This is a genomic window from Mycobacterium sp. NPDC050551 (assembly GCF_040674075.1).
Lineage (GTDB): Bacteria > Actinomycetota > Actinomycetes > Mycobacteriales > Mycobacteriaceae > Mycobacterium.
The window spans coordinates 1-57,117 of record NZ_JBFARC010000007.1 but is presented as its reverse complement, the minus strand read 5'-3'; the positions used below and the strand labels follow the sequence as shown (position 1 = coordinate 57,117).

The 57,117-nt window shown below is 68.3% G+C and carries 57 protein-coding genes, 1 tRNA gene and 1 rRNA gene (1 of these 59 only partly in view); 11 read left to right on the top strand and 48 right to left on the bottom strand.

Annotated elements, in window-relative coordinates; translation table 11 throughout:
• Window positions 1-673, bottom strand: the 5' portion of a protein-coding gene (locus AB0K11_RS24660) for a metal-dependent hydrolase (RefSeq protein WP_364983333.1). Its footprint begins 203 nt before the window's first position; only the first 673 of its 876 coding nucleotides appear in the window; the start codon lies at window positions 671-673; its stop codon lies off the left edge, out of view.
• Window positions 674-751: 78 nt separating this feature from the next.
• Here AB0K11_RS24660 and AB0K11_RS24655 point away from each other — a divergent pair, with 78 nt between their 5' ends.
• The gene (locus AB0K11_RS24655; RefSeq protein ID WP_364983331.1) at window positions 752-1,432 is read left to right on the top strand and encodes a TetR/AcrR family transcriptional regulator; all 681 of its coding nucleotides are present in this window, start codon (window positions 752-754) and stop codon (window positions 1,430-1,432) included.
• A 190-nt stretch (window positions 1,433-1,622) separates the two neighbouring features.
• On the opposite strand, the gene AB0K11_RS24650 is transcribed toward AB0K11_RS24655, so the two are convergent.
• The 5 genes from AB0K11_RS24650 to AB0K11_RS24630 all read right to left on the bottom strand — a co-directional run bounded on the left by AB0K11_RS24650 (window position 1,623) and on the right by AB0K11_RS24630 (window position 6,332).
• Complete coding sequence (locus tag AB0K11_RS24650) at window positions 1,623-2,513, bottom strand: alpha/beta hydrolase (RefSeq protein WP_364983328.1); 891 nt, start codon at window positions 2,511-2,513, stop codon at window positions 1,623-1,625.
• Between the two features lie 25 nt (window positions 2,514-2,538).
• Complete coding sequence (locus AB0K11_RS24645) at window positions 2,539-2,979, bottom strand: PaaI family thioesterase (protein WP_364984139.1); 441 nt, start codon at window positions 2,977-2,979, stop codon at window positions 2,539-2,541.
• A 15-nt stretch (window positions 2,980-2,994) separates the two neighbouring features.
• The gene (locus AB0K11_RS24640) at window positions 2,995-3,462 is read right to left on the bottom strand and encodes a PaaI family thioesterase (RefSeq protein WP_364984136.1); all 468 of its coding nucleotides are present in this window, start codon (window positions 3,460-3,462) and stop codon (window positions 2,995-2,997) included.
• A 53-nt stretch (window positions 3,463-3,515) separates the two neighbouring features.
• Window positions 3,516-5,009: an MFS transporter gene (locus AB0K11_RS24635; RefSeq protein WP_364984133.1), complete on the bottom strand. Its 1,494-nt coding sequence runs from the start codon at window positions 5,007-5,009 to the stop codon at window positions 3,516-3,518.
• Between the two features lie 126 nt (window positions 5,010-5,135).
• Window positions 5,136-6,332, bottom strand: a complete 1,197-nt coding sequence (locus tag AB0K11_RS24630; protein ID WP_364984130.1) for a cytochrome P450 — start codon at window positions 6,330-6,332, stop codon at window positions 5,136-5,138.
• A gap of 71 nt (window positions 6,333-6,403) precedes the next feature.
• On the opposite strand from AB0K11_RS24630, the gene AB0K11_RS24625 reads away from it, so the two are divergent.
• Window positions 6,404-7,000 (top strand): TetR/AcrR family transcriptional regulator, encoded by a 597-nt coding sequence (locus AB0K11_RS24625; protein ID WP_364984127.1) that lies wholly within the window; start codon window positions 6,404-6,406, stop codon window positions 6,998-7,000.
• Window positions 7,001-7,352: 352 nt separating this feature from the next.
• Here AB0K11_RS24625 and AB0K11_RS24620 read toward each other — a convergent pair whose 3' ends face one another.
• Window positions 7,353-7,592, bottom strand: coding sequence for a hypothetical protein (locus tag AB0K11_RS24620; RefSeq protein ID WP_364983325.1), 240 nt, complete (start codon window positions 7,590-7,592; stop codon window positions 7,353-7,355).
• A gap of 622 nt (window positions 7,593-8,214) precedes the next feature.
• Here AB0K11_RS24620 and AB0K11_RS24615 point away from each other — a divergent pair.
• The gene (locus AB0K11_RS24615) at window positions 8,215-9,906 is read left to right on the top strand and encodes an exonuclease domain-containing protein (protein ID WP_364983322.1); all 1,692 of its coding nucleotides are present in this window, start codon (window positions 8,215-8,217) and stop codon (window positions 9,904-9,906) included.
• Entirely contained in the window at window positions 9,888-10,448 is a 561-nt protein-coding gene (locus AB0K11_RS24610) for a hypothetical protein (RefSeq protein WP_364983319.1), read from the top strand. Before AB0K11_RS24615 ends, AB0K11_RS24610 begins: the two co-directional genes overlap by 19 nt.
• 153 nt (window positions 10,449-10,601) lie before the next feature.
• Here AB0K11_RS24610 and AB0K11_RS24605 read toward each other — a convergent pair whose 3' ends face one another.
• From AB0K11_RS24605 to AB0K11_RS24590, 4 genes are all read right to left on the bottom strand, one after another.
• The gene (locus tag AB0K11_RS24605; RefSeq protein WP_364983316.1) at window positions 10,602-11,456 is read right to left on the bottom strand and encodes a hypothetical protein; all 855 of its coding nucleotides are present in this window, start codon (window positions 11,454-11,456) and stop codon (window positions 10,602-10,604) included.
• Between the two features lie 334 nt (window positions 11,457-11,790).
• On the bottom strand, window positions 11,791-14,118 hold the full coding sequence (locus AB0K11_RS24600) for a bifunctional DNA primase/polymerase (protein ID WP_364983313.1): 2,328 nt from the start codon (window positions 14,116-14,118) through the stop codon (window positions 11,791-11,793).
• A complete protein-coding gene (locus AB0K11_RS24595) occupies window positions 14,115-14,246 on the bottom strand; it encodes a hypothetical protein (protein ID WP_364983310.1) in 132 nt (43 codons plus the stop codon). The genes AB0K11_RS24600 and AB0K11_RS24595 overlap by 4 nt, the downstream gene beginning before the upstream one ends.
• A complete protein-coding gene (locus tag AB0K11_RS24590; protein ID WP_364983307.1) occupies window positions 14,243-14,452 on the bottom strand; it encodes a helix-turn-helix domain-containing protein in 210 nt (69 codons plus the stop codon). Before AB0K11_RS24590 ends, AB0K11_RS24595 begins: the two co-directional genes overlap by 4 nt.
• Window positions 14,453-14,570: 118 nt before the next feature.
• On the opposite strand from AB0K11_RS24590, the gene AB0K11_RS24585 reads away from it, so the two are divergent.
• Both AB0K11_RS24585 and AB0K11_RS24580 read left to right on the top strand, forming a co-directional pair.
• Complete coding sequence (locus AB0K11_RS24585; RefSeq protein ID WP_364983305.1) at window positions 14,571-15,155, top strand: hypothetical protein; 585 nt, start codon at window positions 14,571-14,573, stop codon at window positions 15,153-15,155.
• Between the two features lie 9 nt (window positions 15,156-15,164).
• On the top strand, window positions 15,165-16,352 hold the full coding sequence (locus AB0K11_RS24580; protein WP_364983302.1) for a tyrosine-type recombinase/integrase: 1,188 nt from the start codon (window positions 15,165-15,167) through the stop codon (window positions 16,350-16,352).
• 98 nt (window positions 16,353-16,450) lie between these two features.
• On the opposite strand, the gene AB0K11_RS24575 is transcribed toward AB0K11_RS24580, so the two are convergent.
• Together AB0K11_RS24575 and AB0K11_RS24570 are read right to left on the bottom strand one after the other, a co-directional pair.
• A tRNA-Pro gene (locus AB0K11_RS24575) sits at window positions 16,451-16,524 on the bottom strand.
• Between the two features lie 66 nt (window positions 16,525-16,590).
• Window positions 16,591-17,589: a hypothetical protein gene (locus AB0K11_RS24570; protein ID WP_364983299.1), complete on the bottom strand. Its 999-nt coding sequence runs from the start codon at window positions 17,587-17,589 to the stop codon at window positions 16,591-16,593.
• Between the two features lie 31 nt (window positions 17,590-17,620).
• Between AB0K11_RS24570 and AB0K11_RS24565 the strand changes: the two genes are divergently transcribed.
• A complete protein-coding gene (locus AB0K11_RS24565) occupies window positions 17,621-19,114 on the top strand; it encodes a cryptochrome/photolyase family protein (RefSeq protein ID WP_364983296.1) in 1,494 nt (497 codons plus the stop codon).
• Window position 19,115: 1 nt separating this feature from the next.
• Here AB0K11_RS24565 and AB0K11_RS24560 read toward each other — a convergent pair whose 3' ends face one another.
• From AB0K11_RS24560 to AB0K11_RS24485, 16 genes are all read right to left on the bottom strand, one after another.
• Complete coding sequence (locus AB0K11_RS24560; RefSeq protein ID WP_364983293.1) at window positions 19,116-19,700, bottom strand: rhodanese-like domain-containing protein; 585 nt, start codon at window positions 19,698-19,700, stop codon at window positions 19,116-19,118.
• Between the two features lie 72 nt (window positions 19,701-19,772).
• On the bottom strand, window positions 19,773-21,137 hold the full coding sequence (locus AB0K11_RS24555; protein WP_364984124.1) for an MBL fold metallo-hydrolase: 1,365 nt from the start codon (window positions 21,135-21,137) through the stop codon (window positions 19,773-19,775).
• 31 nt (window positions 21,138-21,168) lie between these two features.
• Entirely contained in the window at window positions 21,169-21,624 is a 456-nt protein-coding gene (locus tag AB0K11_RS24550; protein WP_364984117.1) for a CAP domain-containing protein, read from the bottom strand.
• 35 nt (window positions 21,625-21,659) lie between these two features.
• Complete coding sequence (locus AB0K11_RS24545; RefSeq protein WP_364983290.1) at window positions 21,660-22,010, bottom strand: DUF732 domain-containing protein; 351 nt, start codon at window positions 22,008-22,010, stop codon at window positions 21,660-21,662.
• A complete protein-coding gene (locus tag AB0K11_RS24540; protein ID WP_364983287.1) occupies window positions 22,010-22,618 on the bottom strand; it encodes a hypothetical protein in 609 nt (202 codons plus the stop codon). The genes AB0K11_RS24545 and AB0K11_RS24540 overlap by 1 nt, the downstream gene beginning before the upstream one ends.
• Before the next feature lie 31 nt (window positions 22,619-22,649).
• Window positions 22,650-23,174 carry a mammalian cell entry protein gene (locus AB0K11_RS24535; protein ID WP_364983284.1) on the bottom strand — a complete coding sequence of 175 codons (525 nt, stop codon included), beginning with the start codon at window positions 23,172-23,174 and terminating at the stop codon, window positions 22,650-22,652.
• Window positions 23,141-24,625 (bottom strand): MlaD family protein, encoded by a 1,485-nt coding sequence (locus AB0K11_RS24530; RefSeq protein ID WP_364983281.1) that lies wholly within the window; start codon window positions 24,623-24,625, stop codon window positions 23,141-23,143. The genes AB0K11_RS24535 and AB0K11_RS24530 overlap by 34 nt, the downstream gene beginning before the upstream one ends.
• A 2-nt stretch (window positions 24,626-24,627) precedes the next feature.
• A complete protein-coding gene (locus tag AB0K11_RS24525; RefSeq protein WP_364983278.1) occupies window positions 24,628-25,749 on the bottom strand; it encodes an MCE family protein in 1,122 nt (373 codons plus the stop codon).
• Entirely contained in the window at window positions 25,746-27,119 is a 1,374-nt protein-coding gene (locus AB0K11_RS24520) for an MCE family protein (RefSeq protein ID WP_364983275.1), read from the bottom strand. The genes AB0K11_RS24525 and AB0K11_RS24520 overlap by 4 nt, the downstream gene beginning before the upstream one ends.
• Before the next feature lie 2 nt (window positions 27,120-27,121).
• Window positions 27,122-28,441: an MCE family protein gene (locus AB0K11_RS24515; protein ID WP_364984114.1), complete on the bottom strand. Its 1,320-nt coding sequence runs from the start codon at window positions 28,439-28,441 to the stop codon at window positions 27,122-27,124.
• A 32-nt stretch (window positions 28,442-28,473) separates the two neighbouring features.
• Complete coding sequence (locus AB0K11_RS24510; protein WP_364983272.1) at window positions 28,474-29,502, bottom strand: MlaD family protein; 1,029 nt, start codon at window positions 29,500-29,502, stop codon at window positions 28,474-28,476.
• On the bottom strand, window positions 29,499-30,932 hold the full coding sequence (locus AB0K11_RS24505) for an MCE family protein (protein WP_364983269.1): 1,434 nt from the start codon (window positions 30,930-30,932) through the stop codon (window positions 29,499-29,501). The genes AB0K11_RS24510 and AB0K11_RS24505 overlap by 4 nt, the downstream gene beginning before the upstream one ends.
• Window positions 30,929-31,765, bottom strand: a complete 837-nt coding sequence (locus tag AB0K11_RS24500) for an ABC transporter permease (RefSeq protein WP_302914422.1) — start codon at window positions 31,763-31,765, stop codon at window positions 30,929-30,931. The genes AB0K11_RS24505 and AB0K11_RS24500 overlap by 4 nt, the downstream gene beginning before the upstream one ends.
• Complete coding sequence (locus AB0K11_RS24495; RefSeq protein WP_364983265.1) at window positions 31,762-32,526, bottom strand: ABC transporter permease; 765 nt, start codon at window positions 32,524-32,526, stop codon at window positions 31,762-31,764. The genes AB0K11_RS24500 and AB0K11_RS24495 overlap by 4 nt, the downstream gene beginning before the upstream one ends.
• Window positions 32,527-32,798: 272 nt before the next feature.
• Complete coding sequence (locus AB0K11_RS24490; RefSeq protein ID WP_364983262.1) at window positions 32,799-33,308, bottom strand: winged helix-turn-helix domain-containing protein; 510 nt, start codon at window positions 33,306-33,308, stop codon at window positions 32,799-32,801.
• A gap of 60 nt (window positions 33,309-33,368) precedes the next feature.
• On the bottom strand, window positions 33,369-34,121 hold the full coding sequence (locus AB0K11_RS24485; protein WP_364983259.1) for a MetQ/NlpA family ABC transporter substrate-binding protein: 753 nt from the start codon (window positions 34,119-34,121) through the stop codon (window positions 33,369-33,371).
• Between the two features lie 169 nt (window positions 34,122-34,290).
• Here AB0K11_RS24485 and AB0K11_RS24480 point away from each other — a divergent pair, with 169 nt between their 5' ends.
• The 4 genes from AB0K11_RS24480 to AB0K11_RS24465 are packed head-to-tail and all read left to right on the top strand — an operon-like array spanning window position 34,291 to window position 39,322.
• Entirely contained in the window at window positions 34,291-35,733 is a 1,443-nt protein-coding gene (locus tag AB0K11_RS24480; protein WP_364983256.1) for an APC family permease, read from the top strand.
• Entirely contained in the window at window positions 35,730-37,076 is a 1,347-nt protein-coding gene (locus AB0K11_RS24475) for a glutamine synthetase family protein (protein WP_364983253.1), read from the top strand. The genes AB0K11_RS24480 and AB0K11_RS24475 overlap by 4 nt, the downstream gene beginning before the upstream one ends.
• Complete coding sequence (locus AB0K11_RS24470) at window positions 37,073-38,089, top strand: LLM class flavin-dependent oxidoreductase (RefSeq protein ID WP_364983250.1); 1,017 nt, start codon at window positions 37,073-37,075, stop codon at window positions 38,087-38,089. The genes AB0K11_RS24475 and AB0K11_RS24470 overlap by 4 nt, the downstream gene beginning before the upstream one ends.
• Before the next feature lie 15 nt (window positions 38,090-38,104).
• The gene (locus AB0K11_RS24465; protein WP_364983247.1) at window positions 38,105-39,322 is read left to right on the top strand and encodes an acyl-CoA dehydrogenase family protein; all 1,218 of its coding nucleotides are present in this window, start codon (window positions 38,105-38,107) and stop codon (window positions 39,320-39,322) included.
• A 1-nt stretch (window position 39,323) separates the two neighbouring features.
• On the opposite strand, the gene AB0K11_RS24460 is transcribed toward AB0K11_RS24465, so the two are convergent.
• The 19 genes from AB0K11_RS24460 to rrf form a co-directional block, all read right to left on the bottom strand.
• Window positions 39,324-40,109, bottom strand: coding sequence for a sulfite exporter TauE/SafE family protein (locus AB0K11_RS24460; RefSeq protein ID WP_364983244.1), 786 nt, complete (start codon window positions 40,107-40,109; stop codon window positions 39,324-39,326).
• A gap of 68 nt (window positions 40,110-40,177) precedes the next feature.
• Window positions 40,178-41,581: a ribosome biogenesis GTPase Der gene (der, locus tag AB0K11_RS24455; protein ID WP_364983241.1), complete on the bottom strand. Its 1,404-nt coding sequence runs from the start codon at window positions 41,579-41,581 to the stop codon at window positions 40,178-40,180.
• A complete protein-coding gene (gene cmk / locus AB0K11_RS24450) occupies window positions 41,578-42,264 on the bottom strand; it encodes a (d)CMP kinase (RefSeq protein WP_364984110.1) in 687 nt (228 codons plus the stop codon). The genes der and cmk overlap by 4 nt, the downstream gene beginning before the upstream one ends.
• A gap of 8 nt (window positions 42,265-42,272) precedes the next feature.
• Window positions 42,273-43,022 (bottom strand): pseudouridine synthase, encoded by a 750-nt coding sequence (locus AB0K11_RS24445; protein ID WP_364983238.1) that lies wholly within the window; start codon window positions 43,020-43,022, stop codon window positions 42,273-42,275.
• Window position 43,023: 1 nt separating this feature from the next.
• Window positions 43,024-43,758 (bottom strand): SMC-Scp complex subunit ScpB, encoded by a 735-nt coding sequence (gene scpB, locus AB0K11_RS24440; protein WP_364983236.1) that lies wholly within the window; start codon window positions 43,756-43,758, stop codon window positions 43,024-43,026.
• Window positions 43,755-44,603, bottom strand: a complete 849-nt coding sequence (locus AB0K11_RS24435) for a segregation/condensation protein A (RefSeq protein ID WP_364983234.1) — start codon at window positions 44,601-44,603, stop codon at window positions 43,755-43,757. Before AB0K11_RS24435 ends, scpB begins: the two co-directional genes overlap by 4 nt.
• Window positions 44,600-45,472, bottom strand: a complete 873-nt coding sequence (locus AB0K11_RS24430) for a ParA family protein (RefSeq protein WP_364983232.1) — start codon at window positions 45,470-45,472, stop codon at window positions 44,600-44,602. Before AB0K11_RS24430 ends, AB0K11_RS24435 begins: the two co-directional genes overlap by 4 nt.
• Window positions 45,473-45,634: 162 nt before the next feature.
• A complete protein-coding gene (gene xerD, locus AB0K11_RS24425; RefSeq protein ID WP_364983229.1) occupies window positions 45,635-46,615 on the bottom strand; it encodes a site-specific tyrosine recombinase XerD in 981 nt (326 codons plus the stop codon).
• Entirely contained in the window at window positions 46,615-47,232 is a 618-nt protein-coding gene (locus AB0K11_RS24420) for an NUDIX hydrolase (protein ID WP_364983226.1), read from the bottom strand. The genes xerD and AB0K11_RS24420 overlap by 1 nt, the downstream gene beginning before the upstream one ends.
• A complete protein-coding gene (locus AB0K11_RS24415) occupies window positions 47,225-48,979 on the bottom strand; it encodes a CTP synthase (RefSeq protein ID WP_364983223.1) in 1,755 nt (584 codons plus the stop codon). The genes AB0K11_RS24420 and AB0K11_RS24415 overlap by 8 nt, the downstream gene beginning before the upstream one ends.
• Before the next feature lie 133 nt (window positions 48,980-49,112).
• Entirely contained in the window at window positions 49,113-50,054 is a 942-nt protein-coding gene (locus AB0K11_RS24410; RefSeq protein ID WP_364983220.1) for a copper transporter, read from the bottom strand.
• Window positions 50,055-50,063: 9 nt separating this feature from the next.
• Window positions 50,064-51,248: a putative cytokinetic ring protein SteA gene (gene steA / locus AB0K11_RS24405; protein WP_364983217.1), complete on the bottom strand. Its 1,185-nt coding sequence runs from the start codon at window positions 51,246-51,248 to the stop codon at window positions 50,064-50,066.
• 89 nt (window positions 51,249-51,337) lie between these two features.
• Window positions 51,338-53,104 carry a DNA repair protein RecN gene (gene recN, locus AB0K11_RS24400; RefSeq protein ID WP_364983214.1) on the bottom strand — a complete coding sequence of 589 codons (1,767 nt, stop codon included), beginning with the start codon at window positions 53,102-53,104 and terminating at the stop codon, window positions 51,338-51,340.
• Window positions 53,105-53,110: 6 nt separating this feature from the next.
• Window positions 53,111-54,034, bottom strand: a complete 924-nt coding sequence (locus tag AB0K11_RS24395; protein ID WP_364983211.1) for an NAD kinase — start codon at window positions 54,032-54,034, stop codon at window positions 53,111-53,113.
• A complete protein-coding gene (locus tag AB0K11_RS24390; protein ID WP_364983208.1) occupies window positions 54,031-54,837 on the bottom strand; it encodes a TlyA family RNA methyltransferase in 807 nt (268 codons plus the stop codon). Before AB0K11_RS24390 ends, AB0K11_RS24395 begins: the two co-directional genes overlap by 4 nt.
• 6 nt (window positions 54,838-54,843) lie before the next feature.
• A complete protein-coding gene (locus tag AB0K11_RS24385; RefSeq protein ID WP_364983205.1) occupies window positions 54,844-55,047 on the bottom strand; it encodes a hypothetical protein in 204 nt (67 codons plus the stop codon).
• 28 nt (window positions 55,048-55,075) lie between these two features.
• Complete coding sequence (locus AB0K11_RS24380) at window positions 55,076-56,077, bottom strand: HAD-IIA family hydrolase (RefSeq protein ID WP_364983202.1); 1,002 nt, start codon at window positions 56,075-56,077, stop codon at window positions 55,076-55,078.
• A gap of 7 nt (window positions 56,078-56,084) precedes the next feature.
• On the bottom strand, window positions 56,085-56,888 hold the full coding sequence (locus AB0K11_RS24375; RefSeq protein ID WP_364983199.1) for a tetratricopeptide repeat protein: 804 nt from the start codon (window positions 56,886-56,888) through the stop codon (window positions 56,085-56,087).
• Window positions 56,889-57,024: 136 nt separating this feature from the next.
• A 5S ribosomal RNA gene (gene rrf / locus AB0K11_RS24370) occupies window positions 57,025-57,117 on the bottom strand; the annotation flags it as partial.

The following is a 57,117-nucleotide window of genomic DNA, read 5'->3' as shown; positions in this document are numbered from 1 at the left end:
TGTACGTGGCCTGGTCGCCCATCAAGGAGCGAGTCGTCTGGGCGACCAGCTCGGCGAACAAGATCACGGTGGCGAGCCGCATGCCCCAGACCCTGGTGCGTTCGCTCCCTCCGATGGCCGCGTAGACATCGAAAGCGACTGCCTTGTGCTCGCATTCTTCGAACGCATGCCAGAGCAGAATCGGCCGAACCTCCGTGTTGCCGATCAACTCCTGCGCCTCGTCGCTGGTGAGAATGATTTCGGCGAAGGTCGCGGTGTAGTGCTCCAGGGCCGCCGTCACGCTTAGGCGCATCTGAGGAGAGAACCGCTTCTCGAGTCGGCGAACCAACTTGCTGGTGTGCCGGTCGATCCCGTCTGTCGGGTAGCCCATCGCTTGGAGTCGATCATTGAGGAGTCGATGCTGATGCCGGTGGGTCGCCTCCTGCGCGATGAATCCCTTCACCGCTTCACGTAGATCGGCGTCGCTTAGTTTGTCGCGGAACTCGCGGACTGACCGGATGAAGAAATCCTCTCCCTCTGGGAATGTCGCCGACAAGGTTGATACGAAATGGCTCATCACCAAGTCGCCGTCGACGAAATGCTGACGTTTGGTCCCTGTGGGCATCGCGAAACGGACGCGGCGAGGCTTCGGTAGCACCCGCGCCGACGGTCGTGCATTCGGCTCACTGCTCATTGGGTAACTCCCGTCGTCGTGAACATCCAGACCATGTGACTTTATGCCTAGTCAGATTGAGATGGCAAGCTTTGACACATGCGTTCAGAGCGGGTGTACAGCGGGATGTCTGCTGACGAGCGTCGACAGGACAGGCGGGGACGTCTCGTCGACGCGGCTGTTGAGTTGGTCGGCACACAAGGTGTCGCAGCCACCACCGTCACTGCCATCTGTGCGAAGTCGGGAGTTACTTCCCGTTACTTCTATCAACACTTCTCCGGCCGGAACGCGGTGTTGCGGGCGGTCTATCAGCAGGTCTACGGCACCTTCTACGACGTCATTGTGCAAGCAATTCCCGACTCCGACGTCGAACCCGCGGTGCTGGCATACGGTCCGATTCGTGCCTTGGTTCGCATGATCGACGATGACCCTCGGCTTGCCCGGATACTGTTCGTTGAATCTGCGACCGAGCCACTGCTCAGGGAGTTGCGAAGTGAGATGTTGGCCGGATTCACCGACCTCGTGTTGCGCGAGGCCAGAATGCACCTCGATATTGCCGACTCGGCGGTGGGCGTCGCCCACTTGGCGGCCACGCTGGGGGTCGGCGGGCTCTTCGAAATTCTGCGGCGCCGCCTCGACGGTGAGCTGAGTTTCACTACTCACGAACTCGTCGAGCACTGTGCAGGATTTCTGGGCAGCCTCGGGGGTTACGTGTTGTTGCAAAGTGCAAGGGAGACGACCGTCGCCAGTGCTGTAGGTCCAAACGAAGTTCGCGGCTGACGACTTCCAACAAGTACCACCTGACCGCTGCGTGCACGATTGATCGAAATCGTTGCCCTTCCGCGCGACTCGGGCGTGCGGGTTCATAGTGGCGGGATCGTGACATCCCCGGGCGGCAGAAGCATGGTCCACTTTCGAAGTTGCGGGTCGACTCCGCCGGACTAAAGCATCGCAACAGTCGATCAAGTCTTCACAGGGTGTTGCGATCGAGGAATTCGGTGACGGCGGCGGTGAAGGCATCATTGTCGTCGCCGGCGATCATGTGTCCAGTGCCGGACACATCGACGGTCTTGGCGTGCGGAACCAGTTGAGTGAACTCGTCCACGGTGGCCTGGGAGACCACGTCGGACAGCAGGCCGCGGACGAGCAGTGTTGGGGCGGTGACGCGTCGGGCGCCGTCGATCAGCAGATTGCTGATCGCGTCGAACTGCTCGCTTCCCTCGGTCGCCCCGTCGCGGAGGAAGTCGAAATTGGAATAGATGAACGCCGGGTCCCACCGCCAAACCCAGCGGCCGTCGGGACGCTGCCGAAGTACTTTGCGCAGGCCTTCGACGCTGTCGGGCCGCGCGCGATGCGGGTTGTAGGCAGCGATCACCTCGGCGGCCTCGTTGAGGGTGCCGAAGCCATCGGGGTGGGCGGCCATGAACGATACGACGCGACGAGCCCCCAGGAATTCCAACCGCGGCGTGACGTCCACCAAGACCACCGCTCCCCACAAGTACGCGGGGGCAAGCAGGTGCGCGCCCAGGACCGTCATACCCCCCAGAGACGCGCCTACGACGGCGGGCGGGGCACCGGCGCTGAAGTGGTCCCGGACGGCGATCAGGTCGGTCGCGAGCCGATCGATGTCGTACCGGCCGGCCGGATCCCAGCCACTGTCACCATGACCGCGGGTGTCGTAGGTGACCACCGAGTATCCGCACGAATGGAGCCGACGCGCTGACGTGCTCCACGCGTGCCGGTTCTGTCCGCCGCCGTGCAGAAGCAGCACGACGGGACGACGGCCGTCATGGCCGTAGTAATCGGCGGTAAGGGTGATGCCGTCTCCGGTCCGGACCCGATGCTGCACGACCGAGGTCACGACGCGTCCCCGGCCACGTCGGAGCTCACTGTCCGTTCCCCGCGGTGCTCACGATCGTGACGGTGCCCTGCGCGGCGCAGACGGCCCTGTCCCCGTTGGTGATGTCGATCCGCGCCACGCCGCTGCGCTTGCCCAGCGACACGATGTCGGTGACGGCGACGCACACCCCGGTGGACACGGGTCTGAGGAGGTTCAGCTTGAACTCGGTGGTGGCGACCCATGATCCCGCCGATATGACGGGATAGAACACCACACCGAGGCAGTGGTCGACCATCGCGGACAGACATCCGCCGTGCAGATTGCCGAACGGTGTCAGTAGGTCCTCGCGGGTGTCCATCTCCGCCACCAGCCGGCCAGCGGTGAGTTCGGTGTGTCGAAAGTTCAGGAACGTCGACAGTCCGCCCGCCGTGTTCGCCGCCTCGAGCAACTGATCGGCGATCTGCTGGTCGAAGTGCTCGAATTTCACGGTCACCATCGCCTGTCAGTCCCCGCCTTCTCTGTCATCGGTTGACGGTCGTGCTCGAGCGAAACGGTCGAGCATGTCGCCGAATGCGCCGAGGTCGCCGTGCGCGGCGAAGTGCCCGGCATCCACGGCGACGAACATCGCCGTGGCGGTGAAGCGCACGATGCCGTCGTGCCCGGTCCCGGTCGCACTGACGTGCAGCGCCCGACCCTCCCGGCCGTCGACCCGCGCGGCGATGCGGTGGGATTGATGGAGCGGCACCGGTTGGAGGTAGCCGATCGTCAGATTGCGGGTGACCGCCGGGGTGCCGACGATCCACAGGGTGAAGCCGAGCAGGTCGTCGCACGCCGCGGCGATCGCACCTCCGTGCGCGAGCCCCGGTGCCCCTCCGTGCCTCTCGTCGAAGACCAGGTCGGTGTACACCTGCTGTCCGGATCGGAACACCGTCATCTGCAGGCCGTTGGGGTTGTCGGGACCGCACCCCATACAGGTGGCGGTGTGCGGCGGCAACTGCTCCGACTCAACGCTCGCCGCCTCGCTCACGGGGTGCTCGATTCTGCAGAGGTGTCGATCTGTGATCCGGCGGTGGTCGCGGTCGACGGGCCGCGCCGTGCGGTCGCAGGAGGGCGACCGGGTGCCCAGATCCCGAGGATGACGGCGCTGATGGTCGTGATTGCCGAAAGTGCCAGGGCGGCTTGGCTGTTGCCGTGCGCGAACGCGTCTCTGGCGATGTCGGCGAGGTGCTGAGCGGACGGACCGGACTGCTGGGCGACCTGCAGTGCTGCGGCCAGCGAGTCCGAGATCGGCTCGCGCACGGCCGGTGGCACCGTGGGAAGCGCGGGTTGGATGCGATTGGTGTATCCGGCGGCCAGCACGCTGCCGGCGATGGCCACGCCGATGGCGGCACCGATCTCGCGGCTGGCGTCGTTGACTGCGGCTGCCACGCCGTGTTTCTCCACCGGCGTCGCGGCGACGATGGCTGTGGTCGCCGGTGCGGTGACCAGGCCCAGGCCTGAGCCCATGGCCAGTAGGGGCCAGAGGAAGTCGGGGTAGGTGGCGTCGACGCCGAGGCGGCTGACGAAGTAGAGGCCGACGGCGATGAGCAGCATGCCGGGAGCGGTGACCACGCGCAGGCCGTATCGCTCGGCGAGCCGCGGTGCGATCAACGAGATGATGACGATCGGGACGATCAGCGGGGTGAGAGCCAGCGCCGATTGGAATGGCGCGTAGCCGACCACGAGTTGGAGGTACTGCACCAGCAGGAAGAAGCCGCCGAACATGACCAGGAATTGCAGGACGAGTGAGAGTGCGCCGCTGCCGAAGCCTCGGTCGGCGAAGAGCCGGAGGTCCAGCAGCGGGTGCTCGTGCCGGAGCTCGACGAGCACGAAGACCGCCGACCCGAAGATACCGGCGGCGAACAGCGCCAGAACCCACCCGTCAGTCCAGCCGCGTATGGGTGCTTCGGTGACGGCGATGACGATGAACCCGATGGCCGCCGCGATGCACAGCGACCCGGTGTAGTCCAGGGGTGGATGGGTCTCCTGGGTTTCCTTCGGAAGAGTGAGCGCGGCGATCATCAGCGCTAGGCCGGCGACAGCGAGACCGACGAAGATCGACTTCCACGTCCACACCTCCAGCAGTGCCCCGGAGCACAGGACGCCGACGACGGCACCCGATGCGGCGACACCGGCCCAGATGCCGACAGCGCGGCCGCGTTGACGCACGGGGAACCCGGCGGTCAACAGCGACAGCGTCGACGGCATCACGAATGCAGCGCCCAGTCCGGCGATGGCTCGCGCCGAGATCAGCCACCACGGGTCCGCGACGATCAGCGGAATGACCGACGCCGCGGAGAAGACGAGCAGTCCGAGAATCAGGACCAGTCGGCGACCGTACCGGTCACCGACGGCTCCGGCTGGGAGGACCAGGCCCGCCAGGACCAGGGTGTAGCCGTCGACGACCCACGTCAGTTGACTTTGTGTCGCACCGGTTTGCGCCGCGATGTCGGGCAGCGAGGTGTACAGCGCCGCCATCGACCCGATGACCAGTGCCACCGACAGGCACGACACCACCAACGTCCATTTCTCGCCTCTAGTGAGGTGACGGGCAGTTTCCGTGGGATCTGACGAACTGCCGAGCGCGTCGAAGACCGGCACGGGCTAGACCGGTGTCGTCCAGGTGATGGGCAGCGACGTGTAGCCGCGGATCGGCCCGGACCTCAGCCGACGCGCAGACTCCAAGTCGACGTCCCAGTCGGGCACCTTGTCCAGCAACGCATTCAAAGCGATCCGCGCCTCCATCCGTGCCAGTGCCGCACCCAGGCAGAAGTGGATGCCGCGGCCGAAGGCCACCTGGTGCTCGCTGGTGCGCTCAATGTCGAACACGTCCGGGTCGGGGAAGGCACGCTCGTCGCGGTTGGCCGAGCCGAACAGCAGCAGCGCCTTCTCGCCTTGGCGCATCGTCGTGTCGTGAAGAACGACATCACGGGTCAGGGTTCGCGAAAGTCCCTGCGCCGGTGAGTCGTAACGCAACAACTCCTCCACCGCCGGTCCCACCAGTGTGCGATCGGCGGCCAGCCGTCGACGTGTCTGCCGATGCTGGGCCAGCACGACAGCGGAGTTCCCCAGCAGGTTGGTGGTGGTCTCGTAGCCCGCGACCAGCAGCAGCGCGCAGAAGCCTAGGACCTCCTCGTCGGTGAGCCCGACACCGTCGACCGTGGCGTTCGCCAACGCCGACATCAAGTCCTCGCGGGGATTCTGGCGGCGATCGGCGAGGAACTCGGTGAAGTAGGCGTAAATCGCCGCCGCGGCGGCCAGCGCGTCGGCGGTCTGTCCATGAGTGACGTCGACCTGCACCAGTTGGCTCGACCACGATCGGAACTGATCACGGTCCCCGGCGGGAACGCCCAGCAGATCGGCGATCACCGCGGCAGGCAGGATGGCGGCGAAGTCGGTCACGAAGTCCGCCGACCCCGACCCCTCGTCGAGGCGCTCGAACAACTCCGCCGCCATCCGCGTAATGGCGTCCTGCAGACCGGCCACCCTGCGAGGGGTGAACGCCCGGCTCACCAGGGCGCGCAATTGGTCGTGTCGCGGGGGGTCCATCACGATCATCATCGGCAGGAACGAACCGATGAAGTCCGACCCCGGCGGGGTGGGGAAGATCCCGTCCACCGAGGAGTACGTGCCGTGATCCAGTGCTGCGGCCTGGACGTCCGCATGCCGGCTCAACACCCAGGTGTGCGACTCCACGGCGCGGTACACCGGGGCGGAGTCCCGTAACAGTCGGTACGTCGGATACGGGTCGTTGAGGATCGAGGCGTCAAACGGGTCGTAACGGATCTGCACGGTGACTATGAAGACCTCCTACCACGATGACTAACGGCGGTTTAGACTCGGAGTCTAAACTCGGCGAGCGAGATAGGGCAATGCGCAAAATTCCACGTCAGATCTCTGATCGGCTTCACGCCGCGGCGGACCTGTTCGCCGAAAAGGGGCTCAACGACTCCAAGATCGAGGACGTCGCCGCGGTGACCGGCGTTCCGAAGGCGACGCTGTACTACTACTTCGCCGGCAAGGAGGACATCCTCGCGTTCCTGCTCGAAGACCTCCTCAAGGACATCTCCGATGCCGTGACCGCGATCGTGCACGCGGACGGCACCGGCGCCGAGCGTCTCGAACTTGTCATCCGGGCGCAACTGAGGGCGATGGCGCAGCGCCCGGCGGTCTGCCGTGCACTCATCGGTGAACTCGGACGAGCGGCCCGGATGCCAGTCGTCGCCGAGATGATCAACACCGCCTATCAACAGCCCGTCGAGGCTCTGCTGGTCGCGGGGGCTCGCGACGGGTCCCTCGTCGCGCAGACCGATCCGCGATCCACGTCCATCGCGCTGTTCGGTGCCGTCACCATCAACGCGCTGATGTACCTGGTCACCGACCATCATCTCGACGAGACGGTGGTCGCCGGCACCGTCTACGCCGTCATGTTCGACGGCCTTCGCCCGCGTTCAGGAGATTCGATATGAGCACCTACGGCCTGTCGGTTCTCGGCGCGGACCTGAAGTCGCTGGCCCGGACCGCCCAGGCTGCCGATGCCGCCGGGTGGCCAATATCCTCCGGCGAGTTGAGCAAGAGTTCTGACCACCCGAGGTAAACCGGGTGCGATCGCTTAGCGGGGTAAACCGCGCTGCCGATGGGACTCGCCAACCCGACGGGGGTGGGCATCGGGGTCATCAGCCCCGCGGCGGTGCGGCGTTCAGCGCTCGTGGTACGTGTATGCCACGCCCGCCATGAGGTAGGTGTCTGGGCCATGCAAGCGGTAACTGATGATCGCGCCGGCCACCCGTTTCCGGAGGGCCGATCTCCAATGTCTAGCCGTCAACGACCTCGCGACAGCCCCTCGACGCGCCGTCGTTCGCAGAGCTCGTCTACACGCTGCTGTTCGCGCAGCCGCACATCACGCTGCCGCTCGTCGACGGCTGCGCCGAGATGCCGGAACTTGAGCCAGGTCCGGTGGACCTCCGTCGCGCGCCCCATCGGGATGTAGGGGTACTGCTGGCGATAGTGCGCGAGCACCTCCGAGTCGGTCATGTTCGATCTTGGCTCGTTCACCGCCATGGCTCCTCCATCGAGAACATTTAGTCGAGATTGTCGTCCCCTGCACTGACAGCGGAACCTAGCGAACTATCCGCCGCGGAGGGCGTCCTCGACTCGGCGTTGGCGCGCAAATAGCATTTAAGTACTGACCTCCGTCCGCCGTCGCGAGCTTGAATTCCGTGCTCAGGCGTGTCCGGCCCCTTCCGCGTCCGACCGCCCCGACGCGCAAGACGCGGTACTTGGGTTGCAACTACTTGGTCTGCTCTACAGGGGCGCCGTAGGGTCGATCGCACGGAGCAGCTAACACCGCCGCCGACAACTGTGTGAGTACAGGCCATGGCGGCGCTCACCGCGCTATCGACGTGGCGAAACTCGTCCTTCGAAATGAAGCGACCAATATTTGTCGGTCACCTTCAGTAATCTCCAGTGCGTCTCGTTGTAAAGCTGTTGTGGGGGGAACATGACGGTCGCTACAGGCTGGTATGCCGACCCATGGGGTCAGGCACAACTTCGTTGGTGGGATGGCGTTCGGTGGACGGGTTGGACGCACACCTCGGAGACGCAAATCACCGAGACCGTTTCGACGAGACCCCACCCGGCAGAGCAGCCGACTGGGCACAGATGGGGCGGGCTTGCATCACTGTTGGGCGCCGCTGACCGGATCGCCGTCGTCGACGTCGAGACGACTGGTCTGTTCAGCGCAGACCGAGTGGTGGAGATCGCCGTCGTCACTGTGGATCGCGAAGGCGTCATCGTTGACGAGTTCGAGTGCTTGACCAACCCACTGCGAGACCCCGGCCCCACCTGGCTGCACGGACTCACGCCGTCGGTTCTGCGAGACGCCCCATTGTTTGAGGACATCGCTACACATGTCGCTGCACTACTCGACGGCGCGGTGGTCGCGGCGCACAACCTGCGCTTCGACCGCCGGCTGCTGAGCTACGAGTTCGACCGTGCAGGCATCAACATTGACTGGGGCAACGGCCTAGATACCCTCCACGCCGCGGGCGGCTGCAAGCTAGGCGCGGCTTGCGCCGACTACGGCATCGACTTACGCGGAGCTCACTGCGCCTTGAACGACGCCCGCGCGACCGCCCACCTTCTACTTCAAGTTGCTGACGCTTTCAAGAGCTGCCGCCCCGCAGCCGCATATCCCCTGTCCGGCGATGTCCCGAAGGTGCTCACCCGTGCCGGGTTCAGCACTTCCACCGATGGGCGTCCCTATCTTCTGCAGCTGGCCCGGGCTCTTCATAGCCCCGTCGACGTCGCTCCGTATGTCACCCTGCTGGACTATGCCGTAGCCGACCTCAAGTTCGACGTCGCTGAGCGCCGCGAGCTGGAACTGCTCGCTCAAGACCTGGGCCTCGACGAACGCAACCGTGCGCGGGCGCACAAAGGCTTTCTCGACGGGCTCATTGATGCCGCCATTGACGACGGGGTGGTGACAGATGACGAGTTCGAACAGCTCTGCCGCACGGCAGCTCTGTTGGAGCTCGACGACACGGTTGTCTGTACCCGAACCAACCCGTATCGCGTCAAGACCGAGACCATCGACCTTCGGGACGGCATACGGGTCTGCTTCACCGGCGCCGCGCAATGGCCGCATGGCGGTCCCATCGAACGCGATGAGCTCGTAGCTCTTGCCCATCAACACAACCTTCAACCGGTAGCAGACGTTACGAAGGCTGGGTGCCAACTGCTGGTGGCGGCGGACCCTGCCTCGCTGTCTGGCAAGGCGAACGACGCCCGAAGATTCGGCATTCCGATTGCATCAGTAGCGGACTATCTCACGGCTCTGAACACTCGGGCCCCTCTGCCGGTCATCCAGCTTCCGGCCAAGGGTGTTGCGCTGGTATGCGCGATGTGCGGCCACTCGTGGATCGCATCCCGCCGCAGCAGTAAGCCAGTCTGTGACGACTGCCACAGAGAAGCCAAACCTCCGCCGGGCCCGAACGACGGCAGAAACGCCGCCAACAACTCCGTTCGCGCACAGCGGCTGGAACGCTGCCGTCAGGCCGTCGATCTGCAGCGCAACGGCGCCAGTCGAAGGGACATCCGTGAGAAGCTTGGTGTGAGCGAAGATGGAGCGAAGGCGCTGCTGCGCGACGGAAAGTTCTACGCCGATCCGGAGGGAGACCCCGAGCGGCTAGAACTAGCGAAGCGGGCTGCGGCAGCGCGAGCCGCCGGTTCAACCCGTGGAGCATTTGGTCTCCAGACCGGACTATCCAGAGGCAAAGCCGACGAGTCGTGGAAGGACGCCGACGTCCTCTTCGGCGAGCCCCGTGCGGTACCCGCGAAGACGAAGGAGGGCCCCCAATGGGTTCCCACGACATGAAAGCCGTCGCTGTAGTGAACGGCGACGCCGACACAATCGCCATCTGGCATGTCGCTGCCGAGCCGGTCACGCAGACCGCCCGCTTGTGTGGCGCTTGGGTCACCAACGATCGCGGCGTTCAGCAGAACGTGATCGCCTCACGGAAGGTCGTACTACTTGCTCACGAGTCAAACGAGCCCTGGAAGGCACTGCTCGCTCACGCATACGGCGTCATAGACCTCAAGGCGACTACGGGCGCCGTCGCCCACTACACCGACAACCTCGACGAGAAACATCGCTCTAGCCTGACTCCAAAGGGCACCTCACGTGCACCGATCGCATGGCCGGCGGTGCCACAGGTACCCAACTGGAGTTCGACGCCTCCGGTGCCCGTGGGTGTTGTGGAGGACACACTGATCCGCTCAACCATCGCGGTTGCTCGCTGGTTCGCCAGCCTCGCCGACACCTGGTCGGCCATCGAGACGATTCGGGCGTCTAGGCCGCACTTGTCTACAAGCAACTCCGCTCCGCTGCCGCTGCCGCTTGTCGTAGCGAAGGACTGAAGGTAAAGGAAGGGTCCGGAGTAGGTGCGCTCCAATTCGCCCTTTCGAGGTAGCCGCCCGCCTTTGTTCCACTTTGGTCTCCCCGAAGTCACACTGGAATGAACTGGGCTCAGGGTCGACTGGCGGCGCCAGCGGCGGCGACGCAATCCGCCCTTACTCACCCTCATACCTCCTCAGCCGCTCCATGAGCCCGGCGGCATCGGCGGCACCTTCGTCGTCTTGAGGTGCATCTTCAGGAAGTCGTGGAGCTATGTAGGACACCGTCCCGCGGCGAAACTCGTTTGGAGCGCCATCCCCAACCATGAACCGGTTGTGTTCCCACGAGTCATCCGAAGACTCCCGGGGTTCGACGCGCACCTGTGTAACTACTTGCCGTCCGTCGCTGTAGGTGTTGGCGGTCTCGTCCCAGGTCCAGTCCGGGGTGCTTTCGTCGCGAACTGCGCACTGGGTACCCGAGTACAACTGCTCCCAGATCAGGACCAGCGATGTCTGCAAGCTCATCGACGCTTCCGCGTCGAGCCGACCAGTCCCTGCAAGCTCCGCGAGCCGATCTTGGGCCTCAGCCAGAAGTTCAGTACCGACGGCGTAGGCATGTTTCGCACGATCAGCGATGTCATGCGCGTCCGGGTTGACGGGTGGACACTGCTGCGCCGCGGTGCCGTGCTCGCACACACCTCGACTGCCGGTCCACGTCACCCACCACGGCTCCTCGGCCCCGCGGAAGCACGCCATGTCGCCGATCACCAGGGTGACGGGATAAGCGGCGAACAGCGTTGCGACGACGGCGACGTACTCACTACTCGTCGGGCCGAGGAGTGTCGTGCCTGGCCCGATATGTGGCTGACGTAGGTGCTCGCCGAGGAGTTCCTCTTCCCCCTGATGCACTTCGACCCCGCGCAAGTGCAGAAAGTCGTTCATCTCGCGAAAGGGGACGCGTGCCGCCTCGGCCACCAGGTCGGCGAGTGCTTGAGCATGCGCCCTTACATCGGACAAGTCGTCGAGATCCATCGCGACGCCTCCCCGCCCAGACCCGCGCGCGGTACGCGCTGTCTCCGCGGAAGCACCGAATTAATCTCAGCCTGTCGGCACCCACGGCGCCCGGCGGCCCATGAGGTGCCCTGGAACCTGGCAGCACCGATTTGGTGAGCGGTGATTGACCGGCTCGTACTCCTAGTGGTCACAGCGATTTCCTTTCGTAGATGTGCGGCGGGTAACGGGTACTCCCCCGCCGGAACATCGGACCCGGCTAACGCTGTCGGGGCCCCGACACTCCCCCGACGTGCTGGCTGCCAGCGCTACCTGCGGTTTTGATGTCAGGGCCAGCTGTCGGGGGCCCCGACAGTTACTGCGGCCCGAGGGCATACAGGGCGGCATTGGCATCTCCAAGGATGACCAAACGGCCTTCGTCGAGGGCCTCGTCGAACACGGCGGAGAAGTCGGACGCGATCGTGGAGTCGCAGGCCCTCTGCAGGTCGCGACGCGAGGCGGTACCCGTCCTGAGCAGCTTGCGTTGGATCGTGTCCCATACGCGGGTGGAGTTGTCGCGGACCTGTCGCTCGACGATGATCTTCTGCCGGTCAGCCTGATCAATGGCCTTGACCACGTTCGCGTGTCTGCGTCGGTCCGCCACGAGGTCGCGCAACTTTGTCCGCTCGTGGTTGGAGACTTCGACCAACCGTCCCGCGAGGTCCCAGTCCTCCATGGTGATCTGACGGCGCCCGTCTAGTAGGGCGAGGCCGAAGCCGACCTTGAGCCGCGTCAACATCAGGTGCCCGTCCAGTGGGTCGATGTGGTCGACGCCCCGCAAGATCTGGTGGCGGTGCCACCTGATGCTGGCACGCACTTGGGCTGGCACCTGTATGTGGTGCGGTGTACCTGGAACGACCACGGGGAAAGACGTCGGAATCAGGACCCTCTCAGGCCGCACTGGATCGCTGTGCTCTTCTGCCGGCGCCGGAGCGTGCGGGTCGGTGGTGGGAAGCCACAGGAAACGCTGCGGCAGACCATCGCCCTCGCGACTCATGAATACATTGGCATTCTCAGGCTGCGCTCCGACACCCAGACACATTCTGTATGAATGCGCCGATACGAACGAGGTGGTGTCCTTGCGCGCGTTCGTGAAGCCCAACGCCTGCCCCATGTACGCCTTCAACAACTCCCCGACCACGGTTGCGCCCTTGCGATCAGCAAGCGCGCCGAGCGTACTGATCTCGGGCACCTCCAGATTGACGTGAGTCGCGGTGGCGCTTTCATCATCAGAAGGTCGCAACGCTTTGGCGAGGCCTTCACCAGATCCAACACCCACTGCGGCAGGCGGGTCCTCGACGACCTCGTCGTCCGCGTCGACGAAAACGATCGCGGCGCGGGCGACGCCGTTGGCAGCATCCTTACCCTGCCCTGACCTGCCGACGCTCACCGTGTAGAGATTGACCGACGCCGCGTCGCCGACGATCGGCGGCAGCTGCACGGACGGCGGCACCAAAGCGATGGCACGCCGCAGAACCGCACCGAGAACTGCGTACGGCGCCACTCCCCGGCTGCGCGCAAAAGCCCGGACATGGGCCAGTACTTCGCGCTGAGTCCAGAACTCGTTCTCGGCTTCCTCAGATCCGGCGGTCGGGGTGGCTGCGATGAGAACGGCGGCCCCCTCGGTGAATCGTAGAAACTCGCGCTCGGCCACGGAGGTGGGTCGCGTGTCGGCGACGGCGTCGACGTAGTGCTTGTAGAGATTGTCAAGCGCGCTCGGCACCCCGATGTGCCCCTTCGCCCGCAGACGCATCAGTGCGAGTACGTGGTCGCGTGTCGTGTCGTACCGACTGCCAGTACCGTCGTTCAGCCCTGCGATTGCCCGGTCTCGACGCCGGGCAACTTCTATGTCGGGCGGCCCGTCGTCCTGCTGCGCGATCAGACGGTGGTACATCTCCTCGTTGACCCGTTCCCGCCGAGCCGCGCCCCGTGCCGGGGTTGACTCGTCGAACACCGCTTCGCGCACCGCGTCTCGGCTCAGCGCGTCGACCCACTCCTGGGGGAGCGCCGGGACATCCGCGACGCGAGGGACGAGGCCGTCGGGCATCAAAGACCCGTCGCCGTCGTACCACCGGTACTGCTGCGAAATCTTCGGATTGATCGACGGCCATGCGACGACAAACCGATGGTGGGGTTGCACGATCTCGACGTCTCCGAGACCGAGGTCGACGAACTTGATCATGCCGCGGAACAGCACGCCTTCCGGCACCCTGAACACTCGAATCCCGCTGACAACATCCTCACCGCGAGCGCTGCTGCGGTAGGTACGGGGAAGCTGCCCCCAGCGCCGCTCAGCCTCGGCCAGCGTCTGTGCGCCAGTCTTAGAGTCGTAGGCATCCACATCGATGCCGATCAACCCGTAGTTGACGCGCAGCATGAGATTGGCGTTGACAGGCTTCTCCGCCATCCACCGGGCGATCTGCTCTTCGTTGGGCCACGCGCCGTCGTGGCCGGTGAAGCCCTTCACCGGCGGGTGCTTCTGTCCCGGCGGCAGAGGTATCACTCCGAGCCACCCGGCTTCCCGGTAGAGCGGTGCGCCCGAGCAGTAGACACCAGTGGAGGTATCGTTGACCTCGGCCTTTGGATCGGGCTTCTTGGTCGCCTCGGCGTTGGCCGCGCCGAGGCGGTCGTCATTTCCGCTCATGCTGGCAGCGACTCCTCATGGTGCTGGGCGTCCCCGCCCGCACCGGCGTAGAGATGGACGTCGGGAAGACCGAGGTCTTCGATCAAGTCCCGGTCGAGCTGGCTTGTGTTGGGGTGCATGACGTTCACGCAGCATCACCTCGGGGGCCGCTGGGCGTGCTCAGTCGATCCATGTATGCGCCAAGAGATTCAGACGTGATGAAGCCCCGGCGACCGATGTTCACCTTGACGATCTCGCCGCGCTTGACCAACTCGTACACCGTGGTCTGGCCGATCCCTCCGAGAAGCTCTCGCGTCTCGGGGATGGGGATCAGCCGCCTAGTTGCAGTGTCCATCTTCCTACCTCTGCTCTCTTCGTGTGCCTCCGCCAGCGATCTGGCGGACATTGACAGGGTGCAGAGTATGGCGCAGAGTTGACAAGTTCCCACATCGCCCAGTGCTGGAGGTTCGCAAATGGTGGAGCACCGACTTGGCAACGTCATCTTGCAGATGCGATACCGGGGTCAACTCGTCGACTGGCAGTTCTCTCAGGAGACGGTGGTGATGGATGGAGTCGACGTCCCGAGTTGGGTGCAGGAACGACGACACGGTGTCGGCGGCCCCGACGTGGTGGTCAAGGTCGCTGTGCGCGACGGCTCACCTGAGATCGTTCAACTGAGCTTTGAAGCCCAACCGGGCCAAGGCGAAGTTCGTGAAAAGCACCTCCGAGCAGTGGATGTCGATCGGCTTGCCGCTGACCTGTACGCCACGTTCGTCGCCGAGTTCAGCGAGAACCCGTCTCGCGACGACGAGGCGCGGGCAATGCGTGTCGCGGAGAGGTTTGTCGAGCGCCAGCGGCTTCCTCGCGACTACCGGGTACTGAACGATGAGGTTCTACGGCAGGTGGCTGACGTCTACCGGGCAAATGTCAGCCACGCGCCGACGAAGGCAGTGGCCAAGCACTTCTCCGTCAAGGACCGCATGGCGTCCACTTACGTCGACAGGGCACGCAAGGCGGGCTACCTCCCGCCGACCAAGCAGGGACAGAAGAAGGCGTAGGCGACGAATATGGCGAACGCGAACGGTGAGGGCAGCGTCTACAAGCGCATGCGCGACGGCAAGCAGGCTGGTTACATCGGTGCCGTCAGCTACACCGACGATGCGGGGGTGGCCAAACGCCACATGGTATATGGCAAGACGCGCCGTGAAGTGGTCGACAAGATGAAGGCCGTTCGCACGCGACTCGACAATGGTGCGGCGGTCAAGGACTCTCGCCGCACTGTGGGCGACTGGCTCGCGCACTGGCGAGCCACCACGCTGGCCGCGTCCGACCGCAAGGCCTCGACACGTGAGTTGTACGGCAACCTCAGCCGTCGACACTTGGAGACGGGTGCCTTCGGCGGGATTCGGCTCGATCGGCTCAAGCCGTCCGACGTCGAGGCCCTGGTGCTGACCATGCGTGCCAAGACCAAGCCCGCGAGCGGCGCCGACCCGGTACGTGCACTGTCAGACGCGACGATCAGGCAGGTCTACACCGTGCTCCGGGCCGGACTCGACGGTGCGGTCCGCGACGGCCTGCTGGCGAAGAACCCGGCGGCGGCAGTAAAGCGCCCCGCTGTGGCCCGCAAGGAGGCGCGCCACGTCAACACGGTCGACGTCGCCAAGCTCCTCCTGTGCGCCGAGGGCCTGCGCTACCGCAACGTGCTGGTGCTCGTCGCGGGCACCGGTATGCGCCGAGGCGAGGCCCTGGCGCTGCACTGGTCCGATGTCGACCTTGACGGCGGCCTGCTGGTGGTGCGCGGCACGCTCGGCAGGGTCGAGGGCAAGCTGGTCATCTCAGCGCCGAAGACAGCCCGGTCTCGTCGATCGGTGCCGATCGCCGCGCCGTTGGCGGCCATGCTGCGGGAGCACCGCATGACCCAGCAAACCGAGAAGCAGGCCGCACGCGACCAATGGACCGACGAGGGCTTGGTGTTCGCGACCGAGTTCGGCACGGCCGTTGACCCGCGCAACGTACTGCGAACAATCGAGATTGCCGCGCAGAAGGCGGGCATGGCCGACGTCGGAGTGCACACTCTGCGCCACAGTGCCGCTGTCGCCTGGCTGGAGGCGGGCGTGCACATCAAGGCCGTGGCTGACCTCCTCGGCCACTCGTCGATCGCCGTCACCGGTGACGTATACGGGCATACCTCGGACTCGACGGCGAGGTCGGCGGTCGACGCCTTGGTAAATCAACTCGGACTGCAACACTTCTGACGCCGTTGCTATCCGCGTTGCTATCCAAAGCCCTTAGATGCAATCAAAGGCGGTCCCCGGATCTCTCCGAAACCGCCTCTGAACTGCCTAAACTCTAGTCGGGCTGACAGGATTTGAACCTGCGACCACTTGACCCCCAGTCAAGTGCGCTACCAAGCTGCGCCACAGCCCGCGGTGCCGCCGGGATCGCCGGCAGCGATCGAGAGCCTACCGCAGGCCCGCCCGGAGATCCCAACCGCTATCCGTCTGTCTCGCGGTAGCGCGGCGGCTTCGGATACCGCTCCGACCAGCCGCCCGGATACCGCGGGCGCCAGTCGCACGTCTCGTAGTGGTCGTACATCGCGGCATAGGCCGCCGGATAGTTCGCGTACACCTCGAACGCCGGCAACGGCAGCTCGATCTTCGTCCCATACGGCTCGGCCTGCACCAGGCAGAACTCCGTGCCCTTGCTGAACAGCGTCACCCGATTACACCGCGCGCATCGGGCGATGGCCAGCAGGTGCCTGCCGTGCAGCGCGTGCCCGGCCGGGATCACCCAGGCCGCCCGCTGCCCTGCCGCGGCCGCGTCCTCCGCCGTCAACCGGGTGAACTGTGGCGGTAGCTCGCCGAACTCCGGGCCGTCGGCCGTCAGCCCGTCCTGCAGCCGGTTCACCAGATACGGCAGCGCGACGTGTCCGGACCACCACTCCCGCGCCGGCCCGATCCCCGGCCGGACGAGGTCGATGTCCTCGGCGGACACGGCGGTCCCCAGCCCGACCGGGAACGCACGAACATAGCCTCTGAACAGATCGCACATCCCCGCGTCGTCCTCGACCACCATCGGCCTGACCTCGCCCCGGTCCCGACGCTCCCCCACCCACGTCCCAGTCTCGTTGCGGCGCAGCGTGAAACCGGGATCGCCGTCGCCCCAGAAGATGGTGTCGCCTCGGATCGTCGCACCGAGCAGGCCCACCGCGTTCAGCGTCGTCACCAGGCCGTGCGGCGTCCATGGCGCCGGGAACCGGGCCAGCAGGGCGACGCTTAGCACCGTGCGGCACGGGTACTCCGTGTCGCATGCCCGGCACTCGATCGACCTGTATTTCGGTCCGTGGTGCTCCAGCGCCTGCGCCAGCAGGTACTGGTGCAGCCCGACCGGCTCGCCGGGTCGCTTCAGCTCCCGCAGGAACACCATCAGCAGGAAGTAGAAGTCCTTCGCCGCCGCGAGCGACCCGAACGGCGGTGCCGTCAATGTCCGCATCAGCGCATCGTAAGGACCGGCGGCCACCCCGGTGAGCACCAAAGTGCGCGACGACACCCCGCTGTGGTTGTTCGCCGACCAGCTCGGCCCGGCGATGTACGGCGGCGAACACGCCCACCGCGAAGTCCTGCTCATCGAGTCGACCGCCGCACTGCGCAAGCGCCGCTACCACCGCCAAAAGCTCCATCTGGTCGTCTCCGCGCTCCGCCACGCCGATCGCGACCTCGGTGACCGGGCCACCCTGATGCGGACCGACGACTACACCGATGCGCTCGAACGCTTCGACCGGCCGGTGCTCGTGTTCCAGCCGACCTCCTTCGCCGCCGAACGCTTCGTCAACCGTCTGCACGAGCAGGGCCTGGTTGCCGATGTCCTGCCCACCCCGATGTTCGCGCTCCCCCGCGCCGACTTCGAGCAGTGGGCGGGCAACCGCACCCGGTTCCGGATGGAGGACTTCTACCGCGACCAGCGCCGCCGCTTCGACGTCCTGATGCAGGGACCCGACCCGGTGGGCAACCGGTGGAATTACGACGAGGAGAACCGGGAACCGCCACCGAAGAAGCAGGACCGGCTCGACGTGCCTGCGCCGTACCGGCCACGCGAGGACGACATCGATGAGCAGGTGCGGCGCGATCTCGACGCGATGGACCTCGACACCGTCGGCGTGGACGGCCCCCGCCTGTTCGCCGTCACCCCCGCCGAGGCGCAACGGGCGTTGAAGCGGTTCATCGACCACCGGCTGCCGATGTTCGGCCGCTATGAGGACGCGATGATGGGCGACGACTGGGCGATGTCGCACTCCCTGCTGTCGGTGCCGCTCAACCTCGGCGTGCTGCATCCCCTCGACGCGGTGCATGCCGCGGAGCAGGCCTACCGCCGCGACGGCGCCCCGCTCGCCGCGGTCGAAGGCTTCATCCGGCAGATCCTCGGCTGGCGAGAGTACATGTGGCATCTGTACTGGCATTTCGGCCCGGGCTACACCCGCAACAACGCGCTGGCCGCCGAGACGCCCCTGCCCGACTGGTGGCGCGACCTCGATTCCGACGCCGTCACCGCCGAATGCCTACGGCACGCGCTGATGGGCGTGCGCGACCGTGGCTGGACACACCACATCCAGCGGCTCATGGTGCTCGGCAACCACGCGCTGCAGCGCGGCTACCGTCCCGCCGAACTCACCGAGTGGTTCGCGACCGCCTACGTCGACGGCTTCCGGTGGGTGATGCCCACCAATGTGGTCGGCATGAGCCAGCACGCCGACGGCGGCAGGCTGGCCACCAAGCCCTACGCCGCGGGTGGCGCCTACATCAACAAGATGAGCGACCACTGCGGCGACTGCGTCTACGACCCGAAGAAGCGGGTCGGCGACGATGCCTGTCCGTTCACCGCCGGCTACTGGACGTTCGTCGACCGCCACCGCGACCGGCTGGCCCGCAACAACCGCACCCGCAGGGCGGTGTCGTCGATGGACCGTCTCAAGGATCTGTCGGCGGTGTTGGAGCAGGAAGCGGCACGGAAGACATTCTAGCTCAAGCGGTTTCGCGGAGCCGCGCCAGGACGTCGTCGGAATCGACGTTCGCGCCGCGGTTGTAGGGCAGCTTGGACAACGCGGTCGCCATCGCGCAGGTGTTGCTCACCGCGGCGAAGGTCAAGCCGCCCCCGATCGCAGCGGCCACCCACTTCAGCTGCGGGACGGCGACACTGCCCACCACAGCGGACAGCACCACCGAGCCCGCGACGAGGCGAACCTGCCGTTCGAGTGCCCACTTCTGCGTTCCGCGGTCGACGTCGAAACTCTTGCTCTCCCACTCGCTGATGCCGTTCGCGAGCACCCGTCCCCCGGTCAGGCCGGCGTCGCGCAGAATCGACTGGGCCTTCGTCGCGCGCTCCCCGGACTGGCATACCAGGACGACATCTTGATCTTCGGCGAGCAGCTCGGCGACCTGAACGTCGTGCTTGTCGAGCACATCGAGAGGCACGTTATGCGAACCGGCGATGTGCGCGGTCTCGAACTCGGCAGGCGTACGCACATCGAGGATCCGCGGCGGGGCGGCGGACTGGAAGCGGTCGCGCAATTCCGACGACGTGATCGTGGCGGGGGCCGGTGCGTTCATGGTGTCTTCCCTTCTTCAGCTGCGGTCTACCGCAGGCGTACCCCAGGGCGCCGTGCCGTCAGACATTTCCCGTCACGGCGATTCTGAATCGGTCGACGTCGTGAGGCCCAGCCGCTCCGCGCTGCCGTACGCGTCGTCGATCAGGACGACCCGTCGGTCGTCACGGTCGAGCAAGGCGGCCGCCACCGAGGCGCGGTAACCGCTCGCGCAGTGGATCCACACTTCCCGGTCGGCCGGGATATCCCCCGCGCGCTCGGTGAGTTCGTGCAGGGCGACGTTGATGGCGCCGCGCACATGGCCCTCGTCGAACTCGCCGCGCTGCCGGACGTCGACGACGGTGACGCCGTCGTCGCCGAGCACCTCGGCCAGGTCGGCGAACCCGGCCACCCGGTAGCTGCGCAGCGGCGCACCGGCGGCGAGCGCCTCGATGTCGCCTGTCGCCTGACCGGTGAGGCGGTCGACACCGATTCGCGCGAGTTCCCGCTGCGCCTCGGCGATCTGGTCGGTGTCCTCGCCGATCAGTGTCAGCGCCGCACCCCAGGCGTAGAGCCAGCCGAGGTAGCTGACGAACGAACCCGAGAATTCGAAGCCGAAGGTGCCGGCCAGGTGCCCGGCCGCGAACGCGGTTCGGCTGCGCAGGTCGACGACCCATTCTCCGGCGTCGATCCGGCGGCGCAGCTCTGCGGGGTCCACCGGGGCGGGCGGCGTGAGATCCGCCGCCGCGGGACCCGCCCTGTTGATCACTCCCATGTGTGCGTAATAGGCGGGGTATGCGTCCAGATCGGCGAGCAGGCCGCCGACGAATTCCTCCTCAGCCTGGGTGAGTGCGGGATTGGTGTCGCGCTGTTCGCCGATGGTGGATGCGTCGGTGTCCGCCGGGGCGGCCGAGCAGAAGCTGCCGAATCCGTGTGTGGGGTAGATCGGGGTGGCTGCGGGCAGCTGGTCCGCGAGGCGCCGCACCGAATGGTACTGCTGGCGCGTCAGCTCGGCGGTGTCCTGCTCGCTCACCAGGTCGGTTCGGCCGGTGCTGCCCAGAAGCAGTGAGCCGCCGGTGAAGACACCCGCCACGCTGCCGGACGCGTCGCGCAGCACGTAACTGACGTGGTGGTGGGTGTGTCCGGGGGTGAGTAGCACGTCGAGGTGGATTCCGCCGGTGTCGACGCTGTCCCCCTCGCCGACAGCGCGCCGTTCGAACTCGACGTCTTCGCCTGCAGGCAGGACATATTCGGCGCCGGTGGCCTTCGCGAGCGCCAGCCCGCCGGTCACGTAGTCGTTGTGCACGTGGGTCTCGAGCACGTGGGTGATCCTGACGTCGGCGGCGGCCGCCAGCACGCGGTCGATATCGCGTTGCGGGTCGATGACCACCGCGACGTCGCCGTCGCTCACCAGGTAACTCCGGTCACCGAGACCGGAGGTTTCGATGATCGACACGTCCAAATTTGTCATCTCACACTTCCTCGGTTGCGGGTCATGCCTGCCGCCCGTAGACCGCGACGACGACGGAGCGGTCCAGGCTGTTCTCCGACCAGACGCCGATTGCGGTGTAGCCGCAGTCTCGCATCACGGCCAGGTCGGTGGGGTCGGAGTACCACTGGTTCACGATGTCCAGCCCGTTGATCGCCAGCGCCGGGTTGATCGCCACGGTCTGCGCCACGTCGCCGGGGAATCCCGCTGCCCTGGCGCGGGTTTGCGCCGTCGATCCGTCGGACCCGATGTCGCCGTCGAGGTTCCGGTTGGCCAGGACGTCACGGGTGTGCCATTCGGCGGCGAGTCGCAGCTGCGGGTTGATCTTGACGTCGTTGCCGCAGCCCGCGAGGTAGTGGGTGCGGTACACGTTCGCCACCACACTGTCGTTGAGGCGGGCGTTGTCGGCCCCTGCGAGGGGCGTCGCCGTGACACCCGAAACGGCCAGGACGACAGGGATCGCCAGCGCCGCAGCGCGCCTGAGCAACGGCCGGGTCACGGTTGCGGAGGGCGGTAGTGGGCGGCGGAGTTGCGGAGCTGCCAGATCTGCGCCGGGCACAGCTCACCGGCGGCCTGGTTCACCAGGTAGGCGGCCTGGTAGTCGTCCGTGGTGCGGAAGTCGGCGCGGATGTCGGCGATGATCTGCGTATAGGGGCGGTGGGCGGCGATCTCGTCGCAGATCCCGTGTCCGTAGGCGAGCGCGGCGTCGGCGTTCGGGAAGTTGTAGCCGGGCCGCACCGTGACGTTGACGAGGTAGCCGATCGCGTCCGCGTCGGCGGGCGCGGGCGCCGTCACCCCGACACCCAGCACCGCCGTCGCCGCGACCACGGTGGTGACGATGCGCATCACACCGGCTCGAACTGCGAGATGAGCCAACGGTCGCCGACCTTGTCGAGGCTCACCCGCACGCTGGAGGCGGACGTGGTGGGCGGTGCGGCGCCGATCGAGGTGGCCTGGTCGACCAGCACAAGGACCACCGCGTGCTCCGAGGTGGCCGACACCGACGCGGCCGCCGGTATGGTCGCCGTCGCCGAGATCTGTTGCTGCTTGGCGCCTGGCGCGACCACATCGGTGACGAGCCGGGTGTATTCGTCGCGGAAGTCGCCGGTGAGCCGGTCGACCGCCGCGGTCAGCTCGGTGTCGACGGTGTCGGGGCGGTAGGACAGGATCGCGACTGTGCTGTCCTTGGCCGCTTGCACGGACTGCTCGGCTGCGGTGCGCTCTGAGCGCGTCGAATCATGTTGCCACTTGACGTAACCCAGGCCCAGTGCGGCGATCAGCGCGAGGCCGGGCAGCGCGCCGAACGCAAGCAGCCGGACCCACGGGATCGAGCGGCGGTGGCGGCGTGGCGCCGCGGTCGGCTCGGCATCGGCGGTCTCGTCGGTGGTCCCGGGCTCCTCGACATCGACATCGGCAAGGGCATCGTCGGTCGCGGTCTGGGTGTCGACTGTCATCCTGAGCAGCCTCCTGTCGTTGATCGGCGGGTCACGGCACGAACGCCACGTTCGAGATCTTCGCGCCGTCGTCGGTCTGGCGGACCGAGATCCGCATCCGCCAGCCGCGCGGCTCCGTCTGCGGGGCAGTCGCACTCGTCGTCGTCATCGACACGGTGACGAGCACGTCGGCTTGGTCTGCGGTGCCGGACTCCAGGCCGGCCTCGGTGACCGTGCCCTCCGATGTCGACTGCATCTGCCTCACGGCATTCATGAACGGTTGGTAGCGCTGCTGGAACTCGTCGTGGAAGTCGCCGGTCGACTGCTCGAGGATGCGCTGCATCGCGGCATCGATGTCCGTGTGACTGACGGTGGTGATGTTCACCGCCGCCTGACGGGCGACCTGGACGAAGGTGTCGCGTCGGCTCTGCGCTTCACGCTGCTGGTGGTTCTCGTAGCCGAACCAGCCGAGCAGACCGCCCAGGGCGGCCAGGACGAGCAGTCCGGCGATGACGGCCGCGCGTGTGTTCGACGGGCGAACGGCTACCCGCTCGACGGCGTCAGCATGTCCTGCCATGTCTTCCCCTCTGGACTCTGCGTCAGGTCGGAATTGGTGTGCACCTGGCCGTCCGGACCCACATAGGTGCCGGTCGCCGGGTCGTACGGCGCGAAGGCGACGGGCGGCGTCGGTGGTGGCGGCGCGTCGGGCGGCGGTGGCTGGTCGACCCCCGGCCACGGCACACCCGGCTCGTACTGGGGCACGCCCTGCCCGGTGACGGTGGCGTTCGGGTCGCCCTTCCAGTTGAATCCGTCGTTGAGCGGCACGTACTGCTCGCTGCTCTCGCACATCTCGACGGTCGGGGCACGCTTGGCGGGGTCGTTCTCGCACGGGATGTTGCGCACACCGCGCACGTTGAGACTCGAATCCTGCGGCACCCGGCAGTACAGCTCGCCCGCGGGCCGTTCCGGCGCGTCGACGTCGGAAGCCGACCGCTGCTGCTGAACCGGCAGGAAGCCGGTGTTGCAGGGCGGCGGCAGGTTGAGGTTGAGGTTGAAGTCGAGATAGATGCCCCGGTAGTCCTGCTTGGTCCCGGCGTTGGCCAGCGCGATCGCCGACATCACGGCGGTGCCCTGCGGGAACAGCACCAGCAGCTGCTCGATGTCGGCCCGGTAGGTCACCGCGATCTCGCCGAGGCTGACCATGTTGGCCAGCAGGACGGGCAGCGCGGGTGACACCCTGTCGAAGAACGCCCTGCCCTCGGCCAGCGCCGGTCCGCCCTGGACGAGCAGGTCGGCGAACGCGCGGTCCTGTGCCGCGAGCTGGCCGGTGATCGATCGCATACGGGCCGCCCAGGTGGCGATCGAATCGGCCGTCCGTACCTGCGAGTCGAACACCGGTGGGGACTGGTCGATCAGCTGGGTGAGCGGGTCGATGGTCCGGCCGGCCTCGATCGCCAGCGAGGTCGAGCCGTCGACGATGCGGGCCAGTTCGGGGCCGAGCCCGGCCACCGCGGTGGCTGCCTCGTCGACGACGGTGCGCAGGTTGTCCTGCGGGATCGCCTGAAGCGCGGTGTTGGTGGCGTCCAACAGGTTTCCGATGTCCGGCGGGATCTGCGTCCGGCCGGCCGGGATGACGTCGCCGTCGCGCAGCGTGCGCTGCGGTTCGTCCGGCGTGCCGGGTTCGGGGGTGAGTTCGACGAACTGTTCGCCGATGGCCGACCGGCTGTGCACCGCGGCGGTCACTTGGGCGGGAACGGGTATGTCCGAGTCGAGCTTCAGCGCGGCGCGCACACCATCGCGGGTGACGTCGATGGAGGTGACGCGGCCGATCTCGGTGCCGCGGTAGGTGACCACCGACGTCGGGTACAGCCCACCCGAGGCGGGTAGGTCCAGCGTCACCTCGTACCGGCCCACCCCCAGCAGCGCGGGGACCTTGACGAAGCCGAACGCCATGACGCTGCATGCCACGACCGTGATCGTGGCCAGGATCGCCAGCTGGGTCCATACCGTGCGGGACAGGCGCAGCATGGTCAGTACCCGCCGAAGTGGTAGGGCGCGATCAGCGGGTTGGCCGCGGTGTACGGGCTGGGCATCTGCCCGATCGTGCGGCCCCACTGCAATTCGAGTTCGGTGAGGTCGCCTTCCCACCTGGTCCCGGTGAACAGGCTGCTGTCCAGTCGGCTCAGCGTCAGATCGATGACGAGGCTGATGTTCGCGAAGTCGCCGCGGAACCAGTTCGGCAGCGTGCTCTTGACCCACGGATAGGTGGACAGAAAGTCCAGGCCCTTGGTCAGCGCCGGACCGGCGTCGGCCAGTTCGCGAAAGACCGGGGCGATGCTGCGCAGGTTCGCCACCAGGGCCTCGCGGGTCTGGTCGATCGTCGAGGTGGCGATCGCGCTGAACTTGCCGAGCGAGTCGATGGCCTCGACCAGGTTCGCCCGCTGTTCCGCCAGTACGGACAGTGCCTTCGGGATGGTGGTCAGCGCCCTGTCGACGGTGGTGTCGTTCTCCGCGACCTGACCGGCCAGCGCATTCAATCGTTCAGTGGCCGTGATGATGTCGTTCGTCTGCGCGTTGAGCTGGCCGATGAAGACGTCGAGCTGGGTGAGCAGGCTGCGCATGACGTCCTCGCGGCCCGCGAGCGCCGTCGCGAACGCCTTGTTGATCTCCTGCAGCTCACCGAGCCCGCCGCCGTTGAGCAACACCGACACCGACGCCAGGGTCTGTTCGGTGGTCGGGTAGGTGGCGGCCGACGACAGCGGGATCACCGAGCCGTCGTGCAGCCTGCCTTGCGGCGGGGCGTCGGTGGGCGGGGCGAGTTCGATGTGCATGGATCCGAGCAGGCTGGTCTGACCGACCTTGGCGGTGGCGTTGGCCGGCAGTGCGACGTCGCCGTCGATCCGCATGGTGACCAGCGCGTGCCAGTCCTGCACCTCGATCTTGGTGACGTTGCCGATGTTGACGTCGGCCACCCGGACCCGGGTGTTCTGCTGGATCACCACCACGTCGGGCAGCTGCGCCTGGATTGTGTACGACCCGTCGCCCGAGCCCTCGGTGCCGGGCAGGGACAGCGAATTGAGCCCCCGCCATTGGCATCCGGTGACGGCGGACAGCACGACGACGGCAAGCGCCGCCGCGGCCGCGCCCCTCACGGTGTCCCTCCCGGCGCGGGCGGCGGCGCAGGCGCGGGCGCTCCGCCCGGCGGCAGCATCAGTCCGGCCAGCCCGAGGCCGGGATCGACGACCGGCCCGGGCCCGGCCTGCCCCGCGGGTGGAGCCGCCTCGGCGGGCAACGGCCCGGGGGCGCCGGCGATCGGCGGCGGGACGTCCAGCGGCACCGGCGGTGGCAGGTTGGGGTTCAGCCGGTTCTCGCTGTAGGTGATCTCATTGGGCCGCGCCGACGCGCCGACGAACGGGTTGACCCCCAGCGGTGGGAAGTTGTACTGGCGGTTCTTGATGATCGGCGCCAGATACTGAACGCACAGCTTCGAGGACTGCTCCCAGCCCTTGCGCGATGCGGCCTGCACGGCGCTGCAGATGAACTGCACCGTGTTGGCGAAGTTCACCGGAGCGAGGATGCCGGTCACCGCGCTCTGAGCGGGCTGGTAAATGTTCATGAAGTTCTGGAACACCGTCGGCGTGATGTGCAGGACCTGCTTCACGTCGGCGCGGCTGTCGTTGAGCGCCGTGGTGACTGACGCGAGCCGATCGACGGTGACGCCGAGACCCTCGCGGTTCTCGGCGACGAAACCGCGCAGGTCGTTCACCGCGCCGTCGAGGGCGCGGGTGGCGTCGGCGAACTCGTCGGGCGAGTTGTCCAGCAGCGTGGTCACCTCGGCGAGGTTGGTGTTGAACGCGGCGAGCAGATCGCTGCTCGACGTCAGGGCCGAGACCAGCAGCTGCAGATTGCGCACGGTGCTGAAGATGTCGGTGCTGTGGTCACCGAGGGCGGAGATCGCCTGCGACAGTTTGATCACCGTCTGGCGGGCGGTGTCACCTTCCCCCCGCAGGTTGTCCGCAGCGGTGTTGACGAACTCCCCCACCGCACTCGGGCCTCCCGGCGTGACGGGCTGCAGCGACTCGGTCAACTTCTCGAGCTGCCTGCGGAAATCGTCCCACTCGACGGGCACCGCGGTGCGGCTCTGCGGGATGACGCCGCCCGCTTCGAGTTTCGGCCCCCCGGCGTACGCGGGGACGAGCTGGATCGCCCTGGCACTGACCAGCGACGGCGACAGGATCGCGGCCTTGGCCTCGGCGGGCACCGGGTATTCGGAGTCGACGGAGAACGTGACCTTGGTGTTGTCCGGCTGCGGGTCGATCTCGTCCACGGTGCCCACGGCGACACCGAGGATGCGGACCTCGTCACCGGTGTACAGGCCATTGGCGTTGGCGAAGTACGCGGTGAACGTGTCCCTGCTGACGCGGTCCCACCACGGTGTGGCCACCACGGTGGTCGCGACCGCGAGGATGAGAATCAGCGTTGCTGCCAACCCGATTCGCGCATGACGGACATCGATGTGCATGATCACGGCCCCCCGTCGGGCGCCGGCGGCGGGATGGTCGGCGGCGGTGTGGGTCCGGATTCGGCGGGCGGCCCCGGCGGCGGGATGGTCGGCGGCGGTGTAGGTCCGGATTCGGCGGGCGGCCCCGGCGGCGGACCACCCGGCGGTGGAGCGGGCAGCGGCTCGCGGTAGGGATAGCGCGGATCGCCGGGGTTGCCCGTGATCGCGTCGGGCAGGGTGAGGTGCGGCTCGCCACCCTGGCCGGTTCGCGGGAACGGCATAGGCATCGGCGGGGTTCCGGGCTGGCCGACTCCGGGGTCGACGAGTTCGGAGGGCAACAGCACGTTGGGGTCGAGTCCGAGGTCGGAGAACGCCGCGTCGATGAACGGCTGGGAGAACTGGCCCGGCGCGAGATTCACCAGGGACGCCTTGAAGAAGGGGCCCGATCCGAGCACCTCACCGAACGACATCGCGTAGCGCCGCAGCAGGTACAGGGTCCGCTGCAACTCCTGTTTCCGGTTGTCGAGGATCTCCAGGACACCGTTGAGCTTGTCGACGGCGGGTTTGAGCTCGGTGCGGTTGTCCGCGACCAGCCCGGAGATCTGCTCCGCCGCCGCCCTGAGGTTGACCAGCAACGCGTCCACCGAATCTCGTTGTGACAGCAGTTCGGCGAGCAGGGCGTTGGTGTTGGCCACCAGGCCGGCGATCTGGTCGCTGCGCTTGGCGAGCACCCCGGTGACCTCGTCGGCGTTGGCCAACAGGTTGCGCAGCTGCGCATCCCGCTCGTTGAGGGTGTCGGAGAACCGGGACACCCCCTCGAGCGCCATCTTCAGCTCGGGCGGCGTGTCGGCGAACGTGTCCGCCAGCGTGCTCAGCGAGGTGGACAGCTGGGCGGTGTCCAGGCCGCTGATGGTGGTGGTCAGGTCACCGAGCGCGTCCGGCAGGTCGTAGGGGGACGTGGTGCGTTCCAAGGGGATCGGCCCGTCCAGCTCGCCCTCTCCGCGGGGAGTGACCTCCAGCATCTTGGTGCCGAGCACGGTCTCGGTCTTGATCGCGGCCTCTGTCCTGTCCCCCAGGTCGACACCCTTGCGGACCGTGAACTCCACCAGCACCTGGGTGCCTGCCAGGGTGACGTCGTCGACCGTGCCGACCTCGAGCCCGGACACCCGGACCTCGCTGCCCGGCTTGATGCCGCCGGCTTCGGCGAAGTACGCCGAGTAGTCGGCGGTGCGCTTGATCAGTGGCAGCTTGTCGTAGGAGAACGCGGCGGCGACGAGCGCGACCAGGATCAGCGTTCCGACCGCCCCGACAGCGGGTCGGCTGCGCTGGGCCAGCGGCGTGATCGATGGCCGCTTCCACTTCAGCTTCGGTCGTCTCATTTCGGCGTGCACCGTCCCGAATCCTGGCCCGCGAGTTTGATGTACGTGGGATCCCCGCCCTTGCCGTTGAGTTTGAGGATCGCGTCGCACAGATAGAAGCCGAAGTAGTCGCCGTAGAGCCCCTGTCGCGCCAGCACCTGATAGGCGTCGGGCAGCGTCTTGACCAGATCGTCGACGTAGTCCCGGTCGGCCATGATCTGGCCGGCGAAGCGGTCCGTCTGGGTGACGGCCTCTTCGACGGTGGGACGGATCTCCTGGAACAGGTCGGCGACGGTGCCTGCCGCTGCGTTGATGTAGGCGGTGCCGTTGGTGATGTCGGTTCTGCGGTCCGCCAGCGCCTGGGCCAGTTGCGACAGGGAGTCCAGGCCGTCGGCGAACTGGTCGTCGCGCGCGGCGAATGTCGCCAGCACGGTGTTCAGATTGGTGATCACCTCACCGATCAGTTCGTCGCGGCCCGCCAGAGTCGACGTCAGCGCCGAGGTCTGCGACAGCACCGAGGCGATGGTGCCGCCCTGGCCCTGGAACACTTTGAGCAGTTCGCCGGACAGCGCGTTCACCTGGTCGGGGTCGAGGGCGCGGAACAGCGGCCGGAAGCCGCCGATCAGTGCGTCGACGTCGAGCGCCGGCGACGTCCGGGCGAGCGGAATGGTCTGTCCCGGTTGCAGTTTCCGCACCGCTCCCGGCCCGTCCTCGAGCGCGAGGTACCGGTCGCCGATCAGGTTCTCGTAGCGCACCACGGCGCGGGTGCCTTCGGTCAGCGTCAGCCCGTTGTCGACGTCGAAGTCGACGGACACGGTGCCGTCCTTGTGCAGCGTCAGTTCCTTGACCTTGCCGACCTCGACGCCCGCGATGCGGACGAAGTTGCCGCCCTTGAGCCCGGACACGTTGGCGAACACCGCGGTGTAGACGCTGCGCGAGTCGAAGCGGAACTGCCCGAACACCGTGACCAGAGCGAACATGAAGACCAGGCACATCACGCTGAACAGCACCACCCGGGTGAGGGCCCGCGGGGTTCTCCCACTCATGGTGCGTCCTGTTCGGTCGGTGTTGGTGTCGGTGGCGTCAACGGAGCCGGCAACGGTGGCGGCGGAGGCGGAGCCCCGGGCGGCGGCGGGTACAGCGGGGTGCCGTCGGGCGCGTACAGCGCGGCGCCGTACGGGGGCGCCCCGGGGTAGGCCGGCAACGGCCCGGGCGCGGGACCGCCGGGGTACCGGATACGCGGCGGTTCCGGGATGGCCTTGGTCACCGGGAAGTAGTTCGCGAAACCCGGGAAGCCGATGCCCGGGTTGGGCCGCACGTCCAGGCCGGTGCCGAAGCCGGTGTCGGTGACCAGGTACTTGACCGGGAAGTTCTTGCTGACGTCGGGCAGCGATCCGCAACTGGGCCGCCCGCCGGGTCCGCCCTTCGCGTTCACCCGGGGCAGGTGGTCCGGGTACCGGTAGGAGTCGTCGCCGAACAGCAGCGCGGCGTCCATGATGACCGATTTGCCGTTGCCGCCCAACGCGTCCCGGCCACCGTTGTCGAGGAACCACTGGGCGCCCTGGAACAGGCAGGTGTAGGTGGGCGAGTATGTCTCCAACAACTCGGTGGTCGGCATCAGCAGGTCGAGCGAGCGCACCAGGGCGGGTTGATTGCCGCCGATGACATTGATGCCGGACTGCGCGAATCCGACCGACGACAGCAGCAGATCGTCGAGGGCGCGGGCGTTCGTGTCGATCGTCGTGCTGGTGGTGGAGAAGGAGTCCAGCACCGACAGGATGTCCTGGGCTGCTTTCGAATAGGCGTCGGCCGTCTGGCCGAAGAGCTGCCAGTCCCGCTGGACGGTGGGCATCCGCGGGTTCACGGCGAGCAGCACGTTGTTGGAGTCGGTGATGGCCTGACCGATGACGTCGCCCTTGCCGCGCACCGCCTGCGCCACCGCGGAGAGCACCGAGTTGAGTTTCGCCGGGTCGACGGACTGCACCACCGACTGCAGATTCTGGAACACCGTGTTGACCTCGACGGTGACGTTGCGCGACTTCAGCACGGCGCCCGGCTCGAGTGGCTGCGGGGAGCCGCCGTCCTCGGGCACCACGAGGTCGACGTACTTGGCGCCGAAGGCGGTGCTGGCCTTGATCTCTGCTTCGACGTTGCGCGGCAGGAACTGGAACTGGTCCGGGTAGATCTTCAGCGTCAGCTTCGAGTTCTCGGATCCTTCCGCCGCGGCCTCGGTGCCGATGCCGTCGACCTCGCCGATCTGCACGCCGCGCAACTTCACCTTGGCGCCGTCCTCCATCACCAGGCCGGAGCGATCGGACACCAGGGTGACCGGCACGAAACTCTTCGCCGCGCCGGTGAACAGCACGGCAGTCAGCGCCACCAGAACGATGACCACAACGAAGAGCACCGGCGCCCACCAGATCGGGTCGACGCCGGAGCGCCGCGGTGAGTTGGTCGGCTGGCTGGTCACGCTCACCCCGACAGATGGAAGTTGCCGGACTGTCCGTACACGGACAGCGTGATGGTCAGCAGGATGAACACCCCGGCGGTGATCGAGGTGCGCACCGCACGCCCGACCGCCTCGCCGACACCTGCGGGGCCGCCGGTGGCGGTGAACCCGTAGTAGGTGTGCACCGCCATCACCGCGGCGGCCATCGCCAGCGCCTCGGTGAACGACCAGAACAGGTCCGTCGGGTGCAGGAAGGTGGTGAAGTAGTGGTCGTAGACGCCGCGGGACTGGCCGTAGATGACGGTGGTGCCGAACCGGGTGGCGAGGAACGACATCAGCACCGCGACGGTGTAGATCGGGATCACCGCGATGATGCCCGCCACGATCCGCGTCGACGCCAGATAGGTGACCGCGCGGATGCCCATCACCTCGAGGGCGTCGATCTCCTCGTTGATGCGCATGGCGCCCAACTGCGCGGTCGCACCGGCGCCGATCGTCGCGGCCAGCGCGACGCCCGCGGTAGCGGGTGCGATGAAGCGGACGTTGAGGAACGCGCCGAGGAAGCCGGTGAGCGCCTCGATACCGACATTGGACAGGGTGTTGTAGCCCTGCACGGCGATCAGCGCGCCGGTGGACAGGGTGAGGAAGCCGACGATCACCACCGTGCCACCGATCACCGCCAGCGCGCCGGTGCCCAGGCCCATGGTGGCGACCAGCCGCAACACCTCACCGGGATAGCGGCGCACCGCGTCGGTGGTGGCGGCCAGCGCCTGTCCGTAGAAGGCGGTCTGCTCTCCCAGCTTGCGGGTCGTGCCGATAACCCGGTCCAACGTCGACGGTTCGCTCGCGAGCTCGCTCACGGCGCCACCTTCACGCCCAGCGCGGTGGCGAGGATGTTGATCAGGAACAGCGCCATGAACGCGAAGACCACCGTCTCGTTCACGGCGTTGCCGACCGCGGTGGGTCCGCCTCCGACGGAAAGGCCCTTGTAGCAGGCGATCAGGCCGGCCGACAGCCCGAACAGCAGTGCCTTGACCAGCGAGACGATCACCTGCGGCAGACCGGTCAGCAGCGTCAGGCCGAAGACGAAGGCGCCGGGGGTGACGTCCTGAACGAACACCACGAAGAAGTAGCTTCCGGTCAGGCCGACGACGGCCACCACCGAATACAGCATCAGCGCAACGAAAGTCGCGGCGATCACCCGCGGCACCACCAGCGCCTGGATGGGGTTGACGCCGATCACTTTCATGGCGTCGATCTCTTCGCGGATCGTCCGGGCGCCCAGGTCGGCGCACATGGCGGTGGCGCCGGCGCCGGAGACGACGATCGCCGTGACGACGGGCCCGACCTGGGTGACCGACGCCAGGGCCGCCCCGGCTCCGGAGAGGTCACCCGCTCCGACCTCGATCAGGACGATGTTGAGCGTGAAGACGATGAGCACCGTGTACGGGATCGACAGCACCACCGTCGGCACGATCGACACCCGTGCGACGAACCAGATCTGGTCGATCAGCTCACTGAAGGCGAACGGGCGCCGGAACATCGCGGCGAACGTCTCACCGGCGAGGACGAAGAAATCGCCCATGGCCACCGCGGGTTTGGCGAAGGCGGTCCGGGTCACACGCCCCCCTCGAGATGCTGCATCGGTCGTTGCATTGTCCAGCCGGGGCCGGTGCCGGCTCGACGAGGAGCGATGTCATGTCACCGCTCGGATTTCGTTGAGCTCGGAGGCAGACGCTAGGAAGGCGCTGATTTGCTGTCAACCGATGCGGCGACGCAAACTCGCACGTGAAATAGTGGAAATCGCTGGTTGGCGAACGCAACCGGTCCGCCGGGCACGGATTGAATCGGGTCGAGTTAAAAGACGCCGGATCGCTGAGGCCGGGGCCTCCGTCATGCCGATTCTGCCGCCCGGGCACCCGACGGGGTCAACCGGTAGCCGACGCCACGCACCGTGGTCACCATTCCCGCGCGGTCGCCGAGCTTGGACCGCAACCGCCGGACATGCGAATCCACCGTCCGCTCGGAGATTCCGGCCCGCGCCTCCCACACCTCGGTCAGCAATTCGGTGCGGGACACGGTGCGCCCGTTCGCACGATCGAGGTAGACGAGCAACTCGTACTCCCGGTGGGCCAACCGAATTCGCCGGCCATCGACGGCGACGGTGCGCCGGACCGGGTCGACGGCAACCCCGGTGACAGGCCTGTCCATCGACGGCGACACCCCGGAAGTGGCGGTGCGGACGACAGCGCCGGGGATCGTGGCGGCGATGAGCGCGCCGTACTGACCGACGAGGTCGAGGGCGTGCCCGATCATATCCGCGGGTTCACGGGGCACGTCGACGTGCAGCACGATCCGCACGGTGCCGGCGTCACAGCCGGCCGGCTGACCACCCTGGTACACGAGTTCACTATCACTACAGCGGGCCGCCGCGCCACCGGTTTGCCTCGCCGTGAGCGCAACTCAGAATGCGGCGATGACCTGGCCCCGATAGGCGGCGCCGATGAAGGCGCGCGTCGAAGCACAATTGAGCGCGGCGCCGAGCAGGCGGACGTCGGCGTCGTCACAGTTGTCGGGGCGGGCCACCAGGTATTCGGCGTAGGCGGGATTGCCGTGGTCGAACACCAGGGCGGCACCGGTGGTCACGCCGCGGCCCATCGCCTGGTTGCCGAACAGGAACGCGGCGTCGAAGTCGGCCAGCACGTCGGCGAGCAGCCAGCTGCTCAGTTCCTTGAGCACCAACTCGCGCGGGTTGTGTGTGACGTCGGCGATCGTCGCGGGCACCGCACCGGGCGGTTTCACCTCGATCATGTCCTCCCCGGCGAGCATCTCCAGCGCCCGGCCGATGTTCACCGGATCCGACGGCAGCGCGATCTCCGCGAATCTGGGGACGTCGGCCAGATTCGGCCAGACCTCCGAGTACAGGCCGAATGGCTCGATGTGCACGGGCGTGATCGGCACCAGTCCCGCGCCGGTCCGCCGGTTGAACTCCGCGAGGAACGGCAGGTACTGGAAGTAGTTGGCGTCGAGCCGGTGCGCGGCCACCAGATCGTTGGGCTCGTCGAACGACTCGAACGTCTCGATCCGCAGGTCGACACCGTGACCGGCCAGCATCGGCTGCACATGCTCGAGGATCTCCGCATGTGGGACGGGTGAGGCAGCGACGCGCAGCGGCCGCATGCCGACACCGGCGATCGATCGCACGGTTCGGCTCACGGAGCCCGCCTCGTCACAGCCGCCGACCCTACCCCGCTTCGGACACGTGCGGGTGTGACGGCGAATGTGCCCGATTGTGACGCCGTACGACTCATCGTGAACCGAACCATGGGGGTCCCGACGGTCTGTCCCTACCGTGCGAATACCGAAACACCGAAGGGGTCACCGCATGTCAGAAACCATCGCTCCCGTTCACGGTGTGGGCGATCCGCCCGACGCCCCTGCCCGCAGGCTGTCCGGAAATCTCGGTGTCGCCTCGATCGTGTTCATGGTGGTTGCGGCCGCCGCGCCGCTCGGGGTGATCGGTGGCGTCGTGCCGCTGGGGATCGCCGGGGGCAACGGCGCCGGATTCCCCGCGACGTTCATCGTGGCGACGATCATCCTGCTGCTCTTCTCCGTCGGCTTCACCGCGATGACGCCCTACGTCCAGGAGGCAGGCGCCTTCTTCTCGTATGTTCGTGCTGCTCTTGGGTTTCCGGTCGGAATCGGTGTCGCGTTCGTCGCGGTGGTGAGCTACCTGGCGATCGAGGCCGGTGTCTACGGTCTGCTCGGACCGGCCGGGGCCACCGTCGTCGAACTGTTCGGCGGGCCCACACTGCCCTGGTGGCTGTTCGCCGCGCTGGCCTTCGCCGTCACCACCTATCTCGGCTACCGCAACATCGCACTCTCCAGCAGGGTCCTGGCGGTTCTGCTGACCGCGGAGATCGCGATCGTCGCGGTGCTCGACGCCGTCATCGTGGTCCGCGGCGGCGACGACGGGCTGTCCACCGGCATCGTCGACCCCGACGCGATCCTGTCCGGATCGCTGGGGATCGGACTGCTGTTCGCCATCATCAGCTACGTCGGCTTCGAGGCGACCGCGATCTTCCGCGACGAGGCGCGCACCCCGGAGCGCACCATCCCGCGCGCAACCTACGTCTCGCTGCTCCTGATCGGGGTGTTCTACGCGCTCACCAGCTGGGCGCTGATCTCCGGCTGGGGCGATGTGCAAGCACTCTCACAGGCGCAGAACAACGGCGGGACGTTCCTGGCCGACACCGCGGCGCGCTACATCGGCGCGTTCGGCACCGACGTGATCACGGTGCTGTACTTCACCAGCCTGTTCGCCTGCATCCTGGCCTTCCACAACGTGGTCTCACGGTATGTGTTCACGCTGGCCCAGCGCGGCGTGCTCCCCGCGGGTCTCGGTGACCCGCACACGAAACACGGATCCCCGCATCGGGCTTCGCTGTGGATCTCCGGGGCGGTCGCCGTGAGCGTGTTGCTCGCCGTGGTCTTCGGCCTCGACCCGGCCGCACAGTTCTACACCTGGTTCGCGGGTGCGACGACCGTCGGCATCGTCGTGCTGCTCATCGCCACGAGCATCGCCGTGCTGGTGCACTTCGGTCGCGACCGGCGTGGACACTCGCTGTGGCGGGTCCGGATCGCCCCGGCGCTGGGTCTCGTCGGACTGATCGGGGCACTCGCTCTGATCCTGGCCAACCTCGACGATCTCGTGGGCGGCTCGAGCGTGCTCGCCGTCATCATCGTCGGGCTGCTGGTGGTGGCCTTCGTCGCGGGCGTCGTCGTCGGCACCCGGGTCGGTGACCGCACGGTGCGGGCGGTGTCATGACCACCACCGCCGGCCCCGTTCTGGACAGCGCCGACGACGCCGCGGCACAGCTGATCTCGGCGCTGGCCGAGGGCAGCGTGACCGAGGTGGAGATCGCGTGGAGCGACGCCTTCGGGCATGCCGCGGGCAAGCGGATCCCGGCCGACCGGTTCCTCGACCGGGCCAGGGGCATCGGATTCTCCTTCTGCGAGGCCGCACTCGGCTGGAACGCCGAGGGCACCGTCATCGACTCACTGCAGCTGACGAACTGGAGCGGCGGTTACCCCGACGTCTACGCCGTACCGGACCTGTCCACGTTCCGCCGGCTGCCGTGGCGTCCGTCGACTGGACACGTGTTGTGCGACATCGTCTCCCACGACCGATCGCCGTCGAAGCTGGACCCGCGGGCGGTGCTGCACCGGGTCCTGGACCGGCTGGCCGGCCACGGGTACACCGCCAAGGTGGGCGTGGAACTCGAGTTCTACCTGCTCGACCCCGACGGATCTCCGTTCCAGCGAGACATCCACGCCTACTCACTCGAGAACGCCAACGCCCTCGATCCCCTGCTGGGCGAGCTGCACGACACCCTGACGCGGTTCGTGCCGCTGGAAGGCGTGCAGACCGAGTACGGGCCCGGCCAGGTCGAGACCAACCTGGTCTACGCCGACGCACTGCAGGCCGCCGACGACAGCGCACGCCTCAAATACGCCGCCAAGGAGGTGGCCCGCAGGCACGGCAAGGTCGCGAGTTTCATGCCGAAGCCGTTCGCTGACCAGTCCGGAAGTTCGGCGCATCTGCACATCTCGCTGTGGCGGGACGGCAGGCCCGCATTCGGGGCGAGCGACGGACACGAGAACGACACCGCACAGCACGCCATCGCCGGGCTGCTCAACCACCTGCCGGCGATCACGTTGTTCGGGGCGCACTCGGTGAACGCCTACCGGCGGTTCGAGCCGGACTCGTTCGCTCCGGCGACCGTCACCTGGAGCCGGGACAACCGCAGCGCCGCCGTGCGGTCCCTGGTGTCCGGACCGGCCGACGAGAGCCGCATCGAATTGCGCACCGGCGCATCGGATGCCAATCCCTACTGGCTGGTCGCCTCGGCGCTCGCCGCGATCGTGGCCGGGCTCGAAGCCGGCGACCGGCCACCGGACCGCGGGGACGGCAACCTCTACGAGCGTGGCGCGCCGCTTCCCGAGTCGCTCGGCGCGGCGCTGGCCGAGACGCTGCGCGACGACGTCATCCGTGACATCCTCGGCGCCGACTCGGTGCTCGACTTCACCCTGATCGCCCGCAGCGAGTGGGTGGAGTACTCCCGGCAGGTCACCGACTGGGAGCGGCGACGCTACCTGGCGACGTCGTGACCGGTCCCCGCTTCGGGGTGTGGGCGCCGGTGTACGGAAATCACGGCGCCCGCAGGCATCCGGACGACGCCCCCGACGCCGGCTATCACCGCAACCGGGATCTGGTGCTCCGCGCCGAACGGGCCGGATACGACGCAACACTGTTGGCGCAGCACGTCATGCACCCGAGCGACGTCGAGGAGGATGTGCTCGAGACGTGGTCGACACTCGCGGCGATCGCCGAGGCGACGTCGACCATCGAGCTCATCGGTGCGGTGAAGCCGCTGCTGTTCAACCCGCTGGTGTTCGCGAAGCTCGCCGCCAACGTCGACGCCATCTCCGGCGGCAGGTTGAGCGTCAACGTGGTCTCCGGCTGGTTCCTGCCCGAACTCGCCGCCCTGGGGATCGAGGTCCCCGGTCACGACGACCGCTACGCCCACACCCGGCGCTGGCTGCAGCAGGTCGTCGAACTCTGGCAGGGCAAGGAGGTCGCCCTCGGTGCGCCCGACGGTCCACCGGCGCTGGTCCGGCGCGTCCCCGAACGTGTTCCCACCGTCTACGTCGGCGGTGAGTCCGCACCCGGAAGGGCGCTGGCCGCCGACCACGCCGACGTGTACTTCCTCAACGGCCGTCCGCTCGAGCAGACCGTCGACGTGGTCACCGACCTGCGGGCCCGCCGCGGCGACCGGCCCGGTCTTCGGTTCGGCCTCTCGGCGTTCGTGATCGCCCGCGACACCGAGGCCGAGGCGCTCGCCGAGCTGCAGCACCTGCAGGCTCTGGTGGACGCGGAGTCCCGCCCGGAGATCTCGTCGGGCGCCGACCCTGCGACCGCGATGTACCAGGTGCTCTCGGGCACCAGCAGGGTCGGTTCGAACGGCGGAACACTGGCCGGCCTCGTCGGTAGCCATGCCCAGGTGATCGACCGCATCGCCGCGTTCCACGAGGCCGGAATCGAACTCTTCATGCTCCAGTTCCAGCCGCTGGAGGCCGAACTGGACCGTTTCGCCGCCGAGATCATCCCCCGTCTCCGCTGACCGGAAGGCCCTCACATGACAGTCGCGCAGAGAACGCTGCACACCGCCGGTGATCCGGGCTCGGTGGCGGCTCGGCTGGCGCGGCTACCCGGCATCGTCGCCGCCCTGCGCGCAAACGACGCCACCGCCGACCGCGAACGCATCCTGCAGTACGAGGCGGTCACCGCACTGCGGGACACCGGTGTGCTGGCGCTTCGCGTGCCCACCCGCTACGGCGGGCCGGGTGGCAGCGTCCGCGACGTGCTCACCGCGGTGATCACCATCGCCGGCGGTAGTTCGAACGTCGCGCAGGCGCTGCGGGCGCACTTCGGCTACAGCGAGCGCCTGTTGTCGAACCGCGCCACCGAAACCGAACGGGCGGAATGGTTTCCCCGCATACACGCGGGATTGGTGTTCGGCAACGCCGTCACCGACGCCCGCGGCGCCACGCCGGGCGGAGCCGACACGACGCTGCTCGCCGACCACGACGGTGTGCTGCGACTCAACGGGCACAAGTTCTACTCCACGGGCACGCTGTATGCCGACGTGGTCGCGGTGTCCGCGGTCGACCACGCCGGGCGCGACCTGCAGGCCGTCGTGCCGGTGGACCGCGACGGCGTCGAACTGTTCGACGACTGGGACGGATTCGGGCAACGCGTGACGGCCAGCGGTGGCACCCGGTTCACGAACGTGGCCGTCGAACCGGTCGAGGTCACCACCGTCACCGACGGCGCCCATCTCGGCCACAGCACGACATTTCAGCAGCTGTACCTCGCCGCCGTGACCGCAGGCATCGGCCACGGTGTGCTCGACGACGCGGTGTCCTACGTGCAGACCAGGGCCCGTCCCGCGTCCCACGCACTGTCGACGACTGCGGCGAAGGATCCGTTCATCGTCGAGGCGGTGGGCGACATCGCGGCAGCGGCGTGGTCGGCCAAGACGCTGGTGCTCTCGGCGGCCGACGAGATCGACCGCCTGGTCGATCGTGGTCTGCAGGACGACATCGGCGCACTCGGCGCCGTCGCCGTGACGGTGGCCAAGGCGCAGCTGGTGTCCGAGCGTCTCGTGCTCGCCGCCGCCGAGCGACTGTTCGACACCGGCGGCGCCTCGGCGACCGCGCGCACCCTCAACCTCGACCGGCATTGGCGCAATGCCCGCACGATCGCGAGTCACAGCCCGCTGGCCTACAAGGCCTACGTGGCGGGCGACCATCACCTCAACGATGCGCCGCCACCCACCAACGGCTACTTCTGAATCACGCCGTCGCGAGCAGCCGCCACAGTCCGATCAGGCCGACCACGACGATCACCGCGCGCAGCGCTCCCGGTGACAACCGGCGGCCGTAGTGCGCTCCGAGAAAGCCGCCGGCCAGCGATCCGACAGCGATCAGACCCGCTGCCGCGAAACTGATCCGGTCGAACGCGACCAGCGTGTACGCCGCTGCGGCGACGACGTTGACGATCAGTGACAACAGGTTCTTCGCGGCGTTCATCCGCTGCATGGACTCGGGCAGCAGCGCACCCATCGCGGCGATGAGCAGGATGCCCTGCGCGGCGGTGAAGTACCCGCCGTAGATCCCGACCACGAAGGTGGCGATCACCAGGGCGGCCATCCGGCCCCGGCTGATGTCGTCGACCGACCGGCCGCTGTCCTCGGCGCGGCGCCGCGCCCAGGCCTGGATGCGGGGACCCACCAGCACCAGCAGGAGTGCGGCGATCAGCAGTACCGGCACCACCTGGACGAAGACCTTCTCGGGCAGGTGCAGCAGCAGCCACGCGCCGGCCAGCGCGCCGAACAGCGACCCCGGGATCTGCCACCGCAGCCGGCTCCACTGGCCGCGCAGTTCCCGGCGGTAGCCCCAAGTGCCCGAGACACCGCCGGCGACCAGTCCGACCGCGTTCGACATCGTCGCGGTCACCGGCGGATAGCCCAGCGCGACGAGGGTCGGGAAGGTGATCAGCGTGCCGGAGCCGACCACCGCGTTGATCGCGCCCGCTCCGACGCCGGCCAGCGCAATGAGGATCATGTCGAGGACGGGCACCGGACCACCCTAATCGGCACCGACCGGTGTCCTCCGTCACGCTCAGCGCAACGGGCGGCGCCCGGAGATCACCGTCTCTGGCCGCGCTTCTCGCGCACCCGCACGTTGACCCGGATCGGGCTGCCCTCGAACCCGAACGCCTCCCGCAGCCGGCGCTCCAGGAACCGTCGGTAGCCCGCCTCGAGGAATCCGCTGGTGAACAGCACGAAGGTGGGTGGACGTGTCGCGGCCTGGGTCGCGAACAGTATTCGCGGTTGCTTGCCGCCGCGCACCGGCGGCGGGTTGCCCGCGACGACCTCTTTGAGGAAGGTGTTCAGCCGGCCGGTGGAGATGCGCGCATCCCAGGACGCGAGTGCCTGCTCGAGGGCGGGCACCAGCTTCTGCACCGCCCGGCCGGTCATCGCGGAGATGTTCACCCGCGATGCCCACTGCACCTGGGCGAGCTCGCGGTCGATCTCGCGGTCGAGCTGATAGCGGCGGTCCTCGTCGACGAGGTCCCACTTGTTGAATGCCAGCACCAGGGCTCGGCCGGCCTCGATCACCATCGACAGCACCCGCTGATCCTGTTCGGTCAGCGGCTGTGAGGCGTCGATCAGCACCAGCACCACCTCGGCGGCGTCGATGGCGCCGTGCGTGCGCACCGATGCGTAGAACTCGTGGCCGCTGGCCTGGCCGACCTTACGGCGCAGCCCGGCGGTATCGATGAAACGCCATGTCTTGCCGCCCAATTCGATGAGCGAGTCCACCGGGTCGACGGTGGTGCCCGCGACGTCGTGCACCACCGAACGCTGATCGCCCGCCAGCCGGTTCAGCAGCGAGCTCTTGCCGACGTTCGGCTTGCCGACCAGCGCCACGCGGCGTGGTCCGCCACCGGTCGCCGAGAACTCCGACACCGTGGGCAGGCTCTCCATCACCCTGTCGAGCAGGTCGGCGACACCGCGTCCGTGGATCGCGCTGACCGGGTGCGGCTCACCGACACCCATGGACCACAACGCCGCCGCGTCGGCCTCACCGCGTTCGGTGTCGACCTTGTTGGCCGCCAGGAACACCGGCTTGCCGGATTTCCGCAGCATCCGTGCGGCGGCCTCGTCGGCGGTGGTCGCGCCCACCACCGCGTCGATCACCAGGATGATCGCGTCGGCCGTACGCATCGCCACCGACGCCTGCTCGGCCACCAGCTGCTGCAACCCCTTGGCGTCGGGCTCCCATCCGCCGGTGTCCTGGACGACGAACCGCCGGCCGGCCCACGTCGCGTCGTAGGAGACCCGGTCACGGGTGACGCCGGGCACGTCCTGCACCACCGCTTCCCGTCGGCCCAGGATGCGGTTCACCAGCGTGGACTTGCCGACGTTGGGCCGTCCGACCACAGCGACGACCGGCGGCGGGGAGGACGCCTCCTCGATCGCCTCGGCGACATCCTCGGCGCCGATCTCCCATTCGCTCTCGTCGGCCCACGTGCCGTCGTCGGTCATTGCCGCACTCCCGTGCGCCGGGCCACCAGGTCGGTCAACGCCGCCACCACCTCGGGTTCGGTCATCGCGCTCGTGTCCACCTGCACCGCGTCGTCGGCCGCACGCAGCGGCGACACCGCCCGCGTCGAGTCGAGATGGTCGCGGCGCCGGACATCGGCGAGCACGGTCTCGTAGTCGTCGGGCAGCCCGTTGGCCACGTTCTGGTCGTTGCGCCTGCGGGCGCGTTCCTCGGCCGACGCGGTCAGGAAGATCTTCAGGTCGGCGTCCGGCAGGACGACGGTGCCGATGTCGCGGCCCTCGACCACCACGCTGCCGGGACCCGCGGCCAGCTCGCGCTGCAGCCCCACCAGGCGGGCGCGCACCGCGGGCACCGCCGACACCGCGGAGACCGCTCTGGTCACCGCGTCGCCACGGATCTCACCGGACACGTCCTCGCCGTCGAGGTAGGCACGGTCCTCGTCGGGGTCGTAGCCCACCGACAACGGCACCGCGGCGGCGGCCCGCTCGATGGCGGGCGTGTCGGCCAGGTCGACCCCGGCCCGCAGCACGGCCAGCGTGACGATGCGGTACATCGCCCCCGTGTCGAGATACCGCGCGCCCAGCGCCCTCGCCAGACCACGGGACACCGAGGACTTCCCGGTGCCTGCCGGACCGTCCACCGCGATCGTCACGGCCTCGAGCACCGACCCGGTCACATCCCCACCGCCTTGTACAGCTCGCCGATTTCCTTGCTGGTCAACACGCGGATGCTGCCGGGCCGCTGGTCTCCCAGAGTGACGGCACCCAGTTCGGTGCGGACCAGTTCCTGCACCGGATAGCCGACCTCTGCCAGCATCCGGCGGACGATACGTTTGCGGCCCTCGTGCAGTGTCAGCCGCACCAGGGTCTTGCCCGGCACCGCGTCGACCACCGCGAAGTCGTCGACACGCGCAGGTCCGTCGTCGAGTTCGACACCGTCGCGCAGCTTCTTGCCCACTCCGCGCGGCATGGTGCCGAGCACCGTCGCCAGGTAGGTCTTCTGAATCTCGTACGAGGGGTGCATGAGCCGGTGTGCGAGTTCGCCGTCGTTGGTCAGCAGCAGCAGCCCCTCGGTGTCGGCGTCCAACCGGCCGACGTGGAACAGCTTCTTGTTGCCCCGCACCCGGTGTTCGACGAGATCGCCGACGCAGGGCCTGCCCCGGTCGTCGGACATCGTGGAGTGCATCCCTCGCGGTTTGTTGATCGCCAGGTGCACCAGCGTGTCGTCGAACCTGACCCGCACCCCGTCGACCCGGATCTCCGACACGTCGGGATCGACCCGGGTGCCCTGTTCGGTCACGATCCGCCCGTCGACCTCGATCCGGCCGTCGCGGATCATCCGCTCCGCGACCCGCCGCGAAGCCACCCCGGCCTGCGACAGCACCTTCTGCAGCCGAATCCCCTCGGCGTCCGACTCGGCCATGTCAGTCCCGGTCCACGTCGAAGGACAGCGGCTGATCGGGCGTGCGCCCGCCGCTGAGCTTGATGAAGCGCGGCTCGTCACCGAGTGATTCGCTGAGGTCGTCGATGACGTCGACGTCGGGCAGCAGCGGTGCGATGTCCGGCAGGTCGGTCAGTGACGACAACCCGAGGCGCTCCAGGAACAACTCGGTGGTCGCGAAGGTGGTGGCACCCGAATCGGGGTCGGTGCCCGCCTCGGTGATCAGCCCGCGGGCCACCAGCGTGCGCACCACCGCGTCGACGTTGACGCCACGGACCGCGCTGACCCGGGCGCGGGTCACCGGCTGCCGGTAGGCGACGACGGCGAGGGTCTCGAGCGCCGCGCGGGTCAACTTCGACCGCGCGCCGTCGAGGACCAGCCGCTCCACGTACGGGGCGAAGCGTGCGCGGGTGTACATCCGCCAGCCGCCGCCCGCCTCCCTGAGGTCGATGCCGCTGCCGCGCTCGCTCAGCTCGGCGGCCATCTGTGCCAGCTTCGCGGCGATGCGGTACGCCGGCTGCTCGGTGGCCGTCGCCAGCGCGTCCACCGTCACCGGGGTGTCCACCACCAGCAGCAGCGCCTCGAGCACCGCTTCGAGTTCGGCGTCCTCGAGCTCCGGCACGGTCGCGACGTCGATGCCGAGGTCGGTGTCTTCCCTATCGGTGTGATTCACGTCGGCGCGGCTCAGGTCGTCGTGCACGGCGATGTCGTCGGTCATGGTTCTCGCTCTTCCACCGCGTCCGCGGTTGCCAGGTGTTCGCTGGTCGGCCGATCCCCGGTCCACGAAATCTGGAGCACACCAAGCGGTTCTGATTGCTCGAATGCTACCGCCCGCGCCCGGTACAGTTCGAGCAGCGCCAGGAACCTGCCGACGATCTCGATCGGACCCTCGCATTCCGCGACCAGTTCGGCGAACGTCGCCCACTCGCCGAGTCCCCGGATCTCCAGCAGCGACAACAGCCGCCTGGCCTGTTCGGGCACCGAGACCGCGGACTCGTGCATGTGTTCCATGGCCACCGTCGGCACCGGCCGCGGGGTGAAGACGGTCGCGGCGATCTGGGCGAACCGATCGGCGTCGACGCCGAGCATCACCTCCGGCAGCAGCTCGGCGTAGCGGTCCTCCAGAGACACCGCGCGGGGGTAGCTGCGCAGCGCCGCCGCCTCGAGTTCGGCGAACATCACCGCGACGTGTTTGTACGCCCGGTACTGCAGGAGTCGCGCGAACAGCAGGTCGCGCACCTCGAGCAGCGCGAGGTCCTCGTCGTCGTGCACCTCGCCCGACGGCAGCAGCCGCGCCGCCTTGAGGTCCAGCAGCGTGGCTGCGACCACCAGGAACGCGGTGGTCTCGTCGAGCTCCAGCAGCGGACCGATGTCGCGGGTGTAGGCGATGAAGTCGTCGGTCACCTGGTGCAGCGCCACCTCGGTGACGTCGAGCCGGTGGGCGAAGATCAGCTGCAGCAGCAGGTCGAACGGGCCCTCGAAGTTGTCCAGACGCACCCGGAATCCGGTCTGACCGCCGGCGTCCGGCTCGCCGTTTCCATCGGCTGCGGCGTCGGTGCTCACCCGCCGAACCGGTGGATGACTTCCCGCGCCAGCGCCCGATATGCCTCGGCGCCACCGGATTTCGGCGCCCAGGTGGTGATCGGCTCGCCCGCCACGCTGGTCTCGGGGAAGCGGACGGTACGGGTGATGACGGTGTCGAACACCAGATCGCCGAAGCGCTCGAGCACCCGTGCCATCACCTCGCGGGAGTTGACGGTGCGGGGGTCGTAGCGGGTGATCAGGATGCCGCTGATGGACAGCCGCGGATTCAGCCGGTCGTGCACCTTGTCCACGGTGTCGGTCAGCAGTGCCAGGCCGCGCAGCGAGAAGTACTCGCACTCGGTCGGGATGATCACGCCGTCGCTGCACGCCAGCCCGTTGACGGTGAGCAGACCCAGCGACGGCTGACAGTCGATGAGCACGTAGTCGTAGCGGTCCAGCACCGGGTACAGCGCCCGGCCGAGCGTCTGTTCGCGACCGACCTCGTTGACCAACTGGATCTCCGCCGCCGACAGGTCGATGTTGCTGGGCACCAGGTCCAGCCCCTTGACCCGGGTGTTGATCAGCACGTCGTCGATCGACACCCGCGGTTCGACCAGCAGGTTGTGGATCGTGTGATCGAGCTCGTAGTGCGGCACCCCCAGGCCGGCCGACAGCGCGCCCTGCGGGTCGAGGTCCACCAGCAGGACCCGGCGACCGTACTCGGCGAGGCTGGCGCCGAGGTTGATCGTCGAGGTGGTCTTGCCGACGCCGCCCTTCTGGTTGCACATGGCGATGACCTTGGCCGGGCCGTGCGTCGTGCGTGGCGCGGGTTCGGGAACGGTGCGCACCGCCCGGCCGGTGAGGCCGGCCTGCGCCGGTGGGTCGGCGCCGCCGCCGTCCTCACTCATATCTCGGCCATGGCGAACATCCGGGCAAGTTTAACGGCGCGACGCTGCGGAAACAGGCAGACCCGCGGGCGACATGGGCTGTGGACGTCGTGTACCGACCTTCACGGAGGGCCGAATGGCCGGGATCGCGGCGCGGCGGACGGTCCCCTGGTCGATCCCGGGTCAACGCGCGCGCGGGTGCGCGCCCGCCCACACCTCACGCAGCGCGTGCACCGTGACCATCGTGTAGATCTGCGTGGTGGTCACCGAGGCGTGGCCGAGCAGTTCCTGGACGACGCGGACGTCGGCGCCGCCGTCGAGCAGATGGGTCGCGAAGGAATGCCGCAGCGTGTGCGGTGACACCGCCGCCGTGATCCCGGCGCGCTCCGCCGCGTCCTGCAGCACCTGCCAGGCGCTCTGCCGAGACAGCCGCCCGCCCCGGACGTTGAGGAAGATCGCCGGCGTGCCGCGGCCGCGCCGCGCCAGATCGGGCCTGCCCCGCACCAGGTAGGCGTCCAGCGCGCTGACGGCGGGCCTGCCGATCGGCACCAGCCGCTGCTTGCCGCCCTTCCCGCGCAGCAGCACCGACCGCGCATGGGTGTCGACGTCGTCGACGTCCAGGCCGACGGCCTCGGAGATGCGGGCGCCGGTGGAGTACAGCAGTTCCAGCATCGCGCGGTTGCGCAGCGTCAGGGGGCCGTCGGCGTCGCTGTCCCCGCCTGCGCCGTCGAGCAGCGCGAGCACCTCGTCGACAGTCAGGCTCTTGGGCAGCCGGCGTGAGGGGGTGGGCGGCTTGACCGCGCGCGCCACGTCGAGGTCTGTCAGGCCTTCCGACGCCGCGAACCGGTGCAGGCCGCGCACCGCGATCAGCGCACGGGCCGCGGAGACGGCCGACAGCGCGGCGGAGCCCGCCGCCGGGTCGCCGCGGCGCAGGGCCATCAGGAAGTCGCTGACATCGGTCTCGGCGACCGCGCCGAGGTCGTCGATCCCGCGGGCGTGCAGATGGTCGGCATAGCGGCGGAGGTCACGCCGGTAGGAGCTGAGCGTGTTGGCGGCGACACCGCGTTCGATGGCGAGATGGTCGAGGTAGCCCTGCAACTGACCGTCGAGCACCGACCCCAGGCCCGGCGGCGAGCCGCCCGCACCCAGCGCCGGTGTGACCATCAGTTCCCTTTCCGGCGCGCGAACGCCGTCGGCCGGTCGATCCACTGCGCGCCGACCGGGCGGAGCCCGTCGCGGTCCCCGACGGTGTTGGCCGCCAGGATCCCCGCCACGGCGATCGAGTTGACGATCTCTCCGCGGAGCACCATACGGACGGCTTCCGACAGCGGGACGCGCTCGACGGTGAGGTCGGCCTCCTCGTCGTGGGCGTCCGGCCGTCCGACGTCGGACAACCCCGTCGCCAGGTACACCCGCACGCTCTCGTCGCTGAAACCAGGCGCGGAGTCCAGATCGACGAGCACCGACCAGGCGTCGGCGGTCAGGCCGGCCTCCTCCTCGAGTTCCCGGGCGGCGCTGATGTGCGGCGCCTCGTCGCCGGCGTCCAGCAGGCCGGCGGGCAACTCCCACAGCCTGCGGCCGAAGGGATGGCGGTACTGAAACACCAGCACGACGTTGTCGGCGTCGTCGAGTGCCACCACCGCGACGGCGCCATAGTGCTCGACCACCTCGCGACGTGCCGTCGTGCCGCCCGGCATCCGCACCTCGTCGGCTCGCAGCGCGAAGATCTTGCCGACGTAGACGGTCTCGCTCTCGACGGTCTCGAAGTCGTGCTCAGCCACGGGCGGCATGCTCTTGCAGGAACTCGGCCTGATCGCCGGCCGCCTCGGCGCCGTTGGAGCGCTCGGGGATCTCGACGGGCAGTCGCTCGGCGGCCTTGTACTCCAACGCCGCGCCGATGAACGCGGCGAACAGCGGGTGCGGGCGGGTGGGCCTGCTCTTCAGCTCGGGATGGGCCTGCGTGCCCACCAGGAACGGGTGCACCTCGGGGCCGTACTCGACGAACTCGACCAGATGGCCGTCGGGCGACGTGCCGGAGAAACGCAGACCGCTGGCCGCGATGCGGTCGCGGTACTCGTTGTTCACCTCGTAGCGGTGCCGATGCCGCTCGGACACCTCGGTGGCCTGGTAGGCCTGCGCGACGATCGAATCCGGTTCCAGCACAGCCGGATACGCGCCGAGCCGCATGGTGCCGCCCAGGTCCGCCTCGCCGGCCACCGCATCGCGCTGGTCGGCCATCGTGGAGATCACCGGGTCCGCGGTCGCCGGGTCGAACTCCGCGGAGTTGGCGTCGGCCAACCCCACCGAGCGCGCCGCCTCGATGACGATGCACTGCAGGCCCAGGCACAGCCCGAGTACCGGAAGGCCGCGCTTGCGGGCGTAGCTGATGGCGCCGATCTTGCCCTCGATGCCGCGGATGCCGAATCCGCCGGGGATGAGCACCCCGTCCACATCGCCCAGTGCCAGGGCGGCTCCGTCGGCCTCGCAGTCATCGGAGGCGACCCACCGCATCTCCACCTTCGCGTGGTGCTTGAAGCCGCCTGCGCGTAGCGCCTCGGCCACCGACAGGTACGCGTCGGAGAGGTCGATGTACTTGCCCACCAGTGCGATCCGCACCGTCTCCTGCGGTTCGTGCACCCGCCGCAACAGGTCGTTCCACTGCGTCCAGTCGACGTCGCGGAACGGCAGGTTGAGCCGGCGCACCACGTAGGCGTCGAGTTCCTCGCGGTGCAGCACCTTCGGGATGTCGTAGATGGACGGCGCGTCCGGCGTGGAGATGCAGCCGTCGATGTCGACGTCGCACATCAGCGCGATCTTGTTCTTCAGCGGTTCCGGTACGTCGCGGTCGCAGCGCAGGATCAGCGCGTCGGGCGTGATGCCGATGCTGCGCAGGGCCGCCACCGAATGCTGGGTCGGCTTGGTCTTCAACTCCCCCGACGGCGCCATGTAGGGCACCAGCGAGCAGTGCAGGAAGAAGCAGTTCTCCCGGCCCACCTCGTGGCGGACCTGGCGGGCGGCCTCCAGGAACGGCAGCGACTCGATGTCGCCGACCGTGCCGCCGACCTCGGTGATGATCACGTCGGGCCGGTTGCCGTCGGCGTCCGGAATGGCCATCGCGAGGATCCGGCTCTTGATCTCGTCGGTGATGTGAGGGATCACCTGCACGGTGTCGCCCAGGTACTCGCCGCGCCGCTCCTTGGCGATCACGGTCGAATACACCTGACCGGTGGTCACATTCGCCGAGCCGGACAGGTTGCGGTCCAGGAACCGTTCGTAGTGCCCGACGTCGAGGTCGGTCTCGGCGCCGTCCTCGGTGACGAACACCTCACCGTGCTGGAACGGGTTCATGGTGCCGGGGTCGACGTTGAGGTACGGGTCGAGCTTCTGCATCGTCACCTGCAACCCGCGCGCGGTGAGCAGCTGGCCCAGGCTGGAGGCCGTCAGCCCCTTACCCAGAGAGGACACCACGCCGCCGGTGACGAAGAGATGCTTGGTGGCCGTTTGCGGGTGCTTGCGTAACGATGGCAAGAGCGACCTCCGTGATGACCGGCGCAGGACGATGCAAGGACTGCTGGGGCCTGCCGACCCACGGAACCCCACCCTAACAGCGAGTCCGACATGACGTCACTGACGCGCCGTAGCTGCGACCGACAGGGTCGGCCTATTGGGGAACGGTGACCGAGGTGGCGCCCTGCCCGATGCCGTACTGCCCGGGCCGTCCGCCGTTGACGAGGTCCTGCACCGCAAGCACCGCGGTGAGCCGCCCGGACTCCGCGTCGACGTCGTCGACCGTGCTCACCGCCGCCGACAGCGCCGCATCGCTCCTGGTGACCGCCACCGATCCGGTGCCCGACGCCGACCCGTCCCGGCCGACCAGCACGGTGCCCGACCCGTGTTGCGCCAGGCCCGACGCGAACCTCGCGACGGTCGCGCCCCGATTGCCCGCATCGTCGGCCAGCCCGGCGCCGGTGACGACCACCGCGGCGTTGGCGGCGCCGATGCGCTGGTCGCCGTAGGTGAGGAAGCCGGTGTCGCGAAGCGCGGCCAGCACCGTGTCGCGGGACATGTCGTCGACCGCAGGCGCGTCCGGCTTGCCCGTGGTCAGCAGGGCGATGCCCAGCAGGTCCCCGGCCTGGGAACCCTGGTCCACCGACGTCGTCTTGAGCTGGGTGCCGGCGGGCACGATCGGCGAGTTCACCACCGAGAGCAACTTCTCGGCGGAGTTGGCCTCGACGAACTCCTCGGTGAGCGACACGGTGCCGGTGACCGAACCGCCACCCTGGCCGATCAGCCGCGACAGCGCCTCCACGTCGTCGTCGGCGGCGTCGGGTGTGCGGAACAGCACCACCGACTTGCCGCCCAGTGCGTCACGCAGGATCCGCTGCGACATCTGCGCGTCGAATTCGGCAGCGGCGCTGAGCCTCTCGTTCAGCCCGTTCTTCTCGCCGGTCAGCGTGTCGATCTGGTGCTGCAGATCCTGTTTGTCGTCACGAAGTCCGGACAGCACCGTGCTCGACAGCAGGCCGGAGCCCAGCGCAACCCCGATCGCCAGCGCGAGGAAGACCGCGGCCAGTGAGATCGCATGCGCGCGAAGCGAGATCATCGATACCCCTCAGGTGATCAGACTCTGGATCCACAGCGTGAACCGGTTCCAGTACTCAACGACCCAGTCGATGACGGCGGCGTCGGCCCGCGACACCCACAGCGCTGCGATCACCGCGACCAGCATCGCCATGATCAGCAGCGCGATGGCGCCGCCGGAGACCCTGCTGCGGTACAGCGTGGCGACGGCCTTGGCGTCGACGAGCTTCTCGCCGACCTTGAGGCGGGTCAGGAACGTCGAGGGATTGCTGTGCTGGCGGGACCGGTCGAAGAACTCCTCGATGCTCGCGGAGTGGCCGACCGTGACGATCAGCGACGCGCCGTGGTGGTGGCTCAGCAGCAGCGCCAGATCGGCCGCCGACCCGGCCGCGGGGAAGGTCATCGCGCCGACACCGAGGTCCTGGATCCGCTCCAGCCCGGCGGCGTGGCCGTCGGCGTCGGCGGGCAGGATCACCTGGGCTCCGCCGCGCAGCGTCTCGGCGCTGATCCGGTCGGGATCGCCCACGATCAGCGCCGGCCGGTAACCCGCCTTGCGCAGCACGTCGGCGCCGGTGCCGACACCGACCAGCACGGGCTGATACTCCTTGAGGAACGGCTTGAGGGCCTTGAGGTCCTCGGCCGCGTCGGGTTCCTCGGCGACGATCACCACGTGGCGCCGATTGATGTCGACGTCGATGTCGGGGATGCCGATGCCGTCGATGAGCAGCGGGCTCTCCGAGCGGATGAACTCGATGGTGTTGCCGGCGAAGGCTTCCAGATGTGCGACGAGGCCGCTCTTGGCCTCGTGCATCAGCTCGTTGATCTCCTGGTCGGTGCGCTCGGTGCCCAGCGCCAGGCGGCGGTCACCGGAGTACACGCCGCCGTTGTGCAGGCGCACCCGGGCGCCGTCCTTGACCTTCTTGAAGACGTCCGGACCGGTCTCGTCGATGAGCAGCACACCGTTGGCCACCAGCACCTCGGGCCCGAGATTGGGATAGCGGCCGGAGATCGAGGGCGACGCGTTGACCACGCCCGCGACGTTGGCCTCGACGAGCGCGTCGGCGGTGATGCGGTCCAGGTCGAGCGCGTCGAGCACGACGATGTCGCCGGGTCCCACACGACGGAGGAGCCGGTCGATGTCGCGGTCGACTCGTGCGGTTCCGGTGAGGCCCGGGCGCGTGCCGGCATTTCGGGTTAGCAGCGCTGACATCTTCATGCGGCGATTCTGTCGGGCAACCCTCAAGTAGAGGTGGAGGCGCGCCGTAACATCTGCCTCAGAAGTACCGTTCTGTCACAGCTGTCACATCAGTGGGCGGCGGTGCGCTCCTGCTGTGCGGCATCGAGGAGTTCGCGCGCGTGTGCACGTCCGCTGTCGGATTCGCCGAGCCCTGCCAGCATCCGCGCCAGTTCGGCGACCCGGTCGTCGTCGTCGATGCGGCGCACACCGCTGGCCTTAACGCGGCCGCCGCCGTCGACCACCAGGTGCGCGTCGGCGTACGCGGCGACCTGCGGCAGGTGGGTGACCACGATGACCTGGTGGGTGCGCGCCAACCGAGCCAGCCGGCGCCCGATCTGGACGGCCGCCCGGCCGCCGACACCCGCATCGACCTCGTCGAACACCATCGTGGTGCCCGCGTCGGACGCGGCGAGGACGACCTCGAGCGCGAGCATCACCCGCGACAGCTCGCCGCCCGACGCACTCTTGGACAACGGGAGGACGTCGGTGCCGCGGTGGGCGGCGAAACCGAACTCGACGGCGTCGACACCGTCGTGTCCGGCATGTACGACCGTGCCGTCGGCCAGTGTCAGCGGCGCGGAATCGTCGGCTCGCACTGGAAGCGGCGCCACGGTGAGGGTGAAGTCGGCACCGGTCATCGCCAGTCCTGACAGTTCGGCGGTGACCGCCTTCGCCAGGCCTTTAGCCGCCTTGGCACGCACTCTGGTCACCTCCGCCGCCGCCGCGACGACCTCGGTCTGCAGTTCGCGCACCCGCTGGTCGAGGCCGGCGAGTGCCTCCTCGGACACATCGAGCTGGTCGAGGCGGTCCCGCGATTCGCGGGCCCACGCCAGCACTCCGTCGATGTCGGCGGCGTACTTGCGGGTCAGCGTCCGCAACTCGGCCTGGCGTGCCAGCTTGGTCTCCAGGGTGCTGGCGTCGCTGGGCAGTTCGGCCAGGAAGTCGCCCAGTTCGCCTGCCACGTCGTTGATCACCGCGAGCGTCTCTGCCAGCCTGCCGCCGAGGGCGCGCAGCGCGGCGTCGTCGGTGCTCTCGAGCGCGGCCCGGGCGTGACCCAACCCGTCGACGGCCGACGACTCCCCCGGCGCGGCGGCGTCGTCGAACACCCCGGCGAGGGCGGTGCGTGCGGTCCGGGCGGCTTCGCGCAGCGCATCGAGCTCCGACAGACGGCGGATGTCCTCGACGAGCGTCTCGTCCTCGCCGGGTTGCGGGTCCACCGCGTCGATCTCGTCGAGGCCGAACTTCAGCCGGTCGGCCTCCAGGGTGAGCTCACGCGCCCGCTCACGGCGGTCAGCGAGGTCGCGGCGGGCGGTCAGCCACGCCTCGCGCGCCGCGCGGTACTTCTGCAGCGGCTTGTCCACGCCGGCGAACCGGTCGAGCGCCGCGCGCTGCTCCTCGGGCCGCATCAGCCGCAGTTGGTCGTTCTGGCCGTGCAGTGTCAACAGCTCAGTGGTGAAGGTGCTCAGCGACTTCGCAGGCACACTGCGGCCGCCGAGATAGGCGCGGGACGGGCCGTCGCGGCTGACCGAACGCGCCGCGATGACGCTGCCGTCGTCGTCGCGCTCGGCGCCGCAGGAGTCCAGGATGCCGTCGACACGGCCTGCGGTTCCGTCGCCGAGGTCGGTGGTGGTGAATCGCCCCTCGACCACGGCTCGGCCCGCACCCGACCGCACCCTCGTGGCGTCGGCACGGGCGCCGCCGAGCAGGTGCAGGCCGGTCACCACCATCGTCTTGCCCGCGCCGGTCTCGCCGGTGAGCACGGTCAGCCCCCGGTCGAACTCGGCGGTGGCGGCGCTGATGGCGCCCAGCGACTCGATTCGGATTTCAGCCAGCACCGGTGACTACTGCCCCCGCCAGCCGGTCACGGGCAGCCGGAACTTGCGCACCAGGCGGTCGGTGAACGGCGCGCTGTCCAGGCGCACCCATTTCAACGGCGTGCCGCAGCGGGTCACCTCAAGCCGGCCGCCCGCCGGCAGCACCATCTCGCGACGGCCGTCGCAGAACACCGTCGCGTCGTGGCCGTCGCCCTCGATCTCGATGGCGATCGCCGCGTCCGGGCTGGTGACCATCGGCCGGGCGAACAGCGCATGCGCATTGTTCGGCACCACCAGGATCGCCTCGAGATCCGGCCACAGCACCGGGCCACCGGCCGAGAACGCGTAGGCGGTGGACCCCGTCGGCGTGGCCACCAGGACGCCGTCGCAGCCGAACGCCGACACCGGCCTGCCGTCGACCTCCAGCACGGCGCCGAGCACGCCGAGACGCGGTCCCTTCTCCAGGCTCGCCTCGTTGAGCGCCCACCCCCGGTGCAGGATCTCGCCCCCCGCGCGGACCACCACGTCGAGCGTCATCCGCTCCTCGATGCGGTAGTTGCGGTTGATGACGTGGTCGAGGACGCTGTCGAGCGCCTCCAGCTCGGCCTCGGCGAGGAAGCCGATCCGGCCGAGATTGACGCCGAGCACCGGGATCTCGACGTTCCGGGCGAGTTCCGCGGCGCGCAGGAAGGTGCCGTCACCGCCGAGGCCGAGCACCAGCTCGCAACCCTCGGCGGCCCGCTCTTCGGCGTCGACGACCTCGAACCCCGTACCGAGGGCGCCCATCTCCTCGGGCGCCAGGTGCAGCGGGGCCTTGTCGACGGCCTGCGCGGCGAGTACCCGGAGCCCGACTCCGTTGTTGCTCAACACCTTCTGCACCCGCCGGACGACGTCGATGGCGTCGGGGCGCCCGGTGTGCACCACCATCAGCATGGTTCGTTCGACCGTCATTGCGGCCCTTCCGTCACCGCACGCGTCACCGCGTGCTCGAGGTCGCCCGCGGCCAAGGCGTCGTTCGCGCCGCTGCGTAGCCAGAGGAAGTACTCCACGTTGCCCGACGGGCCGGGCAGCGGGCTCGCCGTGACGCCGGCGGCGTGCCAGCCCAGTCCGGCGGCGCGCTGTGCGACCTGCAGGACCGCCTCGGCCCTCAGGCCCGGGTCGGAGACCACTCCGCCTGCGCCGACCCGGCCCTTGCCGACCTCGAATTGCGGCTTCACCATGGGAACGATATCGGCGTCGGGTGACGCGCAGGCGGTCAGCGCAGGCAGCACGGTGCCCAGCGAGATGAACGAGAGGTCTGCCACCACGAGGTCGACCGGACCGCCGATCGTCTCCGCGGTGATCTCACGCACGTTCGTCCGCTCGAGCACGGTCACCCGCTCGTCGGACCGCAACGACCAGGCCAGCTGTCCGTATCCGACGTCCACGGCGACCACCTCGCGGGCGCCGCTGTCGAGCAGCACCTCGGTGAACCCGCCGGTCGACGCACCCGCATCCAGGCAGCGCCTGCCGTCTGCGGAGAGGCCGAACGCCGACAGCGCGCCGATCAGCTTGTGTGCGCCGCGGGAGACCCAGGTCCGCTCGGCGGCGGTCACGGTGAGGTTCGCGTCCACGGCGATCGCCGTCGCCGCCTTCGCCGCCGGCATCCCGTCGATGGACACGCGGCCCGCGCCGATCAGTTCGGCCGCCTGCTGGCGCGACCGCGCCAGTCCGCGCCGCACCAGTTCCGCGTCAACACGAGCGCGCCGTGCCACGTGCGCTCACCTCTCGAAGCCCGAAGCGGCCGCGGGACCCCGGTCCACCGCCTCGAGCGCATGCACCAGCAGATCGTGGGCCTGCTCCAGCTGCGCGGCGATCGCGTCGACCTCCGCGTCGGCCAGTTCGGCCGAATCGGGGCCGACGTCGGGCAACTCGGCGAGCCGAGCCGCGATCTCGGAGCGGATCTGATCGGGGTCGGTAATCATGTCGACGTTCACGCTAGTCGATCGGCCATCACAGCAGCGACAGGTGCTGCAGCGCCTCCCGGGCGGTGTCGTCACCGGCGTCGACGGTGAGTGATTCCCCCGCTATGCCCGCCGACCACACCGCGTCGGCCAGGGCCCGCAGCACCGACAGGCTGTCGCCGTGATCGTGACCGGTCGCGCGGACGGTGACCGCGGTGGTGTCGACGTCGACCTCCCACCCGGGTTGCGGTCCCACACGCAGCTCGTCGGCGGGCCGGGTGAGTGAGCGCAGGTCGGCGCCGATGAAACCGGGACGCAGGTCGGCGGGTGCGCGCACGGTGTCGTCAGCGGTGCTGACGCCGCTGAGCACGAGAAGGCTGGGCAGGCCTGCTGCGTTGGCGCCGGCGATGTCGGTGTCGAGACGGTCGCCGACAGTGAGGGGGTTGGCATAGCTGCCCCGGCTGAGCGCGTCGGAAAACAGCGTGGGCTGCGGCTTGCCCGCCACCTGCGGCTCCTGGTTGGTGGCCGCCCGCAGCGCCGCGACCATCGAACCGTTGCCCGGCAGCAGGCCGCGCTCGGACGGCAGTGTCAGGTCGACGTTGGCCGCGACCCACAGGGCGCCGGACCGGATGGCGAGCGCCGCCTCGGCGAGATCTGACCAACCGGTCTGCGGGTTGTGGCCCTGGACGACGGCGACCGGGTCGTCGTCCGCCGAGCGGACCGGCCGCAGTCCGCGGCCTGCGACCTCGTCGGCCAGCGCCTCGGTGCCGACGATCAGCACCTTGGACTCGGGTGGAAGCTGGTCGGCCAACAGGCTGGCCGCGCTCTGGGCGCTGGTGACGACATCGTCGGCGTGGGCTCGGAATCCCAGCTCGGTCAGGTGTGCGGCGACGTCACCGGGTGCTCGGGAGGCGTTGTTGGTGACGTAGAGGACCCGTGCCTCGACCGCCGCAAGGGTGTCGACGGCGCCGGTCGTCGGCTCGTGCCCGCGGAAGACGGTGCCGTCGAGATCGAGCAGCAGACAGTCGTGTTGCGCTGCAATGCTTGTCACGACCGTCTCAGCTCAGCTCGGTGATGCGGTCTTCGGCGTCGGTAGCGCCCTCGAGGTCGGCGGCGGCGGCATTGATGAACCACTGCAGTGCCTCGTCGCGACGGTCGAGCGCGAGCAGCGTCTCGGCGTAGACGTAGAAGAGCCGGGCCGCGGTCTGACCGGTCCGGGTCCGGTCGAGCGGAGGGGAGGAGAGAATCGCCAGCGCCTGCTCGACCTGACCGAGGTCGGACCGGGCACCCGCGACGACGATCCGCAGTTCGTCGGCGTCGTCGCCGGCCAGCTGCCCGGCTTCCGGGCTCCGTGCCAGTTCGATCGCGCGCTCGGGCCGGCCGATGCCGCGTTCACAGTCGGCGATCAACGCAAGGAGCGGCGACTTGCTGCCCATCCGGCGTGCCGCGCGCAGTTCAGCAAGCGCCTGATTCCAGTCACCGCAGTGATACGCCGCGATGCCGACGGCCTCGCGCACCGCCGCGAGCCGGCTCGACCGGGCACGGGCCGCCCGCGCATGCTCCAGTGCGGCCTCGGGGTCCTCGTCGAGCAGTGTGCCTGCGGCCACCAGATGGCGGGCGACGAAGTCGGCGGTGGACTTGTCGAGCGTGGTGAGTTCGCGGCGGACCTCCGGATTCAGCTGTTTGGCCTCGATGTCCCGAGGAATGGGGGGTCCCGCCTGGTCGGTACCCGCGGGCTGTGCGCTGCGGGCCCTTCCGGGTCCCGACGACCGCGGCGCCGAACGCTGGTTGCGCGGCCGGCCGCCGTCGGAGGTCCGTCCTGGTCGCTGGTCGCCGCGTCCGCTCTGCCTGTCGTCGCCCACGTGTGCCTTCCGCTGGTTGCCCCGACCGAAGTTTACGGCCACGGCGTATTCGGCGACAATTTGGCTTTCGGCAAATGGCGCCGAATAGAAAGAGAATCACCCCCCACGTGAACGTGGGGGGTGATCCTTAAATGGTGTTCGGCGGTGTCCTACTTTTCCACCCGTATGGGTAGTATCATCGGCGCTGGCTGGCTTAGCTTCCGGGTTCGGGATGGGTCCGGGCGTTTCC

What these genes read in the sequence shown, in the direction of transcription:
- AB0K11_RS24655 (WP_364983331.1), top strand. Translation starts at nt 752, where the DNA reads ATGCGTTCAGAGCGGGTGTACAGCGGGATGTCTGCTGACGAGCGTCGA.
- AB0K11_RS24640 (WP_364984136.1), bottom strand. Translation starts at nt 3,462, where the DNA reads ATGGGGTGCGGTCCCGACAACCCCAACGGCCTGCAGATGACGGTGTTC.
- AB0K11_RS24635 (WP_364984133.1), bottom strand. Translation starts at nt 5,009, where the DNA reads ATGGCGGCGCTGTACACCTCGCTGCCCGACATCGCGGCGCAAACCGGT.
- AB0K11_RS24625 (WP_364984127.1), top strand. Translation starts at nt 6,404, where the DNA reads ATGCGCAAAATTCCACGTCAGATCTCTGATCGGCTTCACGCCGCGGCG.
- AB0K11_RS24620 (WP_364983325.1), bottom strand. Translation starts at nt 7,592, where the DNA reads ATGGCGGTGAACGAGCCAAGATCGAACATGACCGACTCGGAGGTGCTC.
- AB0K11_RS24610 (WP_364983319.1), top strand. Translation starts at nt 9,888, where the DNA reads ATGGGTTCCCACGACATGAAAGCCGTCGCTGTAGTGAACGGCGACGCC.
- AB0K11_RS24605 (WP_364983316.1), bottom strand. Translation starts at nt 11,456, where the DNA reads ATGGATCTCGACGACTTGTCCGATGTAAGGGCGCATGCTCAAGCACTC.
- AB0K11_RS24600 (WP_364983313.1), bottom strand. Translation starts at nt 14,118, where the DNA reads ATGAGCGGAAATGACGACCGCCTCGGCGCGGCCAACGCCGAGGCGACC.
- AB0K11_RS24590 (WP_364983307.1), bottom strand. Translation starts at nt 14,452, where the DNA reads ATGGACACTGCAACTAGGCGGCTGATCCCCATCCCCGAGACGCGAGAG.
- AB0K11_RS24585 (WP_364983305.1), top strand. Translation starts at nt 14,571, where the DNA reads ATGGTGGAGCACCGACTTGGCAACGTCATCTTGCAGATGCGATACCGG.
- AB0K11_RS24580 (WP_364983302.1), top strand. Translation starts at nt 15,165, where the DNA reads ATGGCGAACGCGAACGGTGAGGGCAGCGTCTACAAGCGCATGCGCGAC.
- AB0K11_RS24570 (WP_364983299.1), bottom strand. Translation starts at nt 17,589, where the DNA reads ATGCGGACATTGACGGCACCGCCGTTCGGGTCGCTCGCGGCGGCGAAG.
- AB0K11_RS24560 (WP_364983293.1), bottom strand. Translation starts at nt 19,700, where the DNA reads ATGAACGCACCGGCCCCCGCCACGATCACGTCGTCGGAATTGCGCGAC.
- AB0K11_RS24545 (WP_364983290.1), bottom strand. Translation starts at nt 22,010, where the DNA reads ATGCGCATCGTCACCACCGTGGTCGCGGCGACGGCGGTGCTGGGTGTC.
- AB0K11_RS24540 (WP_364983287.1), bottom strand. Translation starts at nt 22,618, where the DNA reads ATGACAGTCGACACCCAGACCGCGACCGACGATGCCCTTGCCGATGTC.
- AB0K11_RS24535 (WP_364983284.1), bottom strand. Translation starts at nt 23,174, where the DNA reads ATGGCAGGACATGCTGACGCCGTCGAGCGGGTAGCCGTTCGCCCGTCG.
- AB0K11_RS24530 (WP_364983281.1), bottom strand. Translation starts at nt 24,625, where the DNA reads ATGCTGCGCCTGTCCCGCACGGTATGGACCCAGCTGGCGATCCTGGCC.
- AB0K11_RS24520 (WP_364983275.1), bottom strand. Translation starts at nt 27,119, where the DNA reads ATGCACATCGATGTCCGTCATGCGCGAATCGGGTTGGCAGCAACGCTG.
- AB0K11_RS24510 (WP_364983272.1), bottom strand. Translation starts at nt 29,502, where the DNA reads ATGAGTGGGAGAACCCCGCGGGCCCTCACCCGGGTGGTGCTGTTCAGC.
- AB0K11_RS24480 (WP_364983256.1), top strand. Translation starts at nt 34,291, where the DNA reads ATGTCAGAAACCATCGCTCCCGTTCACGGTGTGGGCGATCCGCCCGAC.
- AB0K11_RS24475 (WP_364983253.1), top strand. Translation starts at nt 35,730, where the DNA reads ATGACCACCACCGCCGGCCCCGTTCTGGACAGCGCCGACGACGCCGCG.
- AB0K11_RS24465 (WP_364983247.1), top strand. Translation starts at nt 38,105, where the DNA reads ATGACAGTCGCGCAGAGAACGCTGCACACCGCCGGTGATCCGGGCTCG.
- der (WP_364983241.1), bottom strand. Translation starts at nt 41,581, where the DNA reads ATGACCGACGACGGCACGTGGGCCGACGAGAGCGAATGGGAGATCGGC.
- AB0K11_RS24445 (WP_364983238.1), bottom strand. Translation starts at nt 43,022, where the DNA reads ATGGCCGAGTCGGACGCCGAGGGGATTCGGCTGCAGAAGGTGCTGTCG.
- scpB (WP_364983236.1), bottom strand. Translation starts at nt 43,758, where the DNA reads ATGACCGACGACATCGCCGTGCACGACGACCTGAGCCGCGCCGACGTG.
- AB0K11_RS24430 (WP_364983232.1), bottom strand. Translation starts at nt 45,472, where the DNA reads ATGAGTGAGGACGGCGGCGGCGCCGACCCACCGGCGCAGGCCGGCCTC.
- xerD (WP_364983229.1), bottom strand. Translation starts at nt 46,615, where the DNA reads ATGGTCACACCGGCGCTGGGTGCGGGCGGCTCGCCGCCGGGCCTGGGG.
- AB0K11_RS24410 (WP_364983220.1), bottom strand. Translation starts at nt 50,054, where the DNA reads ATGATCTCGCTTCGCGCGCATGCGATCTCACTGGCCGCGGTCTTCCTC.
- steA (WP_364983217.1), bottom strand. Translation starts at nt 51,248, where the DNA reads ATGAAGATGTCAGCGCTGCTAACCCGAAATGCCGGCACGCGCCCGGGC.
- AB0K11_RS24395 (WP_364983211.1), bottom strand. Translation starts at nt 54,034, where the DNA reads ATGACGGTCGAACGAACCATGCTGATGGTGGTGCACACCGGGCGCCCC.
- AB0K11_RS24385 (WP_364983205.1), bottom strand. Translation starts at nt 55,047, where the DNA reads ATGATTACCGACCCCGATCAGATCCGCTCCGAGATCGCGGCTCGGCTC.